The sequence below is a fragment of the Streptomyces sp. NPDC047028 genome (assembly GCF_040644095.1).
Classification (GTDB): domain Bacteria; phylum Actinomycetota; class Actinomycetes; order Streptomycetales; family Streptomycetaceae; genus Streptomyces.
In genome coordinates, this window is record NZ_JBEYVS010000047.1 from 1 (window position 1) to 51,482 (window position 51,482).

General features: G+C 70.6%; 41 protein-coding genes. 15 read left to right on the forward strand and 26 right to left on the reverse strand.

What is annotated here, in order from left to right; all coding sequences use genetic code 11:
• Window positions 1-317 precede the first annotated feature (317 nt).
• The 3 genes from ABZ854_RS31015 to thyX form a co-directional block, all read right to left on the reverse strand.
• Window positions 318-2,003 (reverse strand): ribonuclease J, encoded by a 1,686-nt coding sequence (locus tag ABZ854_RS31015; protein ID WP_361217445.1) that lies wholly within the window; start codon window positions 2,001-2,003, stop codon window positions 318-320.
• 168 nt (window positions 2,004-2,171) lie between these two features.
• Window positions 2,172-3,071, reverse strand: coding sequence for a 4-hydroxy-tetrahydrodipicolinate synthase (dapA, locus tag ABZ854_RS31020; protein ID WP_361217447.1), 900 nt, complete (start codon window positions 3,069-3,071; stop codon window positions 2,172-2,174).
• A gap of 211 nt (window positions 3,072-3,282) precedes the next feature.
• Complete coding sequence (thyX, locus tag ABZ854_RS31025) at window positions 3,283-4,023, reverse strand: FAD-dependent thymidylate synthase (protein ID WP_361217450.1); 741 nt, start codon at window positions 4,021-4,023, stop codon at window positions 3,283-3,285.
• Window positions 4,024-4,202: 179 nt separating this feature from the next.
• On the opposite strand from thyX, the gene ABZ854_RS31030 reads away from it, so the two are divergent.
• On the forward strand, window positions 4,203-4,451 hold the full coding sequence (locus ABZ854_RS31030) for a hypothetical protein (protein ID WP_361217453.1): 249 nt from the start codon (window positions 4,203-4,205) through the stop codon (window positions 4,449-4,451).
• A 116-nt stretch (window positions 4,452-4,567) separates the two neighbouring features.
• On the forward strand, window positions 4,568-5,122 hold the full coding sequence (locus ABZ854_RS31035; protein ID WP_361217455.1) for a hypothetical protein: 555 nt from the start codon (window positions 4,568-4,570) through the stop codon (window positions 5,120-5,122).
• Between the two features lie 45 nt (window positions 5,123-5,167).
• On the opposite strand, the gene ABZ854_RS31040 is transcribed toward ABZ854_RS31035, so the two are convergent.
• From ABZ854_RS31040 to eccD, 6 genes are all read right to left on the reverse strand, one after another.
• Window positions 5,168-5,620: a hypothetical protein gene (locus ABZ854_RS31040; protein ID WP_361217458.1), complete on the reverse strand. Its 453-nt coding sequence runs from the start codon at window positions 5,618-5,620 to the stop codon at window positions 5,168-5,170.
• Between the two features lie 13 nt (window positions 5,621-5,633).
• Window positions 5,634-6,386, reverse strand: coding sequence for a 4-hydroxy-tetrahydrodipicolinate reductase (gene dapB / locus ABZ854_RS31045; protein WP_361217461.1), 753 nt, complete (start codon window positions 6,384-6,386; stop codon window positions 5,634-5,636).
• 26 nt (window positions 6,387-6,412) lie between these two features.
• A complete protein-coding gene (locus tag ABZ854_RS31050) occupies window positions 6,413-7,792 on the reverse strand; it encodes a pitrilysin family protein (RefSeq protein ID WP_361217464.1) in 1,380 nt (459 codons plus the stop codon).
• On the reverse strand, window positions 7,789-10,008 hold the full coding sequence (locus ABZ854_RS31055; protein WP_361217467.1) for a polyribonucleotide nucleotidyltransferase: 2,220 nt from the start codon (window positions 10,006-10,008) through the stop codon (window positions 7,789-7,791). Before ABZ854_RS31055 ends, ABZ854_RS31050 begins: the two co-directional genes overlap by 4 nt.
• Before the next feature lie 324 nt (window positions 10,009-10,332).
• Window positions 10,333-10,620: a 30S ribosomal protein S15 gene (rpsO, locus tag ABZ854_RS31060; RefSeq protein WP_003993372.1), complete on the reverse strand. Its 288-nt coding sequence runs from the start codon at window positions 10,618-10,620 to the stop codon at window positions 10,333-10,335.
• 212 nt (window positions 10,621-10,832) lie between these two features.
• Entirely contained in the window at window positions 10,833-12,302 is a 1,470-nt protein-coding gene (gene eccD, locus ABZ854_RS31065; protein WP_361217469.1) for a type VII secretion integral membrane protein EccD, read from the reverse strand.
• A 161-nt stretch (window positions 12,303-12,463) separates the two neighbouring features.
• Between eccD and eccCa the strand changes: the two genes are divergently transcribed.
• Window positions 12,464-16,426: a type VII secretion protein EccCa gene (gene eccCa / locus ABZ854_RS31070; protein ID WP_361217472.1), complete on the forward strand. Its 3,963-nt coding sequence runs from the start codon at window positions 12,464-12,466 to the stop codon at window positions 16,424-16,426.
• A 147-nt stretch (window positions 16,427-16,573) separates the two neighbouring features.
• A complete protein-coding gene (locus ABZ854_RS31075) occupies window positions 16,574-17,002 on the forward strand; it encodes a hypothetical protein (protein ID WP_361217475.1) in 429 nt (142 codons plus the stop codon).
• Between the two features lie 238 nt (window positions 17,003-17,240).
• Here ABZ854_RS31075 and ABZ854_RS31080 read toward each other — a convergent pair whose 3' ends face one another.
• Window positions 17,241-17,363, reverse strand: coding sequence for a hypothetical protein (locus ABZ854_RS31080; protein WP_361217477.1), 123 nt, complete (start codon window positions 17,361-17,363; stop codon window positions 17,241-17,243).
• 1,233 nt (window positions 17,364-18,596) lie between these two features.
• On the opposite strand from ABZ854_RS31080, the gene mycP (ABZ854_RS31085) reads away from it, so the two are divergent.
• From mycP (ABZ854_RS31085) to ABZ854_RS31100, 4 genes are read left to right on the forward strand one after another with little or no spacing between them, the layout of a single operon-like run.
• Window positions 18,597-19,994, forward strand: coding sequence for a type VII secretion-associated serine protease mycosin (mycP, locus tag ABZ854_RS31085; RefSeq protein ID WP_361217479.1), 1,398 nt, complete (start codon window positions 18,597-18,599; stop codon window positions 19,992-19,994).
• Window positions 19,995-20,043: 49 nt separating this feature from the next.
• On the forward strand, window positions 20,044-20,466 hold the full coding sequence (locus ABZ854_RS31090) for a hypothetical protein (protein WP_361217482.1): 423 nt from the start codon (window positions 20,044-20,046) through the stop codon (window positions 20,464-20,466).
• An 18-nt stretch (window positions 20,467-20,484) separates the two neighbouring features.
• Entirely contained in the window at window positions 20,485-22,776 is a 2,292-nt protein-coding gene (locus tag ABZ854_RS31095) for a hypothetical protein (RefSeq protein WP_361217485.1), read from the forward strand.
• A 4-nt stretch (window positions 22,777-22,780) separates the two neighbouring features.
• Window positions 22,781-23,431, forward strand: coding sequence for a hypothetical protein (locus ABZ854_RS31100; protein WP_361217487.1), 651 nt, complete (start codon window positions 22,781-22,783; stop codon window positions 23,429-23,431).
• A 58-nt stretch (window positions 23,432-23,489) separates the two neighbouring features.
• Here the strand turns inward: ABZ854_RS31100 and ABZ854_RS31105 are convergent, their stop codons facing one another.
• Entirely contained in the window at window positions 23,490-23,801 is a 312-nt protein-coding gene (locus tag ABZ854_RS31105) for a WXG100 family type VII secretion target (RefSeq protein ID WP_129306240.1), read from the reverse strand.
• 31 nt (window positions 23,802-23,832) lie between these two features.
• Window positions 23,833-24,240, reverse strand: a complete 408-nt coding sequence (locus tag ABZ854_RS31110; RefSeq protein ID WP_361217491.1) for a WXG100 family type VII secretion target — start codon at window positions 24,238-24,240, stop codon at window positions 23,833-23,835.
• A 228-nt stretch (window positions 24,241-24,468) separates the two neighbouring features.
• On the opposite strand from ABZ854_RS31110, the gene ABZ854_RS31115 reads away from it, so the two are divergent.
• On the forward strand, window positions 24,469-24,780 hold the full coding sequence (locus ABZ854_RS31115) for a DUF397 domain-containing protein (protein WP_361217493.1): 312 nt from the start codon (window positions 24,469-24,471) through the stop codon (window positions 24,778-24,780).
• Between the two features lie 54 nt (window positions 24,781-24,834).
• Here ABZ854_RS31115 and ABZ854_RS31120 read toward each other — a convergent pair whose 3' ends face one another.
• The 4 genes from ABZ854_RS31120 to eccB all read right to left on the reverse strand — a co-directional run bounded on the left by ABZ854_RS31120 (window position 24,835) and on the right by eccB (window position 29,115).
• Window positions 24,835-25,809, reverse strand: coding sequence for a PQQ-binding-like beta-propeller repeat protein (locus ABZ854_RS31120; RefSeq protein WP_361217496.1), 975 nt, complete (start codon window positions 25,807-25,809; stop codon window positions 24,835-24,837).
• A 7-nt stretch (window positions 25,810-25,816) separates the two neighbouring features.
• A complete protein-coding gene (locus ABZ854_RS31125) occupies window positions 25,817-26,086 on the reverse strand; it encodes a hypothetical protein (RefSeq protein WP_361217499.1) in 270 nt (89 codons plus the stop codon).
• Window positions 26,087-26,340: 254 nt separating this feature from the next.
• A complete protein-coding gene (gene mycP / locus ABZ854_RS31130; RefSeq protein ID WP_361217501.1) occupies window positions 26,341-27,576 on the reverse strand; it encodes a type VII secretion-associated serine protease mycosin in 1,236 nt (411 codons plus the stop codon).
• An 18-nt stretch (window positions 27,577-27,594) separates the two neighbouring features.
• Entirely contained in the window at window positions 27,595-29,115 is a 1,521-nt protein-coding gene (eccB, locus tag ABZ854_RS31135) for a type VII secretion protein EccB (protein WP_361217504.1), read from the reverse strand.
• Window positions 29,116-29,298: 183 nt separating this feature from the next.
• On the opposite strand from eccB, the gene eccE reads away from it, so the two are divergent.
• The 3 genes from eccE to ABZ854_RS31150 all read left to right on the forward strand — a co-directional run bounded on the left by eccE (window position 29,299) and on the right by ABZ854_RS31150 (window position 35,344).
• Window positions 29,299-30,636, forward strand: coding sequence for a type VII secretion protein EccE (eccE, locus tag ABZ854_RS31140; protein WP_361217507.1), 1,338 nt, complete (start codon window positions 29,299-29,301; stop codon window positions 30,634-30,636).
• Between the two features lie 125 nt (window positions 30,637-30,761).
• The gene (locus ABZ854_RS31145) at window positions 30,762-31,460 is read left to right on the forward strand and encodes a hypothetical protein (RefSeq protein WP_361217510.1); all 699 of its coding nucleotides are present in this window, start codon (window positions 30,762-30,764) and stop codon (window positions 31,458-31,460) included.
• Window positions 31,461-31,804: 344 nt separating this feature from the next.
• Window positions 31,805-35,344, forward strand: coding sequence for an SCO5717 family growth-regulating ATPase (locus ABZ854_RS31150; RefSeq protein ID WP_361217513.1), 3,540 nt, complete (start codon window positions 31,805-31,807; stop codon window positions 35,342-35,344).
• Window positions 35,345-35,422: 78 nt separating this feature from the next.
• Here the strand turns inward: ABZ854_RS31150 and ABZ854_RS31155 are convergent, their stop codons facing one another.
• The 10 genes from ABZ854_RS31155 to rimP form a co-directional block, all read right to left on the reverse strand.
• Complete coding sequence (locus tag ABZ854_RS31155) at window positions 35,423-36,367, reverse strand: bifunctional riboflavin kinase/FAD synthetase (protein WP_361217516.1); 945 nt, start codon at window positions 36,365-36,367, stop codon at window positions 35,423-35,425.
• 159 nt (window positions 36,368-36,526) lie between these two features.
• Complete coding sequence (locus ABZ854_RS31160; RefSeq protein WP_361217519.1) at window positions 36,527-38,533, reverse strand: hypothetical protein; 2,007 nt, start codon at window positions 38,531-38,533, stop codon at window positions 36,527-36,529.
• A complete protein-coding gene (locus tag ABZ854_RS31165) occupies window positions 38,436-40,964 on the reverse strand; it encodes a hypothetical protein (protein WP_361217521.1) in 2,529 nt (842 codons plus the stop codon). The genes ABZ854_RS31160 and ABZ854_RS31165 overlap by 98 nt, the downstream gene beginning before the upstream one ends.
• Window positions 40,965-42,018: 1,054 nt before the next feature.
• Window positions 42,019-42,924 (reverse strand): tRNA pseudouridine(55) synthase TruB, encoded by a 906-nt coding sequence (gene truB, locus ABZ854_RS31170; protein WP_361217524.1) that lies wholly within the window; start codon window positions 42,922-42,924, stop codon window positions 42,019-42,021.
• Complete coding sequence (gene rbfA / locus ABZ854_RS31175; RefSeq protein WP_361217527.1) at window positions 42,921-43,412, reverse strand: 30S ribosome-binding factor RbfA; 492 nt, start codon at window positions 43,410-43,412, stop codon at window positions 42,921-42,923. Before rbfA ends, truB begins: the two co-directional genes overlap by 4 nt.
• Before the next feature lie 77 nt (window positions 43,413-43,489).
• Window positions 43,490-43,783, reverse strand: a complete 294-nt coding sequence (locus tag ABZ854_RS31180; RefSeq protein ID WP_361217530.1) for a DUF503 domain-containing protein — start codon at window positions 43,781-43,783, stop codon at window positions 43,490-43,492.
• 194 nt (window positions 43,784-43,977) lie between these two features.
• A complete protein-coding gene (gene infB / locus ABZ854_RS31185) occupies window positions 43,978-47,028 on the reverse strand; it encodes a translation initiation factor IF-2 (protein ID WP_361217533.1) in 3,051 nt (1,016 codons plus the stop codon).
• 162 nt (window positions 47,029-47,190) lie between these two features.
• On the reverse strand, window positions 47,191-47,472 hold the full coding sequence (locus tag ABZ854_RS31190; protein WP_129306252.1) for a YlxR family protein: 282 nt from the start codon (window positions 47,470-47,472) through the stop codon (window positions 47,191-47,193).
• A 132-nt stretch (window positions 47,473-47,604) separates the two neighbouring features.
• Entirely contained in the window at window positions 47,605-48,621 is a 1,017-nt protein-coding gene (gene nusA / locus ABZ854_RS31195; protein ID WP_361217537.1) for a transcription termination factor NusA, read from the reverse strand.
• Between the two features lie 2 nt (window positions 48,622-48,623).
• Window positions 48,624-49,142 carry a ribosome maturation factor RimP gene (gene rimP / locus ABZ854_RS31200; RefSeq protein WP_361217540.1) on the reverse strand — a complete coding sequence of 173 codons (519 nt, stop codon included), beginning with the start codon at window positions 49,140-49,142 and terminating at the stop codon, window positions 48,624-48,626.
• A 308-nt stretch (window positions 49,143-49,450) separates the two neighbouring features.
• Between rimP and ABZ854_RS31205 the strand changes: the two genes are divergently transcribed.
• The 3 genes from ABZ854_RS31205 to ABZ854_RS31215 are packed head-to-tail and all read left to right on the forward strand — an operon-like array spanning window position 49,451 to window position 51,391.
• The gene (locus tag ABZ854_RS31205) at window positions 49,451-49,960 is read left to right on the forward strand and encodes a hypothetical protein (RefSeq protein ID WP_361217543.1); all 510 of its coding nucleotides are present in this window, start codon (window positions 49,451-49,453) and stop codon (window positions 49,958-49,960) included.
• A complete protein-coding gene (locus ABZ854_RS31210; protein WP_361217546.1) occupies window positions 49,957-50,448 on the forward strand; it encodes a ferritin-like domain-containing protein in 492 nt (163 codons plus the stop codon). The genes ABZ854_RS31205 and ABZ854_RS31210 overlap by 4 nt, the downstream gene beginning before the upstream one ends.
• A gap of 40 nt (window positions 50,449-50,488) precedes the next feature.
• Entirely contained in the window at window positions 50,489-51,391 is a 903-nt protein-coding gene (locus ABZ854_RS31215) for an aminoglycoside phosphotransferase family protein (protein ID WP_361217549.1), read from the forward strand.
• Window positions 51,392-51,482 lie beyond the last annotated feature (91 nt).

A 51,482-nucleotide genomic window follows, 5' to 3' on the forward strand; every position in this document is an offset into this window, starting at 1 on the left:
CTTTGTACTCACCCTCTCGGGCTTTCCTCCGGGCGCTTCCCTTCGGTCTTGCGTTTCCGACTCTATCAGATCTTTTTCCGATCCGATTTCCTCGGTGCTTTCCAGGTTTCCGCTCTCGCGGTTTCCTTTCCGGCGGTTCCGACTTTATCAGAAGTTCTGAGTCGGATTTTCCACCCGGTCCAGGGCACCGGCGTCCAGCGCATGAAGCTCTGGGGTTCCCGATCGGGCGGAGACGTAAACGTACTGGAGCGGGGCGCCCCGATGCAAATCGAGGCGCCCCGCTCCCAGTTCGCGCGGACGAGACGGCCGACGGAGTGTCAGACCTCCACCACGACCGGCAGGATCATCGGCCGGCGACGGTACGTGTCGGAGACCCACTTGCCCAGCGTGCGGCGGATGAGCTGCTGCAGCTGGTGGGGCTCGACGACGCCGTCCTGGGCCGAGCGTTCCAGTACCTGGGTGATCTTCGGAGTGACGTCCACGAAGGCGGAGTCGTCGATGCCGGAGCCGCGGGCCTGGACGTGCGGGCCACCCGTGATCTTGCCGGTGGAGGCGTCCATGACCACGAACACCGAGATGATGCCCTCGTCGCCGAGGATCTTGCGGTCCTTCAGCGCCGGCTCGCCCACATCGCCGACGGAGAGCCCGTCGACGTAGACGTAGCCCGCCTGGACCTTGCCGGAGATCTTGGCCTTGCCCTCGACCAGGTCGACGACGACCCCGTCCTCGGCGATGACGATCCGGTCGTGAGGGACCCCGGTCAGCGCGCCCAGCTCGGCGTTGGCGCGCAGGTGGCGCCATTCGCCGTGGACCGGCATCAGGTTGCGCGGGCGGCAGATGTTGTAGAAGTACAGCAGTTCGCCCGCGGACGCGTGGCCGGAGACGTGCACCTTGGCGTTGCCCTTGTGGACGACGTTGGCGCCCCAGCGGGTCAGGCCGTTGATCACGCGGTAGACCGCGTTCTCGTTCCCCGGGATGAGGGACGAGGCCAGGATGACCGTGTCGCCGTCGACGATCCGGATCTGGTGGTCACGATTGGCCATGCGGGACAGCGCGGCCATCGGCTCGCCCTGGGAGCCCGTGCAGACCAGGACCACTTCGTGGTCGGGCAGGTCGTCGAGCGTGCGGACGTCGACGACCAGGCCCGGCGGCACCTTCAGATAGCCGAGGTCCCGGGCGATGCCCATGTTCCGGACCATGGAGCGGCCGACGAAGGCGACCCGGCGGCCGTACTCGTGGGCCGCGTCCAGGATCTGCTGGATGCGGTGGACGTGGCTCGCGAAGCTCGCCACGATGATCCGCTTGCGGGCGCCGGCGAAGACCTGGCGCAGGACCCCGGAGATGTCCCGCTCGGGCGGGACGAAGCCCGGTACCTCCGCGTTGGTGGAGTCCGCGAGGAGCAGGTCGATGCCCTCTTCGCTCAGGCGTGCGAAGGCGTGGAGATCCGTCAGGCGGTTGTCCAGCGGGAGCTGGTCCATCTTGAAGTCGCCGGTGTGCACCGCCATGCCCGCGGGGGTGCGGATGGCGACGGCCAGGGCGTCCGGGATGGAGTGGTTGACGGCGACGAACTCGCAGTCGAAGGGGCCGATGCGCTCGCGTCTGCCCTCCGCCACCTCCAGGGTGTAGGGGCGGATGCGGTGCTCCTGGAGCTTGGCCTCGATGAGGGCCAGCGTCAGCTTGGAGCCGATCAGCGGGATGTCCGGCTTCTCGCGGAGCAGGAAGGGGACGCCGCCGATGTGGTCCTCGTGACCGTGCGTGAGGACGATGCCCTCGATGTCGTCGAGGCGGTCCCGGATGGACGTGAAGTCCGGCAGGATCAGGTCGATCCCGGGCTGCTCCTCCTCGGGGAAGAGCACCCCGCAGTCGACGATGAGCAGGCGGCCGCCGTACTCGAAGACCGTCATGTTGCGGCCGATCTCGCCGAGACCGCCGAGCGGGGTGACCCTCAGGCCGCCCTCGGGCAGCGGCGGGGGCGGACCGAGTTCAGGATGTGGATGACTCAAAAGACTCTCCTCACCACACGCGCCACGTACCGGTGGGGCACGTGGCGCGCGTGACGTTCGTGCAGAAGCAGTTGTCGTTGTGGGGGTGCGGGCACCGGTGGCCCGCCGATATGCGGTTGTTCTTCAGTTGTGAAGCGCTGTGAAGCTCGGGTGGTGCCAAGTCTGTTGTCAGAGCTGTACCCCGCCGGCGGCAAGATCGATCTTGAGTTGGGCGATCTCCTCGGGCGAGCACTCGACCATGGGTGCGCGCAGGGGTCCGGCGGGCATGCCCTGGAGGGCGAGCGCGGCCTTGGTGGTCATGACGCCCTGGGTGCGGAACATACCGGTGTAGACCGGGAGGAGCTTCTGGTGGATCTCCGTGGCCTTCTGGACGTCCCCGGAGGTGTACGCGTCGACGAGGGCGCGCAGGTCCGGGGTGACCAGGTGGCCGACGACGGAGACGAAGCCGACCGCTCCCACGGAGAGCAGGGGCAGGTTCAGCATGTCGTCGCCGGAGTACCAGGCGAGGCCGGACCGGGCGATGGCCCAGCTCGCCCGCCCGAGGTCGCCCTTGGCGTCCTTGTTGGCGACGATCCGGGGGTGCTCGGCCAGCCGGACCAGCGTCTCCGTGTTGATGGGGACGCCGCTGCGGCCCGGGATGTCGTAGAGCATGACCGGCAGCCCGGTGGCGTCGGCGACGGCCGTGAAGTGCCGGTACAGGCCCTCCTGCGGGGGCTTGTTGTAGTACGGCGTGACGACCAGGAGGCCGTGCGCGCCCACCTGCTCCGCCTGGCGGGCCAGCTCGATGCTGTGGTGGGTGTCGTTGGTGCCGACCCCGGCCACGACGTGGGCTCGGTCGCCGACCGCCTCCACCACGGCTCGTACCAGGTCCGTTTTCTCCGCGTCGCTGGTGGTGGGCGACTCACCGGTGGTGCCGTTGATGATCAGGCCGTCGTTGCCTGCGTCCACCAGGTGGGCGGCGAGCCGCTGCGCGCCGTCGAGGTCGAGTGCGCCGTCCGCCGTGAAGGGCGTGACCATGGCGGTGAGGACCCGCCCGAAGGGGGTCTGCGGAGTCGAGGTCGGAGCCATGGGTAACACGCTACTCGGTGCTCCCCGCGAGGTCTGCCCTCGGGGTATCGGGTAAGTCCTGACAAATGCGGAGCCCGGCACTGCCTGCTCGGGGGTTCAAGCAGTGCCGGGTCCGTTTGATCAGGCTAGATGAACTTCTCTAAATGCCGCAATACGGACACTTCGTGGGGCTGACCCGTACATGCGTTCCGCGTGGGGGAACGGGGCTTCGCTACGGCGCCACACGTCCGTTCGCGTTGAAGGCGGCGTAGGTGAGCGGCATGAGCTTCGCCCACTCCGCCTCCATCTTCTCGCCCACCATCTCGATCTCCCGCTGCGGGAAGGAGGGCACCTTGGCCAGCTCGTGCTGCGTACGCAGGCCGAGGAAGTGCATCAGGGAGCGGGCGTTGCACGTGGCGTACATCGACGAGTAGAGGCCGACCGGGAGGACCGAGCGGGCGACCTCGCGGGCCACGCCCTGCGCGAGCATCGCCTGGTACGTCCGGTACGCCTGGCGGTACGACTCCTCCATGGAGCGGTTCACCAGATCGTGCTGCTCCTCGGTGCCCTCGACGAAGACGTACTTGCCGGGGCGGCCCTGCTGGACGAGCTTGCGGGAGGTGTCGGGGACGTAGAAGACCGGCTGCAGCTCCCGGTAGCGGCCGGACTCCTCGTTGTACGACCAGCCGACGCGGTGCCGCATGAACTCGCGGAAGACGAAGATCGGGGCGCTGACGAAGAAGGTCATCGAGTTGTGCTCGAAGGGGCTGCCGTGCCGGTCCCGCATCAGGTAGTTGATCAGGCCCTTGGAGCGCTCGGGGTCCTTGCCCAGCTCGTCCAGGGACTGCTCCCCGACGGTCGACACACGGGCCGCGAAGAGCACGTCGGCGTCGGCCGCGCTGTGTTTGACCAGCTCAACGGTGACATCGCTGCGCAGGTCGATCTTGAACTCGTCGTCCGGGATGCCGGTCACGGTGGGGGGTCCTTCCCATCACTTCTCAAGGTTCGCGCCCACTGTACGGGGCACCCCTGACAACGCCCGAACCGTGTCCTTGCCGCGGATTTTTTCGGACATGGGCACCTTTTGTGTCACTCGATCGTCTGTACCGGTGAGGGTCGGTCGTTCGACCCCCGAGAGGAGACGCACCCGAGATGTTCACCCGGCGCGAGCCCGTACCCTTCGCCTTCGTCGCCGAGGCCGACAGGTTCAGCAGCAATGTCACTCCCCCGCCGCGCGCGCGGGCGTCCGCCGGGCAGATAGCCGGGCGCTGGCTGCTGGGTCTGACGATCGTCGCCGGGCTGGTGGGCTCCTTGGTCCTCGGCATGCCCGCGCTGTCGACGCCGTCCAGTACGCCGGCGCAGCAATCCCAGGCGTCCCAAGGGCATGCGCAGGGGCGCTGACCGGGGCGTCGGCACGGGGCGCTGACCCTTCCGGCCGTCCAAGGCTGGTGAGCGGGGAAGCGGACGGATAGCCTCACCGGGCACAGCCCAGAGCGTGGATCGAGTGAGGACCAGCCGTGCCCCTGCCCTTCCTGACGGCCGACCGCTCCTTCGAGACGGCGGCCGAGAGCGCGCTGCCGTACGCCGACCGTGACCGCTGGCGCCGTCCCTACCGGCCCGGCCCGTGGCGGGTGGCGGTCGCCGCGCTGGGTCTGCTGCTCGCCTCGTTCGTGCTGTTCGCGGCCGTCCTCATCGTCCTGACTGGTTCGATGACGTCCGCCGGCATCGTCCTGGCGGTGGCCCTGCTGGTCATCGCCGGCGCGCTGCGGCTGCTGCGCATGGGCGTGTGGGTGAGCGCGCGGGGCCTGCGTCGTGTCGGCCTGCTGGTGACGCGTACGGTCCCGTGGCCGCGGGTCGTCTCGGTGCGGACCGCTCAGCAGCCGGTGCGCTGGCTGGGGCTGCCGCGCACGGTGCAGGGTCAGGCGCTGACGCTCGTGCGCAAGGACCGGCCGGCCGAGGACACGCCGCCGCTGCTGACGACGCACGACCTCGACTTCCTGGGCCGGTTCACGGCGTTCGACCGGGCGGCGGACACGGTGGAGGCGTGGGCGGCGGAACACCGGCGCGGCTGACCCTCGTCACGCCGCCGCCGCGTTCCCGGCCGGGCGCGGCCGGGGTCAGGCCGGTACGGCCCTGCCGTCGTGCAGGGCGATGGCGCGCTGCATCGCCCTGCGGGCGCGAGGTGTGTCGCGGGCGTCGTGGTAGGCGACGGCGAGCCGGAACCAGCTGCGCCAGTCGTCGGGCGCGGCCTCCGTCTCGGCCTTGCGCCTGGCGAAGACCTCGTCGGCCGAATCGCGGTCGATACGGCCGCTGGGCAGCCGCTTGAGTTCATCGACCGGCAGTCCGCCCTCGGCGTCGAGTTCGGCGGCGAGCTGGTTGGCCCGGCGGACGAACTGGGTGTTCTTCCACAGGAACCACAGGCCGATGACCGGCAGGATCAGTACCGCGACCCCGAAGGTGACGGTGACCAGCGTGCCGGACTGGATGAGCATGACGCCGCGGCTGCCGACCAGGACGAAGTAGAAGACGAGGACGGCGGCCGTGACGAGGTAGGTGATCTTCGCGCGCATGTTCGGGTACCGGTCAGCCCAGGTCCAGGAAGTGTTCCAGGCCGAAGGTGAGGCCCGGGGTGGACACCACGCGGCGCGCGCCGAGCAGGATGCCCGGCATGAAGCTGCTGTGGTGCAGGGAGTCGTGCCGCACGGTGAGGGTCTCGCCCTCGGCGCCGAGCAGCACCTCCTGGTGGGCCAGCAGGCCGCGCAGCCGTACGGCGTGCACGGGGACGCCGTCGACGTCGGCGCCACGGGCGCCGTCCAGGGCCGTGACGGTGGCGTCCGGCGCCGGAGCCGTCCCCGCGGCGCGGCGGGCCTCGGCGATGAGCTGGGCGGTGCGCGTGGCGGTGCCGGAGGGGGCGTCGACCTTGTTGGGGTGGTGCAGTTCGACGACCTCGACGGACTCGAAGTACGGCGCGGCGATCTGGGCGAACTTCATGGTCAGGACGGCACCGATGGAGAAGTTCGGTGCGATGAGCACACCGGTCTCCGGGGACTGGGCGAGCCAGCCCCCGAGCTGCGCGAGGCGGTCATCGGTCCAGCCCGTCGTGCCGACGACCGCGTGGATGCCGTGGCGCACGCAGAAGTCGAGGTTGCCCATGACGGAGGCGGGGGTGGTCAGCTCGACGGCGACCTGGGCGCCGGTCTCCGCCAGGGTCTCCAGCTTGTCGCCCCGGCCGAGGGCGGCGACCAGCTCCATGTCCTCGGCGGCCTCGACGGCCTTGACGGCCTCGGATCCGATCCGGCCCCCGGCACCGAGGACCGCCACGCGCAGCTTGCTCATGTTCCTGCTTCCTTACCGGAGGGGGTTCAGGCGACGGCGTCGCCGAGCCGTGCGGCCTGCTTGTCCTTCAGCGGGCCGATGACCGACAGCGAGGGCCGCTGTCCCAGGATGTCGCGGGCGACCGAGCGGACCTCGTCCGGGGTGACCGCCGCGATCCGGGTCAGCATGTCGTCGACGGACATCTGCTCGCCCCAGCACAGCTCGCTCTTGCCGATGCGGTTCATCAGCGCGCCGGTGTCCTCCAGACCCAGGACGGTGGAGCCCCGGAGCTGGCCGACGGCGCGGCTCATCTCCTCATCGGTCAGACCGTTCTCCGCGACGTGCGCGAGTTCGTCCCGGCAGATCCGCAGCACGTCGTGCACCTGGCTGGGGCGGCAGCCGGCGTACACGCCGAACAGTCCGCAGTCGGCGAAGCCGGAGGTGTACGAGTACACGCTGTAGGCGAGACCGCGCTTCTCCCGGACCTCCTGGAAGAGGCGGGAGGACATGCCGCCGCCGAGGGCGGTGTTGAGGACGCCCATCGCCCAGCGGCGCTCGTCGGTGCGGGCGATGCCGGGCATCCCGAGGACGACGTGCGCCTGCTCGGTCTTGCGGCCGAGCAGCTCGACCTTGCCGGCCGTGCGGATCGTACGGCTGCCCTCGCGCGGGCCGAGGGGGCTCGCGTCGGCGCCGCGGAAGGCGTCCGCCTTCTCGAAGGCCGCGCGCACCTGTCGTACGACCTTGGCGTGGTCGATGTTGCCGGCGCAGGCGACCACGAGGTGGGTGGGGTCGTAGTGCTTCCTGTAGAAGCGGCGGATGCGGTCGGCGGTGAGGGCGTTGACGGTGTCGACCGTGCCGAGGACCGGGCGGCCGAGGGCGTTGTCACCGAACATGGTGTGCGCGAACAGGTCGTGCACGCAGTCGCCGGGGTCGTCCTCGGTCATCGCGATCTCTTCGAGGATCGCGCCGCGTTCGACGTCGACGTCCTCCTCCCGGATCAGCGAGCCGGTGAGCATGTCGCAGACGACGTCGATGGCGAGCGGCAGGTCGGTGTCGAGCACGCGCGCGTAGTAGCACGTGTACTCCTTCGCCGTGAACGCGTTCATCTCGCCGCCGACGGCGTCGAGGGCGGCGGAGATGTCCAGGGCGCTGCGCTTGGCGGTGCCCTTGAAGAGCAGGTGCTCCAGGTAGTGCGTGGCACCGTTCAGCGTCGCGGTCTCGTCGCGCGAGCCGACGTGGGCCCAGATGCCGAAGGTCGCCGAGCGCACGGAGGGCAGCGTCTCCGTGACGATGCGCAGGCCACCGGGGAGCGTCGTGCGGCGGACCGTGCCGATGCCGTTCTCGCCCTTGATCAGGGTTTGGGTACGGGCGACGGCCCGCGCCTCCGAAGAGGTGCGGGCCGTCGCCCTGAAGCCACGGGACGTCACTTGGCGGCTTCGTCCTTCTTCGTCTCGTCGCCCTCTTCGCCCTCGATCACGGGGATCAGGGAGAGCTTGCCGCGGGAGTCGATCTCGGCGATCTCGACCTGGACCTTCTGGCCCACGCCGAGCACGTCCTCGACGTTCTCCACGCGCTTGCCGCCGGCGAGCTTGCGGATCTGCGAGATGTGCAGCAGACCGTCCTTGCCGGGCAGCAGGGAGACGAACGCGCCGAAGGTGGTCGTCTTCACGACCGTACCCAGGTAGCGCTCGCCGACCTCGGGCATCGTCGGGTTGGCGATGCCGTTGATCGTGGTGCGGGCCGCCTCGGCGGAGGGACCGTCGACCGCGCCGATGTAGATGGTGCCGTCGTCCTCGATCGTGATGTCGGCGCCGGTGTCCTCCTGGATCTGGTTGATCATCTTGCCCTTGGGGCCGATGACCTCACCGATCTTGTCGACCGGGATCTTCACGGTGATGATCCGCGGAGCGTTCGGGGACATCTCGTCCGGCGTGTCGATCGCTTCCATCATCACGTCGAGGATGTGGAGGCGGGCGTCACGGGCCTGCTTGAGGGCGGCGGCCAGGACGGAGGCCGGGATGCCGTCCAGCTTGGTGTCGAGCTGGAGGGCGGTCACGAACTCCTTGGTGCCGGCGACCTTGAAGTCCATGTCGCCGAAGGCGTCCTCCGCACCGAGGATGTCGGTGAGGGTGACGTAGTGCGTCTCGCCCTCGATCTCCTGGGAGATCAGGCCCATGGCGATACCGGCGACGGGGGCCTTCAGCGGCACACCGGCGTTCAGCAGCGACATGGTGGAGGCGCAGACCGAGCCCATGGACGTCGAACCGTTGGAGCCGAGGGCCTCGGACACCTGGCGGATCGCGTAGGGGAACTCCTCACGCGTGGGCAGCACCGGCACCAGCGCGCGCTCTGCGAGGGCGCCGTGGCCGATCTCGCGGCGCTTGGGGGCGCCGACGCGGCCCGTCTCACCCACGGAGTACGGCGGGAAGTTGTAGTTGTGCATGTAGCGCTTGCGGGTCACCGGGGAAAGGGTGTCCAGCTGCTGCTCCATACGGAGCATGTTGAGGGTGGTGACGCCCAGGATCTGGGTCTCGCCACGCTCGAACAGCGCGGAACCGTGCACCCGCGGGATGGCCTCGACCTCGGCGGCCAGCGTGCGGATGTCGGTGACACCGCGGCCGTCGATGCGCTTCTTCTCCTTGATGACACGCTCACGGACCAGGGACTTGGTCAGCGAGCGGTACGCGGCGGAGATCTCCTTCTCGCGGCCCTCGAACTCCGGCAGGAGCTTCTCGGCGGCCAGTCCCTTGACGCGGTCCAGCTCGGCCTCGCGCTCCTGCTTGCCGGCGATGGTGAGCGCCTGGGCCAGCTCGGGGCGGACGGCGGCGGTGAGCGCCTCCAGGACGTCGTCCTGGTAGTCCAGGAAGATCGGGAACTCGCCGGTCGGCTTGGCGGCCTTGGCGGCGAGGTCGGCCTGGGCCTTGCACAGGACCTTGATGAAGGGCTTCGCGGCGTCCAGACCGGCGGCGACGACCTCCTCGGTCGGCGCGTCGGAGCCGCCCTCGACCAGCTTGATGGCCTTGTCGGTGGCCTCGGCCTCGACCATCATGATCGCGACGTCGCCGTCCTCCAGGACACGGCCGGCGACGACCATGTCGAAGACGGCGTCCTCGAGCTCGCTGTGGGTCGGGAACGCGACCCACTGGCCGCGGATCAGCGCGACGCGGACGCCGCCGATCGGGCCGGAGAAGGGCAGGCCGGCCAGCTGCGTGGACGCGGACGCGGCGTTGATCGCGACGACGTCGTACAGGTGGTCGGGGTTGAGCGCCATGACCGTGCAGACGACCTGGATCTCGTTGCGCAGGCCCTTCTTGAAGGACGGGCGCAGCGGGCGGTCGATGAGGCGGCAGGTGAGGATGGCGTCCTCGGAGGGCCGGCCCTCACGGCGGAAGAAGCTGCCGGGGATCTTGCCGGCGGCGTACATCCGCTCCTCGACGTCCACCGTCAGGGGGAAGAAGTCGAGCTGTTCCTTGGGGTGCTTGGCGGCGCTGGTGGCCGACAGCACCATGGTGTCGTCGTCCAGGTACGCCACGGCGGAGCCGGCGGCCTGCTTGGCCAGGCGGCCCGTCTCGAAGCGGATGGTGCGGGTGCCGAAGGCGCCGTTGTCGATGACGGCCTCGGCGTAGTGGGTCTCGTTCTCCACTAGCGTTTTCTCCGTTACTTAGTCGTCTTTCGTCCCTCGGCTGCCCGTGTGGCAGGGGGACGGTGGCGGAGAAGCGCGCCGTGCGGTGCGGGCCGGTCTTCGATCGAAGCACCCGGGGCTCGCTTCCCCCCGGGGGCCACTACCGAGGACCGGCGGCGGCGTGGTGCGCCTCTCCTCGTTCTCTTGCTGGTTCTACGTCATGCGTGTTTCGTTACCACACTACAAAGCGTGGGTGACACTCCGCACGTTTCGGCGTACGGCCCCGCCTACGGCAAAGGGAGCGGTCCCCGGATCTTCACCGGGAACCGCCCCCTTCACGGCGTCTTACTTGGCGCCCGCCGCACCGCGACGGATGCCGAGGCGGTCGACCAGCGCACGGAAGCGCTGGATGTCCTTCTTGGCCAGGTACTGCAGCAGCCGGCGGCGCTGACCGACCAGGATCAGCAGACCACGACGGGAGTGGTGGTCGTGCTTGTGGGTCTTGAGGTGCTCGGTCAGGTCGGAGATCCGACGGGACAGCATGGCGACCTGGACCTCGGGGGAGCCGGTGTCGCCTTCCTTCTGGCCGAACTCGGTGATGATCTGCTTCTTCGTAGCGGCGTCGAGCGGCACGCGTACTCCTCATAGTCTGTGAGTGCCCACCGAGCGCCCCCGGTCTGCGTCTCGGGAGCTTCCGTGACCCGGAAGGCGGGATCCGCGCTGGGCGCGGCCTCCAGAGGATTCCGGAGACGCGTACACATGCGGGCGTCACTCAGAGTACCAGGGACTAGCGGCGCGTCCGTCCGGCCCCCGGTACGCCCGGGGAACGACCGGCGACGCGGAGGTCAGCCGGTCAGGGAACGGACGGTGCTGAGAACGCCGAGGGTAGCGAGGCAGAGCGGCACCAGCGCGAGCAGTACCGTCCCCTCGGCCAGGTCCAGGAAGCGGCCCCAGAACGGGGACAGGCCCTTGCGCGGGACGGTCAGCCCGATCGCGGTGATCAACAGGGCGGCCGCGGCGATCGAGGCCGTGAGCCACGCTGTGCGCAGGTCCAGCGCACCCCGGTCGTGGTGCAGGACCATGTCCACGACGGCGTCCGCGGGCGGGTTCAGAGCGAGACCGAGCAGCAGCAGCGCGACGGCCGCCAGGCCGGCGACCAGGACGCAGGCCACCTGGGTCGTGTAGCGGAACAGGCGTGCGCGGATCAGCATGGCCAGACCGGTGGCGAGTGCCAGCAGCTGACCCCAGAGGGTGTCCGAGAAGCCGAGGACCGCGGCGGAGGCGACCACCAGGGCCGCCGTGCCGGCCACCAGGCCCAGCAGCATCTCGTGCCCACGCCGGGCTTGCGCCGCGACACGCTCCGCGTCGAGCGGATCGGTGTCCGCGCCTTGCGTGGGGTCGGGATCGAAGTCCCCCTGGCTCGCCGAATGCGGTGAGGCGTAGCCGATGGGCAGCCGTGCGAAGCGCGCCGAGAGGCTGGGCAGGAAGGCGGTCAGACCGATGGCGGCCGGGGAGCACACCGCCGCGGCGGCGGTCGCCGAGGCCTCGGAGAGAATGGCCACGAAAGTGGTCACGGTGCCGGCCGTCGCGAGGAAGCAGGCGGCCACGAAGGGGGCATCGCCCCCGGGCGTGAGCACGACGAGCACTACCGAGGCGACGAGTACGGCAACGCACCCCAGCATGAACTGCAGTTTCCCGGGTCCCTGTCCGTCCTGGGGCGCGACCAGCCCGGAACCCGCGATCATCAGGAGGGGCAGCGCCCCGAGTCCCACGGCGACGGCTGCAACCCGGTCGGCGTACACCCGCACGCGTACGCCGGCGAACGCGGTCAGCAGCACACCGAGACCCCCGGCGATGATGCCCGGCAGACCGTGCATGTCGTGGCGGAGGGGATCGGCGTACCAAAGGACGAAGCCGCACATCAGCAACATCAGCGCGCCACCCGCCAGTCCGCCGATGCGCAGCAGATCGTCGCTCCAGAGGTGCCGGTCCCGTACGACCGCGGAGGCGACGGCGTCCGACACGTCGTCGTAGACGGCGGGCGGGAGGGACTCGGCGAAGGGCCGCAGGCCGAGCACCTCGCCGTCGAGGACGCGTTCGTCGGCGAGGGTCCGCGCTCCGTCGAGGACCCGGCCGTCGCGGCGCACCAGGTGATACCCGGTGGGGGTGCCGACCGGCTGCGTCTGACCGGTCAGCCGGAGGATCTCCGGATAGATGTCGGCGACGCCCATGTCCATCGGGAGCGCCACGTCGATCCTGCTGTCGGGTGCCACGACGGTGACTCTGCAGAACCCCGTCGCCGCGGTCGTACTCACCTTCACTGACCCCCTGTTCGCGGATGCGCACGCTGCGCGCGTCACCCTACCGGCAGGTGGTGTCAGCGGTGACAAGTAGGATCGCGACCAGCGGAGGACGACCGTCGCCACGGGGGTGCCGGTGCTCAACCGATCGTCCGCCCAAGGGGATTGGTGCTCCGGTGAGCCATATCGTCATCAAGCGCCCGCCTCGCGCGCTGCCGCCCGAAGTGCCCTCGGACGAACTGCAATTGGAGGCTCCTCCGGAGCTGCCGCGCGGGCAGCAGGAGGGCATGCTGATGCAGGTCCTGCCCACCCTCGGCATGGGCTCGTCCGTGGTGTTCTACTTCGCGTCGCCGAACGCCCATCCGGTCATGCGGATCATGGGCGTCGTGATGCTCATGTCGACAGCCGCGATGGTGGTCTCGCAGATCGTCCGCTACCGACGGGGTACACAGGGGCAAATGGCCGATGTGCGCCGTGACTATCTCCGCTATCTCGCACAGACGAGGCGCACGGTTCGCAGGACCGCACTGAGCCAGCGAGACGCGCAGTTGTATCTGCACCCCGCCCCGGAGCAGCTGTGGTCGGTGGTCGCCGAGGGCAGCCGGGCATGGGAGCGGCGTATCGGGGACGAGGACTTCGGGCAGGTACGGATCGGCCTGGGGCCACAGCAGCTGGCCACTCCCCTGGTGGCGCCGCAGACGGCGCCCGTGGACGAGCTGGAGCCCCTGTGCGCCGGCGCGATGCAGCGATTCCTCGCGGTGCACGGCCAGTTGGACGCGCTGCCGGTGGCCCTGTCGTTGCGGGCCTTCTACCACGTGACGGTCTCCGGCGACCCGGAGTGCGCCCGGTCCGCGGCACGCGCGCTGGTCGCCCAGGCAGCGACTCTGCACTCCCCCGACGACCTGGTCGTCGCCGTGGTCGCCGCACCGAGGGCCGTGGCCCGCTGGGACTGGACCAAGTGGCTGCCGCACTGTCAGCTGACCGGGCAGTTCGACGGAGCGGGTACGCGTCGCCTGTTCGGGGACGATCTGGGCGAGCTGGAGCAGTTGCTCGCCGGGCGCCTCGACGGCCGGCCCCGGTTCAGCCGGAACGGCCAGCCTCTGCTGGACCAGCCGCACGTCCTGGTGGTCCTTGACGGCGGCATCGTTCCGCCCACCTCGGCGTTCGCCGCCGCGGAGGGCCTCCAGGGAGTGACGATCGTCGAGGTGGTCTCCGGGGATCTCGACCAGCCGCGGGGCGACCTGTCGGTCGTGGTACGGCCGGAGCGGCTGTGGCTGGACTCCGGAGGCGGTGTCGCCTACGAGGGCGTGCCCGACGGGCTGACGGTGCCGGCCGCGGAGGCCCTGGCCCGCCAACTCGCTCCGCTGCGTACAGGGGGTGGCGACGACGACGAGCCGCTGCTCGCGAACCTGGACTTCACCGAACTGCTAGGGCTCGGAGACGCCGGCTCGGTGGATGTCACGCGCACGTGGCGGCCGCGTTCCACACCGGAGCGCCTCCGCGTGCCGATCGGCGTGGGCGAGGGCGGCCAGCCCGTGATGCTCGACCTCAAGGAGGCCGCGCAGGACGGTATGGGACCGCACGGGCTGTGCGTGGGCGCGACCGGTTCCGGCAAATCAGAGTTGCTGCGCACCCTGGTGCTGGGGCTCGCGGTCACCCACTCCTCCGAGACGCTGAACTTCGTCCTCGCCGACTTCAAGGGCGGCGCGACCTTCGCCGGTATGTCGCACATGCCGCACGTGGCCGCGGTGATCACGAACCTGGCCGACGATCTGACCCTCGTCGACCGGATGGGTGATGCGATCCGTGGCGAGCTGCAGCGCCGTCAGGAGCTGCTTCGCGCCGCCGGCAACTACGCGAACGTGCACGACTACGAGAAGGCGCGCGCCGCGGGCGCGCCCCTGGAACCGCTCGCCTCCCTCGTTCTGGTGATCGACGAGTTCAGCGAACTCCTCACGGCGAAACCCGATTTCATCGACATGTTCATCCAGATCGGCCGCATCGGCCGCTCCCTGGGTGTGCATCTGCTGCTGGCGTCCCAGCGGTTGGAAGAGGGCCGTCTGCGGGGTCTGGACACCTATCTGTCGTACCGGATCGGTTTGCGGACCTTCTCGGCGGCCGAGTCCCGGGCGGCTCTCGGCGTGCCGGACGCCTACCACCTTCCGTCCGTTCCCGGTTCCGGGTATCTGAAGTTCGGTACGGACGAGATGGTGCGTTTCAAGGCCGCGTACGTGTCGGGGGCGTACCGCCCGGACGGCCCGGAGTCCCCGGAGAGCAGCCTGCCGGTGGAGCGCCGGCCCGCGCTCTTCACGGCGCCCCCCGTGCCGGTGGCCTACCTGGCGCCCGACCCGGCCCGGACTCAGACGCCGGCCGGTCGCCCGGAGGACGACGCCCTGGCCGACACGGTGCTGGATGTCGTCGTACAGCGTCTGGAGGGCCAGGGCGTACCCGCGCACCAGGTCTGGCTGCCGCCGCTGGACCGGGCTCCCACACTCGACCAACTGCTGCCACCGCTGTCCGTGTCCACCGAGCGTGGCCTGCAGTCGGCCGAGTACACGCGCCCGGGTGGCCTGACCGTGCCCCTGGGGCTCATCGACAAGCCGTTCGAGCAGAAGCGCGAGGTGTTGTACCGGGACTTCTCCGGTGCGGCCGGCCACATGATGGTCGTGGGTGGCCCGCAGTCCGGTAAATCGACGATTCTGCGCACGCTGGTCGCATCGTTCGCGCTCACGCACACTCCGCACGAGACGCAGTTCTACTGCTTGGACTTCGGCGGAGGCGGCCTGAGTTCGCTGACCGACCTGCCCCATGTGGGCGGCGTGGCATCCCGCCTCGATCCCGAGCGTGTCCGCCGGACGGTGGCGGAGGTCGCGGGCATCCTCAGCCGCCGCGAGCAGTTCTTCCGCGCCAACGGAATCGACTCCGTCTCCACGTATCGCAGGCGCCGCGCGACCGGCGAGTTGCCGGGCGAGGCCTGGGGCGACGTGTTCCTGGTCATCGACGGCTGGGGCAACTTCAAAGCCGACTACGAGGGCCTTGAGGGCATCGTCAATGACATCGCGGGCCGCGGTCTCGGTTACGGCGTTCACGTCGTGATCTCGGCTTCGCGCTACATGGAGGTCCGGGCAGCCCTGAAGGACCAGGTTCTGGGCCGCCTGGAGCTTCGCCTGGGTGACGTCATGGACTCGGAGTTCGACCGCAAGGTGGCCATGAACGTGCCGGCCGGCGTGCCAGGCCGCGGCCAGGTCCCGGAGAAGCTTCACTTCATGGCGGCCCTGCCACGCATCGACTCGTCGTTCTCGGGGGACGACCTGTCCGATGCGACGGCACAGCTCGTCCAAGCGGTGAAGGCCAACTGGCAGGGGCCCGCGGCCCCTGGGGTCCGCCTCCTCCCCCGCAAGATGCCCGCGGACCAGTTGCCCAAGGGCTTCGAGTTCCCGCAGCACGGCATCGCGATCGGCATCGACGAGGCCAACCTGGAACCGGTCTTCGTCGACCTCGACAGCGATCCGTTCTTCCTGGTCTTCGGCGAGAGCGAGTCGGGCAAGACGAACCTGCTGCGGCTCATCGCGAAGCAGATCACGGAGCGGTACACGCCGGCCGAGGCCCGCATCGTCGTCGGCGACTACCGGCGCAGCATGCTGGAGACGGTGTCGGAGGAGCACCTCCTCGAGTACGCGCCGATGGCGTCGGCGATGCAGGTCCACATGGACGCGATACGACAGTTCATGGAGATGCGGACGCCGAAGCCGGACATCACCCCGCAGGAGCTGCGTGACCGCAGCTGGTGGAGCGGCCCGCAGTTGTTCGTCATCGTCGACGATTACGAGCTGGTGGCCGCCGGATCCGGCAACCCGCTCGGGCAGCTCGTCGATCACCTGCCGTTCGCTCGCGACGTGGGCGTCAAGTTCATCATCGCCCGCAGCGCCGCCGGGGCCTCCCGGGCCATGTACGAGTCGTTCATGCAGCGTGTGAAGGAGCTGGGGGCCCAAGGTGTGGTCCTGTCCGGTGATCCGAGCGAAGGCGACATCCTGGGCAACGTCCGGGGCCGCCCGATGCCACCGGGACGTGGCGTGTTCGTGTCCCGCAAGCGCGGATCGTCGCTGATTCAGGTGGGGTTGCTGCCGCAACGGCACTAAAGTGATCGATCGAATCATTCCTCCGTTCGATGAACGGAGCCAGCGGGGAAAACGGGGAACGGGGAGGCGTCCGAGGTGAGTTCCAGCGGGGGCGGCGGCGGGAGAGGCGCGCCGGACACGGGCAAGTCCTTCGACACTCTGTCCGATGTGAACCCTCAGAAGGCGCTGGACATCCAGCACAGCGCCATGAAGAGCTTCAAGAAGCGCGTCGACGAACTGCTCCTCGAGCTGGACAAGTCGGAGGCGGCTCCCGGCAAGGTGGGCCAGGACCGGCTGACCCGCGCCCAACTGGGCTCCTCCGATTTCAAGGAGGCACAGTTCCTCTACGACTCGTACACCCTCGTCCACGACGAGTTGGAGAACCTGTCCAAGGCGCTCGGTGCACAGATCGAAGGCATGGGGCTGGCGGTGCACGCATCGCGGGTGGGCTACCAGAACCTCGACGACGGCATCAAGGCACGGATGAAGGAGATCAACGCGGAGGCGGAGAGGTACTACGACGCTGACCGGGACCCGTACGCCCAGCAGCCGACCGCGCCGACCACGTCCGGCTCGGAAGGAACGAGGGACTGGTGATGGGCGGACATCCGAAGAGGCCCGAGCCGCATCTCGCCCGCACCGATTTCGAGTCGATGACGCATGAGCAGCTCGCGGCCATGCTCGAATCCGCGAGTACGTCCGGTGCGTCGCACCTCTCCACCAAGCTGTCCAAGGCCGCGTCCACGATCTCCAAGATCGGCGACGACCTCATGAAACACGTCAAGGGCCTCGAGTGGCAGGGCGAGGGGGGCGACGCGTTCCGGGACTGGGGCGGTCAGACGGCCGGCGCCACCCTGCGCCTCGGCCAGTACGCCGAAGTCGCGTCCCACTGGATGGGGACGGTGTCGCAGGCCATCTCCGAGGCGAAGGCGGCCATGCCGGACACGTCGGAGACCACTCAGGCCAAGAAGGACCTGTCCAACGCCCACGCCACCATCGCGGCGGCCAAGGAATCGGGCGCCCACAATGACCCCGAGGCCCAGAAACTGGCCCAGACGGCCAGAACCGACGCCTCGACGGCCCAGCAGCGCATCGACGCGGCTCGGGGCGAGGCCATCCAGCAGATGCGGAAGCTGGCGCAGACGTACGAATTCTCGGCCCAGGAAGTGAACAGTGTGCCGCCGCCCACGTTTTCTCCTCCGGCTGACCATTTGGACTCCAAGGAGTGGTTCGGGGACCTGGATCACATCTCTGCGGGTTCGAGCGGGTCCGCGACACCGTCAAGGACTGCCACAGGCGCCCACGCAGACACGAGCGTGTCCGGTCATCACGGAACCGCCCTGCCAGGCGCTGCCCATGCCACATCTCGTCCCGTCCCCGCACCGGACGTCACGAGCGGGGACGTCCTCCCGTCTCGTCCAGTCGACATGGAGATAGACGGGGCCGGTACGCTGCCCCATCCAGCCTCACCGAGCCCCGCGGGACCCAACGCGCCGGAACCCGGACTGCCGCACCGAGGGCTTCCTCCGTCCGGCCAGACCGACCTGCCCCCTGTAGTCAGCAGCGGCCAACGTGTACCAACTCCGTCCCCGCTGCGCCCCCTTCCCTTGCCCTCCCAGCTCCCTCAGGCGGGGTCACCCAAGGGCACTGCGATGGGCCGAGTTCCAGGCATGCCGCGAGAGACCGGGATCATGGGAGGCCGTCCGGTAGCGGCCGGCCCCGGTCGGCCGCAGAACAGCCTTCCGCGCGGAACGGTCATTGGCAACGAGAACGTTCAGGGCCGAACGGGGACAACCGGAATGCCACGTGGCGGCGCGACGGGTGCCCCCGCAGGAGGCACACCGGGTTCGGCCAGGGGGTCGTCCGGCGGCCGGCGTCTGGCCTCGGAGACGGGTGGAGTCATCGGAAGCCGTCAGAATCAACCGAGCCGTGCAAGTGGGCGCCCGTTCACGCCGGGCGGCTCGGGTCTCGTCCGGAGCTCTTCCGAGAGCACCAGCCCGACGCGTCGCTCGTCGACCGGGCGGACCGGAGCCGTCGGGCCGTCCTCTCAGTCCAGTGAGTCCCGCGAAGAGGGTCAGGGGCTGCGACCCGACTACCTGGTCGAGGACGAAGAGACCTGGGCGTCCCTCACCCCCCGGGCGGTTCCACCTGTCGTCGAATGATTTCCGCGACTCCACACCCAGGAAGGCACATGCGTAACAACAACTTGGCGCTACGGCTCCTGCCTGCAGCGGCAGGTGTTCTCGGCCTGCTGCTCGTGGGTGTGGGCGCGACACCCGCGTACGCGGATTCCGTGCAGTCGCGCCAGTGGCACCTCGACGCCATGCATGCGGCGGAAATGTGGAAGACCAGCACGGGCCGCGGCATTACGGTGGCGGTCATCGACTCAGGAGTGGATGACCACCTAGCGGACCTCAAAGGCCAGGTACTGAAGGGCAGGGACTACTCCGGACTGTCCGGCGACGAGCACACGGACCATGCCAATCACGGCACCGGCATCGCGGCACTCATCGCGGCCACAGGCGCGCGGGGGGCTGTGAACGGCTCCTACGGCCTCGCCCCGGGAGCGCAGATCCTTCCCATCCGCATGCGCTACGCCACCGAGGGCTACGGCCAGGTCGACAACAAGGCAGAGTTTTCCCGTGTTTTGAGCCAAGCTATTCGGTACGCGGCAGACAGTCACGCTCAGATCATCAACATGTCCCTGGGTAGTTCCGACGCACCTGGCAGACACAATGTGGAGACTCCTGAGTTGGAGTCAGCCGTGAAGTACGCACTCTCCAAGGGAAAACTGCTGTTCGCCGGGGTCGGCAACAACGGCGACACATCGAACTTGCGCGAATACCCGGCAGCCACTCCCGGAGTCGTGGGTGTCGGAGCCGCTGACGAGAACGCCAAGGTGGCCTCCTTCTCGCAAAGAGGGCCTCAGGTCGACCTGGTGGCACCGGGTGTGGACATGATTCACGCCTGCCTGGGTGGTAGTGAGATCTGCAAGTCGAAGGGCACGAGTGACGCGACCGCCATCGCCTCAGCGTCGGCGGCTCTCATCTGGTCCAATCACCCCGGCTGGACCAACAACCAGGTCCTCCGAGTCATGCTGAACACGGCCAGCAAACCGACCGGGGGCGAGAAGAGGAGTGACTACGTCGGCTACGGCGGCGTCAGGCCCCGAGTCGCGCTCAAGTCTCCGGGCGACCCCGGTCCCGCAGACGAATATCCGCTGCCTGATCTGGCAGCCTCGGCAACCTCGGCCCCCACGCCCAAGGCATCCACACCGCCCCAGGGAACCGGGGCTGACAAGACGAACGAGGAACCACGCGCCGCGGCCACCGAGACGAGTGGCAGTGGGAGTGGAATCCTCTGGACCTGTCTGGGTGTCGCTGCCGCGGCACTTCTCGGTACCGCCGTCACCGTCTTGACCGTCCGCAAACGCCATCGCCGGGCCGCTTTCGATCCGGTCGCACCGCCGGCATACCGCCCGCACCCTCAACCGCTCCTGCAGGCCCCGGTTCCCGGTGCAGCTCAGGGCGGCGCAGCCGGCTCACCGTCGCAGGACGACGCACCGCACGCCCCGGAGCCGCGGTCATGAGACTGCACCAGGTACTCGACCAGCGTAGGTGTCAGCCGAGAGGACAGTCATGTCATCGTTCGATGAGTTGTGGGGGCAGGCCCGAACCAATGCCGCGGCTCGCCAGCACAGCAGTATGCAGCTGAATCATCTGCCCGCCGACTTCGGAAGCGGGGGCGGCAAGAAACTCGTCGTCACCTCCAGCGTTCTGAGCGGGCGGGCACAGAAGGCGGACCACGTGCGGCACGACTTCGCCGCTGCGGACAACTCCGCCATGAAGGACACCGATCAAGTGGGCGGCAGCCTTAAGGGCTTCAAGTCGGCATCGGCATTCTCCACATTCACCGCTCGATGGCGCGGGCAGATGGCGTACGTGCAGGGGCTGCTGGAGAAGGACGTCGCCGGCGCCCTCCGTTTGAGCGCACAGGACTACGCGGCGCGGGAGCAAAAAGAGAAGGCCCGACACCACCGCGAACAACCGACACTTCACTAGAAGGCCCGAGACCGCGCCATGCTGGATTTCAAGACGCTGATCGAAGCAGACTTCTCTGAACTGTCAGGAGCCGTCGACAGCTGGAAGAAGACTCCCAAGCATTTCAGAGATGCCGCCACAAAATATCGGAACACCGTCGAGAAGGACCTGCAGGGGGCAGACTGGGACGGGGAAGCAGCAACCGCCGCCACCGAAAAACTCAAGGTGGTCGAGAAGCAGTTGGACGCCGCAGGTGACGAAGCCGACGACGTGTACAAGCTGCTCAGCGACGCCCACGAGATCTTCACCGGCGCACAGTCGAAGCTGCGCCAACTGAAGCACGATGTCGAATCGGACAAGTACCTCTCGATCAATTCGAACGGGGACGTGTATTTTGACCCCCCTGAGGGTACCGAAAACGTCGGCTTCATGAACAAGGGCTATCAGGACACGATCCAGGCCTATCGGGCGAGTATCCAGAGCCATCTTTCAGCAGCGCAGGATGCCGACGACACGCTCTCATGGGCGTTGAGTCAGGATCACAACGGACGGAAGAAGGGATTTGACTCTTCCGCGTACAAGAGCATCGCTTCCGCCAAGAAGGGTCATGAGCAGGCGGAGAAGGACCTCAAGGAACTCGAGAAGTTGACGGGCAAGCGCAGCAAGCTGTTTCTCGCCGGTTCCGGAGACCAGCTCGACCCTGAGATGCTCAAACGGATCAACACCCTCATGTCACGGCACGAAGGTGATCCGGAATTCGCTGAGAAATTCGCCACCCACCTTGGCGGAAAGGGCACACTCGAGCTGTGGACGAGGATTGCCGACCGCAGGCAGAACGGGGACGCCCAAACCAAGGAATCGGCCAATATTCAGAAGTCGCTGAGCTTTACTCTCGCGACCGCCTCGCACTCGCACAGTCAGGCGATGAATGACTGGAAGAAAAATATAATCTCGCTCGGCGGTAAGCAGGTCGAGTACATGGACATGGGCAGACCCGGCCGATATGAAGGGCCGTACGGGTTCCAGGTCATGAGCAGCCTGATGCGCTACGGATCCTACGATGACAAGTTCCTCAACGACTACGGTCATGGGCTCATCGGGTTTGAAAAGGAACACAAGGGCGAGAAGCCAGCCGATCTCTGGCGGGCGCCAGGTGACGAATTTCCCTGCCTCAATTTCGATTCCGGAAACGACTACGGCCAGGATCCCATGGCCGGCTACATGGAATCCCTCGGTCACAACCCGGAGGCGGCGAAGGAACTCTTCTACTCGGAGGACTGGGCGAAGGGGTCAGACAAGATCGATCCCGATCTGAAGTACCTCATGGTGGACCGGGACTGGTTCAACGCCAACACAACGGCCGGCGATCAGCGCGGCTTCGGATACGACGAACTGGGCCACGCGCTCCAGGCTGCGACGCTGGGCGTGCCGTACGACCAGATGGCGGACGGCGTCCACCGGGACGACACCACCGCAAACATCATGGGGCAGGTGGTCAAACAGGTCGGAGAGGATCCGCACTACATCAAGGATCGACCAGGTGTCGGGAACAGCCTGGGGGTCATGGGAGCCGCCTACATCGACGACCTCAACTGGTCCCTCTCCAATTTCGGTGACGACCCGGGGTTCCGCTCCCTCAGCGACCAGGCGTTCGAGCACCACGGACCGGGACATATGAACCTCGGTCATCAGACGTCCCTGAGCTTCCTCAACACGCTGGGGCAGCACAAGGTCTCGTACGACATCATGTCTTCGGCTCAACAGGAGTTCACCGTCGGCGCCCTCAAGGCCCACGGTCACCCGGACGACTCGCTGTCGACCATCCTGGGCACCGGCACGAAGGTCAGCGGCGCACTCGACCAGGCACGCATGACCGGGATCAATGACAACTACCAGGACAAGAGTGACGACTACAGCGACGCCCTGAGTGACGCTGCCGAGTGGAAGAAGTACGGGGTGAGCACGTCCGTCAGTTCCGGAGTTTCTCTTGCCACTCTCCCTCTCGAAGGTGCCGGAAAGGCAGTTTCCTTCGTGGTTCCCGGACTGGTCGAGGGAATTGGCGGTGCTATTGAGACGCACGAGAGCGTCGCCATCGACCAGGAAGTCAGACGGCAAGAAGACGCCTATAACGACAAGCTGGACAGGCAAGAGATAAAGAGTCGCACAGATTTCATCGGGAACGCTCAGACGAGGGCGATGAGTCCGTTGTCTGCATATCTGGCGGCTCATCCGGAGCTCAAAGACACGTCTTGGTATCACCACACCAAAACGGCCATGGAGCAAGGATATAACTCTGGCGTCAGCGAGAGCGACTTGACAGATACGGACTGATTCGATGCCTCAGGATCGTAGCGCACATCCAATGAAATCTGCATGGTGCACGGTCGTAGTCGGGATTGCCCTCACCACCGGATGCTCCGGTGGAACGGACCATCAAGGCAACGATTTCCAGTCTGCTCGAGAAGTGTGCGGTGGCCTGTCGGAAACGGGGGCCCACGCTTTGGAGGCGATCGCAGCGACAAAAGAGTTCTCGAGCAGCCCCTCGACGGGGAAATTCGACATGCCGGAGAACGTTTCGAAGGAATTTACAGGGCCGCCTGCCGAAAGTCGCCACGACCTCTGCACCATCGAGCCCGAGAACGTGCGTAACGATCAGCGGATCGGGTTCTCATTCAAGGTGCTGTCCACGCTCCCACCGGCACCGAACAAGCTCCTCCATGGCAACGTCTACTTCAAGGTGGGCTTGCGCGCCTGGGCTACTACTCTGGGCGCGCGACTGTACTTCACGTGCCAGCCTTCGAAGGCTCCTGCTGACAAGCGGCGGGCCCGAGTGGTCCAGACAGACTTCTGGTACGCACCGGCGAGCCGGGGGAAAGTGTCGTACAAGGGCAACATGGAATTGCTGAACGAAGCGTCATACAAGCTTGCCAAGCAGTTGTCATGCTCTGAGAGTGCGGGTCTGAGTCAGGAACTGGACGGCAGCTGAGACAAGAAGAGAGAGACGGCGTCCGGCGTCGTCTCCCTCTCTCAGTCCCTGCAGAGGCTCAGCCCATGAGCATCCTGAACCGCGCCGCGTTGCCCTTGTCGGTGTCCTGGTAGCCGATGACCGACTCGTCGAGGAGCTGGGCGATGCGGGCGAGCTTGTGGCTCATCTGGTCCATCTGATCGCTGCTGTCCCGCTGAATCTCGCCGTACGCCGTCTTCGCCTCGCCCTCCCACGTCTCGGCAACCGCCTTTACTCGGCGCATGAGGATCTCAAGCTGTTCTGCCAGGCTCTTGGCTGTGCTGCGGACATCGCTCGCGGCCTGGGTGACGGTGTCGTAGTTGACTGCTGTGCGGTCGGCATCGAAGCTCATGGTGCGAATCTCCCTCGTGGATGGGTCGGGCTCAGGCAAGGTCAGTGATGCGGCTCTTGACCTCGTAGGAGTTGTCCACCTTCCGGATGTGAGCGATGCGCTCCTGCTCCTGGTCGGTGAAACCGCCGATGCTCGCCCTCATTGCTTCTTCGAGATCGACAAGGTCGTCCTGCAGTTTCTTGAGGTTCTTGTTCACGCCCTGCTGGACCGTGTCGAACTCCTTGCCCGCGGCGCCTTTCCAGCCGGCCTGGACCATGTCCACGACTCGATTCAGCGACGTCACGCGCTCGCTCACCTGAGTGTGGAAGTCGCGGATGTCGTTCGCAAGCTTCGTCAGCTCATGCTTGCTGTGCGCCTGCCCCTGCGCCATGCGTTGTCTCGCCCTCTTCTTGGAAGCGGCGGTGACTTTCACCACCGCGACGGGTCCACCCGGGCTCATGTCCCGGCTCTCCTGGCGGGCAAGACCTGCTGCGCTTGCGCGCTACGCATAGCCGCAGCGTCGCACCGCCCCCGTGCGGTACCACGAACGTGGTACACGCAGCCACTCTAGTCACTCGACATGGCCCTTCCAACTGCAAAGGCCCGCCAGGGGAGTTCGGCGTGCCATTACCGTGACACGTACTGTGAGCGGCACAGCGTTCGCACACCAGGAAGGGGTCGCTGCGGCATGGCCGAGACGGCTGAGGAAATCAAGGCGCGTAAAGAGCGCGAGCGGGACGAGCTGTACGCCCTCGACATCTCTGACGTCGAGTGGCACTGCGCCCCTGGTACCGAGGAGCATGAGGAGCGGGTCGAGATCGCATACCTGCCGGAGGGTGCCGTAGCCATGCGGTCGTCGCTCGACCACGACACCGTGCTGCGCTATACGGAGGCGGAGTGGCGGGCCTTTGTGCTCGGTGCTCGGGATGGCGAGTTCGACCTCGAGCCGGTGCAGCACAACGGCGGGCCCTCGCCGGCAGGGGAAGAGGGAACCGCGTAGGGGCGGATCTGCGGCGAGGGGCGGTATGCATGCGTACCGCCCCTCGCCGCTGCCTCAGTGCTTCAACCCGGCGCTACCGATGCCGAACAGGGACGGCACAGGGTCCTTGGGAGAGTCATCGTCGGCCCTGAGCGTGCGCCGGGAGAAGAAGACGTGACCCTGTTCGCAGACGATACGCGTTTCGCCCGGGTTGCTCGGTTGCCAGTCCCCGGTGCCCGGGACCTCGAAGAGGAGGTACGGCGTCTCCTTGTCCGTACGAGGGTTCCAGCTCACCACGGCGGCGGGGTTGGCGAAGCCTTCGGCACGGTAGAGGATCAGGTTCTCACCGCTGGCGCGAACGGGGACGACCTTCTGCAGTTCCCGGCCTTCGAACTTGGCGACGGAGTGGCCGGTGCGGGGGGCGAAGGCGACGATCCAGTCGACGGGCTGGCCGTTCGCGATGTTCTCCTGACTCGTCAGGAAGATGAGATATGGCCCTACGACCAGCAGGTCGCACTCGGCCAGCACGCCGAAGTACGGAGGGCCCAGGCCGATCCGGCCGCACTGCGCGTCGTAGCCGCTCATCGAGATGGTGGCCATGCGTCTGCCGTTCTCGCCGTCGAGGGTGATCAGGTCGGTCACCGTGGAATCGCCGGCCGCGACGGCGAGGACGGGCGGGTCGGAGGAGGGCAGGTACACGGCCTGGACACCGCTTGCGAGCCTGTAGGTCCACCGGTCCTTGCCGGTCCGTGAGTCCAGTTTCTCCACCCGGTAGCTGGGTTGTCTGGGGTCGCCGCAGTTGACGAGGGCGAGCAGGGCCCGGCCACCCGCGTAGCCCATGTCGTGGCACTGCGACGTGGTGGTCGTGTTCCACAAGCGTCGGCCGCTGCCCATGTCGTATGCCGCCGAACCCTGCCCCCAGGCGACAGCCACGACGCCCTCGGTGAGAGCGAGGTTGGTGTTCGTCCTCGCGGCGAAGTCCGCTGCGGGCAGCTTGTTCTGCCAGAGCCGCTTGCCGGTGTCGATGTCGATGTCGATGTCGAAGAACACCAGTTCGTCACAGGCTCCGCCACCCCCGGCAGGTGAGCCTTTGGCGGGCGCGGACTCGGCCATCACCGCCGGCGCGGCCGTCGGCGGTGACCTCGCCGGTGGTGGCGCAGATGTTCCCCGGCAGCTGGAGCGTCCAGGCCGTCCTCTTGTTGTCGGGTTTGATCTCGTAGCCGTCGACCTGGTCTCCTACCCCCTGCGCAACGGTCTTGCGCGTGGCCCAGAGTCCGGGCGCGTAGCGCGGCCATTTGGAAAGCTTTCCCTCCTGGTGCTCGGCCACCAGCTGGGCCCTCGGGCGAGACGGGTGGCCGCTCCAGCGTGTCCCGTACGGCGTCCGGGAGTTGTTGGTCGGCCCTCGCGGCCGGCCTGTGCGCTCTGTCGCCGTGGTCGGCGAACCACAGCGTGGTTCCGCCCAGACAGAGGGCCAGCACAGCTGCCGTGACGGTGCCCCCAGGGCGAGCCGACGGCGCCTCGTGCGTGTCTGCTCCGCGGTCCGGGCGGATTCGGTGTAGATCGACGGAGGCCGGCCGAAGCTCACGCTGAGAGGTCCTTTCGGTGGCGACGGCGCAGGTCCCGCAGAACGACGGCGGTGCCCGTGATGACGGCGACCAGGACGATGGTGATGCCGAGCGCGTAGGCGGCGCACCGCTCATTGCGCTCGTGCGGTGTCTCCGCGAGCGAGAACGGGGCCACGTCCGGTGCGGGCGCCTTGGAGAGCCCGGGGTCGGGTGTCGGCGAGGACGGCGGGTCGGCGAGGTCCGACTCCTGTACGGCGCGGACGGGGTCGACGACGCCCCAGCCGACGTAGTCGTCGTGGCCGTTGACGGGCCGCTCGGCGGTCTGCTCGATCTGGGTGACGATCTGCGCTGCGGTCCAGTGGGGGTGCTTCTCCTTGAGCAGGGCGGCGACACCCGCGACGAACGGGGCGGAGAAGCTCGTGCCGTTGTCCGTGCACTGGCCGCCGCCGGGGACGGTGGAGACGATGTCCACGCCGGGCGCCGCCACGTCGACGAAGGTTCCTGCCTGGGAGAAGGCGGCTCGTTCGTTGTTGCGGTCGGAGGAGGCCACCGCGAGGACGCCCTTGAAGGCGGCCGGGTAGGTGTTCTTGATCTTGCCGTCCAGGCCGTCGTTGCCGGCGGAGGCGACCACGACGACGTTCCGGCTGATCGCCTTCCTTACGGCCTCGGCCAGCGCGGAGGTCCTGGACAGCGGCTTGGTGGTGTCCTGGGAGATGTTGATGACGTCGGCGCCCCGCGAGACCGCGTAGGTGATTGCCTGAGCCATGGTGTCCGAGTCGCCGCTGTTGTCGGCGTCGTTCTGCCGGATGGGAATGATGGTGGCGTCGGGGGCGAGGCCGACGAAACCCGTGCCCTTCCGGGGGCGGGCCGCGATGATTCCCGCGACCTTGGTGCCGTGGCCCACCCGGTCGTTCGTGGGATCGCCGCCTTTGCCCTTGGTGAGGTAGTCACGACCGGCCGATTTGTCGACGACGGGCTTGAGCTGTGGGTTCGTGTCGTCGACACCCGTGTCGATGACCGCCACACGGACGCCCTTGCCCTTGTTCGTGCTCTGCCACAGCTCGTCGAGCAGAACCCGCTGCAGCGACCAGGGGGTCCCTTTGATTTGCTTGGCGGGAAAGGTGCATTCGCCGCTTCCGTCCAGCCGTAGGCAAGCGGTGGGCGGGGCGGTGCCGAGGCTGGTGAGCAGTACGGCGGCGGTCAGCAGGGTTGCCTTCGTCGGCAGCACGCGCGCGGCGCTCCTGTTCGTCATGTCCGAGGTGAGGACAGATCACGAGCCCTGCGGCTGCCGGGCACTGTTGGTGTCGAGCCGCGGGCCCTTGGCGAGGAACTCCGACCAGACGACGGGCACCCTGGCGGTTCGGACGTTCTGGTAGCCGAGCTTGACCTGAGCCTCGCCGGGCTCGGGTGTTCCGTCCGCCAGCTTCTTGCCGTGGGCTCCGATGTCCGACTTGCGGCTGTCGCTGTCACCGTTGGCCTGGACGGCGTACCGCAGACCGGTGTCGGTGACCAGGAACAGCCCTCCTGCGCCGGTCTCCGTGCCCTGGATCTGGGTGTAGAGCAGGCCGGTGCCGGGGGTCACGTACGTGCTGGTGCCGTCCGCGGTGATCTCGGCGGGGTAGTCGGTGCCGGCCCAGGTGCTGATCGTCGTGCTGTTGTCCGCGTCGACGTGGCGCAGCACGCTGCACACCGTGTCCCGGCCTGAGGCGGCAACCGAGTTCACCTGCCGGGTCTGCTGGAGCGGCCAGTTGGCGGCCTGACCGCCGAAGGGCTGGGGGTCGGCGGTGAAGTCCTGCAGCCCGACCGTGCGTGCCTGGCCGTTCATGTTCAGGCGGGCGGTCTGGGGCGAGGCGATGAGAAGCCAGGCGGTGAACTCGCTGACCGGCTGTACCTTGCCGGGCAGGACGACGTAGTACTTGGTGCCTTCACCGGTCTTTGTCTTCAGGACCGTGCCGACCTTGTTCTCGTCCGGCGACAACTGGCCCGGCACGTCTGCGGGCTCGCCGACGCCGGCGGGGAGCCGGGGGAAGCTGATCGGGTCGCCCTTGTGGAGCGTGGCGAGCCATTCCTTCGTGACGAGCTGCGGCTTGCGGCTGCCCACGAGGGCGTTCGTGAGCGTGCCGGACTCCGACCCCGTGACGGCGTACGACGTTCCGTCCGCGTCGACGAGGTAGCGGTCGCCGGTGCGGGTCTTGACGTAGAGGACGTCGCCGGCGCCGAGGCGATGGGCGTCGTCCGTCTTGCCCAGGTCCCGCCGGGCCAGGACGAAGGTGGCCTGCTGGACGGTTTCGCCCTTGCCGCCGGGCTGTTCGCACACGGCCCACCGCTTGGCCGTTCCCGCCTCGTCGGCCGACGGTAGCCGGTCGGGGGCGTAGGGGATGCCGAGGATGGGTCCGCGCGGCAGCTTGCCGGAGTCCAGGATCTTGTCGCTGACCTGAATCACCTGGTAGTCGGCGTCGTTCATGAGCAGGCGCGCGGAGGCCAGGTTGAGCACGGGGTGGAGTCGAGTGGTCCGGCCCGTCTTGAGGACGACGTAGCGCGTGGTCGACTGCTTGCCGACGATCACGTGCGTACCGGGCTGGTCCCAGCCGGCGGGCGCGGTGGGCTGGAACATGCCCCAGGCGCCGAACGCGGCCAGTGTGAGCGCTCCGGCGACCAGACTCGGCACGATCGCGCGCAGCGGTTTGGGAGCTCCCTCTTCAGAACCTGACGGTGACGGCTGCAGGAAGGCCGCGAGGGTACGCCTCTTCGCGAACGTGTAAGCGTTGAGTTCGTCCCGCCGTGATGCCATAACTGCCTGCTTCTCCCCGTTGTCGCACCGACGGGGACCCGTCCCGCGCTGCGATGTCAGACCGGCCCCCTACTATGCATGGTGCCGGGGAAACCTGCTGGAGCGGGTAGGGTACCGGGGCCTTCCGGAGGCCCAAGTGCGGTGCCCGGAGCAGTGAGTTATGAGCGAACGGGGGATGCGGTGATGGCTGCCGGTACGCGGTCGCGCTCGCGTGGTCGAGCGAGGGCCGACGGCGCCCCTGGGCCTGCGCAGGGCTCCGATGGCCGGTCGGCCGGAGGTCGGGCACCGGACGGCGACGTGAACGTCCCTCGATTCAGGACACGTGCGGGGCAAGGCGGCTCGTTCCGGCTGCAACGGCTGGTGCTCGTGGAGCTGGCTGCTGCGTTGCTGGTAGTGGGCTGGGCCGCCGGCCCCGTGGCCGTACCGCCGACGGCTCTGGTTTCGGCGGGCCTGTTGTCGCTGGCCTTCGTCCGGCGGCGTGGTCGTTCCCTGCCCGAGTGGCTGGCTACCGCCCGCGAGTTGAAGGCACGTCAGCGGCGTGCGGAGGGGCTGGTGATACCGGCCGGGACCGAGCCGGCGCTGGTGCCCGCGCTGGAGTGTGAGCCGGCGTTGCGGACGTATGCGTACGGGGGGCGGGACCGGCGGCCCGTGGGGGTGGTCGGGGACGGGACGTTCGTGACCGCCGTGCTGCAGGTGGAGGCCGATGCGACCGCGCTCCGGGCCGAGCGGAGCCGGCAGCCGCTGCCGCTCGCGGTGGTGCGTGACGCGCTGGACGTGGACGGGATACGGCTGGAGTCGGCGCAGGTCGTGTTGCACACGCAGCCGGCGCCCGCGTTGCATCTGCCGCAGCAGTCCGTGGCCGTCGCCAACTACCAGCCGTTGCAGGAGCAGACCGGGGCACCGGCCGTGCGGATCACGTGGATCGCGCTCAAGCTCGACCCCGAGGTGAGTGCCGAGGCGGTGGCCGCGCGCGGGGGCGGGCTGCTGGGGGCCCAGAAGTGTGTCGTACGGGTCGCCGATCACCTCGCGAGCCGGCTGACCGGTGCCGGGTTCCGGGCCAGGGTGCTGGACGAGGAGGAGCTGATCTCCGCGCTGGCGACCTCGGCCTGCGCCAACCCGCTGGTGACGGCGGAGGCGGGGCGGAGTGAGGCGCGGGAGCGCAGGACGGCCGAGTCCGGGCGCAGTTGGCGGTGTGACAACCGGCGGCATACGACGTACTGGGTGCGCCGTTGGCCTCAACTGGACGGCGCGGGCGGGCGGTCGCTGCCCTCCTTCGTCGCCCGGGTCACGGCGATACCTGCGCTCGCCACCACGTTCAGTTTCACTCTCGCGCGCGGTGAGCGGCAGGAGGTGTCGCTGTGCGGGCATCTCCGGGTGACCGGGCGCAGTGACGATGAACTCGTCGCCGCGCGCGAGGCGTTGGAGGCGGCGGCGCGAGAGGGCGGGGCCGGGCTCGCCCGCCTCGACCGTGAGCAGTTGCCCGGCATGCTGGCCACGCTGCCGCTGGGAGGTGCACGGTGACGGCGGTTCAGGCGGGTCCGACTGGGGTTCCGGCCGGTCCGACAGGGGCTCCGGCCGGTCCGACAGGGGCTCCGGCCGGTCCTCAGACGGGCGGCGGCGTCGGCGGTAGGGGCCTCGGGGAACGGTTGCGGCACGGGCTCGGGCTGATCGGGCCGCGCCATGGCAGGCATGCGCTGGCCGCGGCCCAGCTAGACGCCCTCGCCCTGCCCATCGGGGACGACGGGGTCGTGGCCGGGGTGGACACCGAGGGGCAGCCGGCCGTGCTCGGCATCAACCGGCCCACGCCGTACGACGTCGTCCTCATCGGCGGGTTGTGGACGGCACAGGTGCTGGCGCTGCGTACGGCGGCCACGGGCGCCCGGGTCGCCGTGGAGACGGGCCGGCCTCAGGCCTGGATGCAGATGGTGCACGCGATGGGCGGCGGGCAGAACGGGCTCTCCGTGTACGAGGTCGGTCGCGTGCCGCCGCAGGGCGCCTCGGCCGGGACTCCGGTGCTGGTCGTGCGGGACTGCGGTATGCGCCCGCCGCGCGGGCGGGTTGTGGCCGGGCCGTGGCAGTCGGTGCTGACGCTGCTGCCGTACCTCAGTCCGGTGGCGCCCCGGCTGCTGCGGCAGGCGCGACTCGCCGGCATCCAGCGGGTCTCGCCCGACGAGGCCACGGAGCTGGGGCGTGTCATGGGATTCTCCCGCACCGAGGTGGAGTCGCTGCCCGCCCTGTCCGACGGCGTCACCCTGTGGTGCACGGACCGTGACCGGCACTACGTGATGACCCAACCGACGGACGCGGAGACCGGGTTGCTGGGGACCCCTCGGCGGATGGACTGAAAAGAGCGGATTCACCGCTTTGTTCGGTCGATGCGTTGGGCTGTGGTGCCGGTTATGTGGTGACTTGTGTGGTGGTGGGGCTCGCCATGGGCGTGCCTCCGGAGCGTTTTCGTTCCTGTGCGCACCGGTGAGGGCGCATTGGGGGACGGGCGGGCCTGCCGGGGTGTGGCTCCTGGTGATTAGGCTGGGAGTGGGCGCGGTGCCAGAACCCGTGGACCAGGTGTCCGCGTCCGAGGGGGAGAGCCGATGGTTCGGACTGCCTCGAACGACTTCGGACGGCTTGAACGACACGACAGGGTCGCCCCGGCACGGCATGCGGGTGCTCGACCACACCAGGAGGAACTGTGAGCAGCGATCGGGACGGGATCCGCGGGGGCTGGGCCACACCCGGCGATGACCAGCCCGACGCGGAGTCGGCCATCGAGACCACCGGTGAGTTCACCATCGACTACGCACCGCCCGCCTGGTACACGCAGAACGCCGATTCGGGTGGCTCCGGAGGCGCGGGTTCGGGTGCGGGTGCGTCCGGGGATTCCGGTTCTGCGGGCCGTCCGGGTGCCGCCGGTCCCGCCGGCGGGCCGGGCGAGGTGGGTGGTGCCGGGTCCGGTGCCTCGCCGTTTCCCGCGGGTGCGGCCCTGCCGGGGCTGACTCCGCCGCCGCACGCTGCCCAGTCCGGCGGTACGGCGGCGGGTCCGGGTGCTCCCTTCGGGCCGCCGGCGCCGCCCGCGCCGGGTCCGGGAGCGGCGCCTTTCGCGCCCCCGCCCCCGGCGCCCGGAGCTCCGTTCACGCCGCCTGCCGCCGGTCCAGGGGCACCGTTCACGCCGCCCCCCGCCGGCCCGGGCGCTCCGTTCACGCCCCCTGCTCCCCCCGCCGGTCCCGGTGCGCCGTTCGCGCCGCCTGCGCCGTCGGCCGGGGACGCCACTGCCGTGCCCCGGCTGCCGGTGGGCTTCGAGCCGCAGGCGGCCCCGCCGCAGGCTGCCGCTGCCCCCGCGCCTCACGAGCCCGAACCCGAGCCTGCCAACGGGGACCTGGAGAGCGGCGCGACCATGCGGTTCTCCGCCGTCGCCCTGAAGCGTGAGATCGCCGAGATCGCGGAACGCGCGGCTGCCGGACAGGAGGGGACGGAGGAGAAGGCCGCTCCCGAGGTGGCCGACGAAGCCGAAGACAGCCGTTCCGCCCTGGGCACGGATGCCGGTGCGGGTGCCGGTGCGGGTGCGGAAGGTGGTGCCGGCGGGGAATCGTCGGTGGCCGGTCCGGCCGCCGACGCCGGTGCCGGTGCCGGTGCCGGTGCCGCCGAGGAGAGTGCCGAGACGGACGGTACCGAGGACGCCGACGCGGAGGCTGACGGATACGGCGTCAGCGGAGAGGCGGCGGAGGCTGCCGCGCCGGAAGCGGACGGTGTTGACGAGACGGAGGCAGTTGCGGCAGTTGAGGCATCTGACGCGGGTGAGGCTGGGAGCGCCGAGGCTCCTGCTGGGGCGGATGGCGAGGTCAGCGGGGAGAGCGCGTCCGATGACGCGGACGTCCCTGGCAACTCCCTTGCCGACGTGCACGGCGATGCCGGTGAGGCCCGCGACCATGACGATGCTGTCGCGCCGGCGGTCGTAGCCGACGGGGCCCCGGAGCACCCGGCTGTGCCGCAGGACGCCGGGCCGCAGAGCGGCGCCCCTCAGGACGCCGTACCGAACGGTCCTGCCGGGCCGCAGGACGCCGTGCCAGTACCGCCGCAGCCGCAGGATGCCGTGCCCGCCGCTCACCCGGCCCCCCAGGATGCCGCGCCGCACGCCTGGGCTCCGCCGCCGGCGCCGCAGGGCGGGCTGCCTCCGCTGCCGCCGTCGTACCAGCCCGCCGCGCCTTCCCCGGCGGCCCAGTGGCCCGGCCAGGAGACGTCCCAACCGGCCGCGCAGGCGCAGCAGGCCGGGCCGGTGCCCGGTCAGCAGCCGCCGTTCCAGCCGCAGGCGCCGCAGCCCGCACCCGCCGCTTGGAACCAGCCCGGCGCGACCACTCCGCCGCCGCCCGCACAGCCCGGCCAGCCGTTCGCGCCGGTGCCCCCCGCGCCCGCGCCCGCCGCGTCTCCGGAGCAGGGGGCGGCTCCCGCGCCCGCTCCCACTCCGGCTCCTCCCGGTCCCGGGCCGCAGGGCGGCTACGCGTTTCCGCCGCCCGTCGGCCCGACTCCCCCGGCGCAGCCCGGCGGTTACGGATTCCCGCCGGGACCGGCGCAGCCCGTCGCTCCGCAGCAGCACCAGCCGTCGCCGCCTCAGCCGGCCCCTGCCCCTGCCCCTGCCCCTGCCCCTGCCCCTGCCCCGCCCAACCCGCAGAGCGGCTACGGGTTCCCCCCGGCCGGCGGCCCGACTCCCCCGGCGCAGCCCGGCGGTTACGGATTCCCGCCCGCGCAGCAGCTCGCGGACTCCGCTCCGGCGGGACCGGAGCCGCACGCTCCGCAGGTCCCGCAGGCGCCGGTCGATCCCCGGGCCGGGGCCGCCTGGCCCCAGCCGATGCAGCACGACCAGCGGCAGCCGACCAACCCCGGTGCCGCGCCGCTCGGTTACACCGCCGCCGTGGAGCTGTCGTCGGACCGACTGCTCAACACCAAGCGGCAGAAGGCGAAGAGCGGTCGTCCCACCGCGGCCGGCTCGCGCTTCAAGCTGGGTGGGAAGAAGGAAGAGGCCGAGCGGCAGCGGAAGCTGGAGCTGATCCGCACGCCCGTGCTGTCCTGCTACCGGATCGCCGTCATCAGCCTCAAGGGCGGCGTCGGCAAGACGACCACGACGACCGCGCTCGGCTCGACCCTCGCCATCGAGCGGCAGGACAAGATCCTCGCCATCGACGCCAACCCGGACGCCGGCACGCTCGGTCGCCGGGTCCGCCGGGAGACCGGGGCCACCATCCGCGACCTGGTCCAGGCGATCCCGTACCTCAACTCCTACATGGACATCCGGCGGTTCACGTCCCAGGCGCCGTCCGGGCTGGAGATCATCGCCAACGACGTCGACCCGGCCGTGTCCACGACGTTCAACGACGAGGACTACCGGCGCGCCATCGACGTGCTCGGCCGGCAGTACCCGGTCATCCTCACCGACTCGGGTACGGGTCTGCTGTACAGCGCCATGCGCGGGGTGCTCGACCTCGCCGACCAGCTCATCATCATCTCCACGCCGTCCGTGGACGGCGCGAGCAGCGCCAGTACGACGCTGGACTGGCTGTCGGCGCACGGGTACGCCGACCTGGTCTCGCGGTCGATCACCGTGATCTCCGGGGTCCGCGAGACCGGAAAGATGATCAAGGTCGAGGACATCGTGTCGCACTTCGAGACGCGCTGCCGGGGCGTGGTGGTCGTACCGTTCGACGAGCATCTGGCCGCCGGTGCCGAGGTCGACCTGGACATGATGCGGCCGAAGGTGCGGGAGGCGTACTTCAACCTCGCGGCCATGGTGGCCGAGGACTTCGTACGGCATCAGCAGTCGCACGGGTTGTGGACGAGCGACGGCAACCCGCCGCCGGTCGCCGCCCCGCCGATGCCCGGCCAGGCCATGCCGGGGCAGCCCATGCCCGGCCAGCCCATGCCCGGTCAGCCGATGCCGGGACAGCCGGGCCAGCCTCAGCTGTACGCGCAGCAGCCCGGGCAGCCCCCGCAGCCGGGCTATCCGCAGCCCGGGCAGCAGCATCCTTACCCGCCGCAGCAGGCTCAGCCCGGGCCGCAGGGGCAGCCGTATCCGCCGGCTCCGGGCCAGGCCTACCCGGCCCAGCCGCAGCCGCAGCCGCAGCAGGCGCAGCCTCAGGCCGGACAGCCGGGGCAGCCGGGGCAGCCGCCGTATCCGCAGTACCCCGGGCATCCCCATCCGCAGGGTCAGCCGCAGCCCCCGCAGGCTCCGCCGCAGCAGTAGCACGGCATGAAGAAGGGCGGCCGGTGCCCGCTGGCACCGGCCGCCCTTCGGCGTCGTAAGGGACTGGTCGGCAAGGGACTAGTCGGCCGCGACGATCTCCCTGCACCGCTTCACGTCGTCGGCCATCTGCTCCAGCAGGGCCTCCAGCGTGTCGAACTTCGCCTGGCCACGGACGTACGCCAGGAAGTCGACGGCGACGTGCAGGCCGTACAGGTCGAGGCCCACGCGGTCGATGGCGTACGCCTCCACCGTGCGCTCGGTGCCGTCGAACTGCGGGTTCGTGCCGACGGAGATCGCGGCCGGCATGGCCTCGCCCTGGACGTGGAGGTAGCCGGCGTAGACGCCGTCGGAGGGGATGGCGGTGTGCGGGAGCGTCTCCACGTTGGCCGTGGGGAAGCCGAGTTCGCGGCCGCGCTGGGCGCCTCGTACGACGACGCCCTCCACGCGGTGCGGGCGGCCCAGGATCTCGCGGGCGCCTTCGACGTCGCCCTCGGTGACCAGGCGCCGGGTCAGGGTCGAGGAGAACGGCTCGCCGCCGCCCGCGGAGCCAGTGACGTACAGGTCGACGACCTCGACCTCGAAGTCGTACACCTTGCCCTGTTCGACGAGGAAGTCCACGTTGCCCGCGGCCTTGTGGCCGAAGCGGAAGTTCGGGCCCTCCACGACGGCCTTGGCATGCAGCTTGTCGACCAGGACCTTGACCACGAAGTCGGCGGGCGACAGCTTCGAGAACTCGGTGGTGAAGGGGAGCACCAGGACCGCGTCCACGCCCAGGTCGGCCATCAGTTCGGCGCGGCGGTGGTGCGGGGCGAGCAGGGGCGGGTGGCTGCCGGGGCGGACGACCTCGCTGGGGTGCGGGTCGAACGTGACGACGACGGCCGGGACGCCCAGCTCGCGGGCGCGGTCGACGGCGTGCTTGATGATCAGCTGGTGGCCGCGGTGGACGCCGTCGTAGGACCCGATGGTGACGACGCTGCGCCCCCAGTCCTGGGGGATGTCCTCCAAGCCACGCCAGCGCTGCACTGTGACCGCTCCTCGAACCCGTGTCCGTGTCTACCGTTGACCTCGTGTGCAGGTCTAAGGGTGCCATGCCGGGTGCCCCGGACCCGCATCGGCATGGGGGCTGTGACCGGGCGCACGTCGGCGAACGGCCCTGCGGCGACGTGCGCCCCGGCACCCGGTTCAGGCCGGCACCCGTGTCCCCGCCAGGTGCTCGATCGTGCGGCGGGCGCTCGGGCCGACCACCGCGGCCCAGTCGTCGGGGGTGTCGGCCAGCCAGCGGAGCAGGGTCGCGGCGAAACCGGGCACGTGGCGGCTGAGGTCGACCAGGCCGCGGTCGAAGCGGGCGGCGCCCTCGGGGGTGCGGACGAGGAGCAGGCCGGTGCGGTGGACCAGCTCCCGGATCTCCTCGTCCCGGCGGCCGTCACGGCGGGGGTCGTCGCTGCCGTCGCGGCGGGGATCGTCTCTGGGGTCGTGGCGGGGGGCGTTGCGGTGGCCGGCCGCCGCGTGCAGCACGGCGTCCAGGACCGCCGGGTCGTCCTCGCGTCCGAGCAGGACGTCCAGGAGTTCGCGGCGCAGCGGGCGGGAGGCGGTGGTGCCGGCGGCGCCGAGCACGGTGGCGAGGGCCGCGCGGAGCGGCTCGGTGCCGCCGTCGAGGAGGCCGGTGACCAGGGGCAGCAGGGCGGCGCGGGCGGCCGGGCCGTCGTCCAGGCGGCGGTCGGTGCACGCGGCGACGTGGCCGGCCGTCTCCGGGCGCAGCGCCACCGCGTCCCGGACGACGGCGGCGACGTCGCGGGCGAGGCCGGGTGTGGTGGTGTCGGTGAGCGTGCGCAGCGCCTCGCCCGCGTCCGGGCCGCGCAGCCGGGCGCGGAAGGCGTCGAGGACCGGACCGGGGTGGGTGGTCAGGGCCGGGCCGAGGGCGCTGGGCGGGAACCGCGGGTCGCAGGCGGCGAAGTGGCGCAGGCCCTGGTCGAGGTGCTCGTCGCGAGTGCGCGGGTCGCGGACCAGGAGGGCGAGGGCGCCGCCGTGCAGGGTCCGGTCGGCCGGGCGGGCGAGGAGGGTGAGGGCGGCGTAGCGGAGCAGGTCGCGATCGGCGTCGGTGAGGACGTGCGGGGCGGCGCGCAGCCCGTACGTCACGGCTGTGGAGCGGCGGGCGGGGTGTTCGTCGTGCGCCCAGCGGTCGACGGCCCGGCAGACGGCCGAGGGTTCCTCCTCGGCGAGTACGGCGAGGAGTTCGTCGGCGCGGCGGTGGGCGCTGTCCGCCAGCACCTCGGTGAGGTCGTCCAGGGCAGCGTGCCGGTGCGTGTGCAGCAGGGCCTGTGCCGCGGTGGCCACGGTGGCGTGCGGGGTCGCGGGCAGCGGCCGCTCGTCGTCGAACCAGCGGGTCAGGTGCGGTTGTACGGCGGTGGGGGCGGCGGCCAGCAGCCGGGCCACGGCGTCGAGGTGGCGGCCGCCCGCGCCGCGGTCACCGGCGTCCGCGAAGAGGAGCCGGCGCAGGAGGTCCAGGCGCCCGGCGTCGGGGAGGGGGAGGGCGCTCCAGAAGTCCGGGCGGAACTCGGCCGGCACGGGGCGCTCCGCGCGCCGCCAGCCGACGACGCGGTCGGCGAGGAGGCGTAGCACCTCGGTGTACGGCGACGCGTCGGGGACCTGGAGCAGGGTGCGGCCGAGCAGGCGGGCGGCCCACCAGGAGGTCGGGTCGAGGTCGAGAGCGTCGGTCAACTCGCGCAGACGGAAGGAGAGTTGGCGGGGCCCTTCTTGCCTGCCGAGGAGCAGGAGAGCCTCGACCACGGGGCCGACGCGGTGATGCGGGACGGGGAGCGGGTGGGCGGCCCCAGCGGTGCGGGGGCGGTGGACCAGGGCGTGCAGTGCCTCGTCCAGGTCGAGGTGGATGCCCTGGATCCAGTCGGCCAGTTCCTCGTGGGCGAAGCGGTAGCCGTCGCCGGCCGGGACGAGGAGGCCCTCGGTGAGGACGGCGGACGCCCAGCCGGATCCGCCGCCGAGCCGGGCGGGCGCGGGGCCCCAGGGGAACACCGCCTCGAACGACTCCCGGTCCAGCTCACCCTGCCCAGGACCGAGGCTGCGCCGGGCGGCCTCATGCACCTGCCCGGCGACCCGCGCCGCGAGCCGTCGTACGGCCGTCCCGCGCACCCCGTTCTCGGCGGCGAGCCGGACCGCGATCCGCAGACACATCAGGTCGAGGTGAGCGGCGAAGACCTCGTGCCGGTCCAGCGTTTCGGGGGCGGGGGTGCCGGGCGTCCCCGGGACGGCGGCTGCGGCGGGCGTTCCGGCGGCGAGCATGCCGGGGCCTGCCGCCGGGCCGGGGGGGAGGGAGGGGGTCGGCGAGGGGGCCGACTGAGTCGGGTGTGTCGGGGGTGCCGGGCAGGGCCGCGCAGAGGTCGGCGAGGAGGCGGAGGGTGAGGGGGTGTCGGGCGTCGGGCTCGACGAGGGCGCCTTCGGGGATGCCGTAGTGGCGCCGGGCGTGCTCGGCCTCCTCGGCCGTGAGGTCGCCGAGCCGCACGCACGCCGGGAGGCCGCGGGCGGCGTCGGCGGAGCCGTGCAGCAGTTCGGCCGGGAACTCCCGTCCGGCCCGCTCCCAGTACTCCTCCCGGCACGCCACCACCAGCCGGACCCCGTTCTGCCGCAGCCACTCCACGGTGCCCCGGGTCCATTCGGCGAGCCGGTGCGCGAGGACGGGCGGCATCTCCTCGGGACCGTCCAGCACCAGGAGCAGCGGTCGCCCGGCCGCGCCGGCCAGCAGCGCCAGCCGTTCCGCCCCGACATCCCCGAGATCGTCGACGCGGACGCCCCGGGCAGCGGCCACGATCCGTGCGGCCCGTCCGACGCTCCGCCGCACCGCGTCGGCGAGTGAGGCATCGGCACGGTGCAGGTCCGCGCCGCGCAGCCAGAGGGTGGGGGCGGGAAGGGCATCGCTCCGGCCGACCGTGTGGGCGGCACCGGTACAGCGGAGCCCGCCCGACGGCTCGGTGGTCCGGCGCGAGACCCCGGCCGAGTCGGACGCCTGGGCAGCGCAGCCCGCGCTACTGGGATCAGCGCCGGCATGCGCGACGGCGCCGCCCGCGCTGCTCGGGTCGGCGCCAGCAAGCCCGGCGGCGCAGGCATCGGCCACGAGTGGAGTTGTGGCGTCCGGCCACGGCCCGAGGACCGGGTCAGGCGCGGCGCCCGGCGCACCGGCCACCTGCCACGACGCCGCCCCGGACCATGGTGCGGCCCCGGCGTCACTCCGCACCTCGCGGCCATGAGCGGCTGCGGGCACACCGGCCACCGGTGGACCCGCGATGCCCGGACACAACGTGGGGACAAGAGCGAAGGCGGTGGGTTCCGCGCCGCGTGGCTCCGAGGGGCGCACTGTGGCATCCGTCGGCATCCCGGTGCTCTGCGGCGGGGGCTCCGTGGTCGAGTGGTTAGCGGCGTTGGGCCGGGTCTGGGAACAGGCAGCGGAGGCCGCGGGGTCCGTGCCGCGTGGCTCCGAGGGGCGTGCCACGGCATCCGTCGGGGTCGCCGTGGTCTGCGGCGGGGGCTCCGTGGCCGGGCTGTTCCCGGCGGTCGGCCGAACCTGGGGAGAGGGAGCGGAGGCCGCCGGGTCCGTGCCGCGTGGTCCCGGTGGGCGCGCCGCGGCATCCGTCGGGGTCGCCGTGGTCCGGGGCGGGGGCTCCGTGGCCGGGCCGTTCCCGGCGATCGGCCAGGGCCGGGGAGAGGGAGCGGAGGCCGTGGGGTCCGTGCCGCGCGAGTCCGAGGGGTGTGCCGCGGCATCCGTCGGGGTCGCCGTGCTCTGCGGCGGGGGCTCCGTGGTCGGGTCGTTAGCGGCGGTGGGCCGGGGCTGCGGAGAAACGGTGGGGTTCGGGGTGTGCGGGTGCAGTGGGGAGGGGGTGGTGCGGCGGGCAACCAGGGTGGCCAGCTCTGTCGTGCGTCCGGTGCCGGGGGCGCCCACCAGCGCCAGTACCGGGGTGCCGGCGGCGGCGAACGCCGACAGGTCCCGGGTCAGCGCGAGGCGCTCGACGAGGGGTGTGGCACCGGCGCCGTGAGTGGCGGTCGGGGGGCCGTCCTGGGCGACCGAGGTGGCGGCCAGTTCCAGGACTCCGGCCAGGTTGAGGTCCGCGCCGTAGGCCGGAACGGTCGCCTCGTTGCGGGCGAGCAGCTCGGCGAGGGCGTGGGGGCCGTCGGCGAACCGCAGCGGCACCGCGAAGCCCGTATCGCGCTGGGCGGAGTGCAGTGCCGTGCCGAGGACGCCCAGCACCGCGCCCGTCAGCGCGTCGAGAACCGGTCCCCCGGCCGCTCCGCCACCGAGGCGCAGCGCGTCCCGTCCCGCTGTGCCGATCGCCAGTTCCAGGGCGTCGTCGACGAGGTGGAAGCGGTCTGTGGCGGTGTATGTCACCTGCGTCGCTGCCAGTACGCGCGCCTCGCGCCAGCAGCCGGCGGCGATCCTTACGTAGGTCCCGGCGTCGAACCGCTCCCGCGTGGTCAGCGGCAGCGGATCCACGCCCAGGCCCTCGGTGCGGACGAGGGCGAGGTCCCGCGCGGGCAGCGGGGTGACGGCGTGGGCGTCGACGACGCAGGTCTGGCCCCCGGCCGCGTGCAGTACCAGCCGGGGCAGTCCGTCCACGGCCTCGTGGCTGGTGAGGAGGGTGCCGTGGTGGTCGGCGAGGAATCCGACGCCACGCGGGCGGCCGGCCAGGTCATGGATCCGGACGAGGGCGTCGGTAGGGCTCCGGTCGGGTGTGTGGGCGTCGCCGTCCTCCTTGCGGTCTGCGCCGGGCGGGCGTGCAGCGGGTGCCCCACGTCCCCCGTCACGACGGAGGCCGCCGGCATCCCTGCGCAGTCCTCGCCGGTCACCACGGTGTCGGGCGCCGTCCCCCGGCCGGCCGTCGGCATCGACATCGGCTGTGCGCGTCGCGGCGTCGTCACGACGGGGGCCGCCGGCGTCTCCGCGCGCGTTGCCGTTGCCGTCGTCGCTACGGCGGCTGTCACCACCGCCCCGTCGGCGGCCGCTGTCGTCTCCCCGACCACCGTCACCGCCACGCCGGCCATCGCCGGCCACGCGTCCCCCGGTGTCCGGCCGGTCCCCGTTTTCCACGGCCCGCGCGGCCGCCCCGCCGCCCGTACCGTCCCTGTCCGGCAGGGCACCGCCCCGTTCCGCCATGGCCGTACCTCCCCGCCCGGTCCCGCCCTGTCCGCACACACGTGCCTGATTTTCGACGGTAGGCGGGCGGTGATCAGCGGGAAAGATCGCGCGGTGAAAGCGCCCCCTTCCGCTCCCCCGGTTCACTCCGAGCGCCTGCCCGGTCGGGTGAATAGGCGGGGACCGGTGGATGCACCCTAGGGGTGGGGGAACCGAGGGGGGACCGTGGAGCGGCGGCGAGTGGCAGTACCCCGTGGCCGCCGCTCCACGGGCCGGCACGCGCGGGCCGACGGACCCTGCCGGCCGGCGCGCGCAGGTCCGAAACCGCCGACGGACCGCCGCGTACCTGACGCCGGATCCCTCTCAGCGGCGCAGGCTCCGTCGCGTCACGCGCAGGGAACTCGGCCGCTGAGGAGCGGCCGGCCGGCCCGGAGGCCCCTGCCACGGCCCGGCACGCGCTCCTGAGCCGTTCAGGACGGTGCGCCCCCGGGCGCCCCGGCCGGCCGGCGAGCGCAGGCCGGAAACCGGCCCACGCCGGTCAGCCGAAGATCGCCAGGCTCTTGGCCTTCCCCTTGTGCTGTTCGACGAGTGCGAGGAAGCGGCCCTCGGGGTCGAAGACGGCCACGGGGCCGGTGCCGGCGTACTCGTCGGGCATGTCCAGCCGGACGCCGTTGAGGAGCAGACGGGCGCGCCTGGTGTCGACGTCCCAGCGGGCGAACGCGGCCGCTGCGGCCTCGGCGACCGGCATCACGGTCAGCTCCTCCTGGAGCTGGTCGAGGGTCCGCGCCGCGTCGATCTTGTACGGTCCGACGCGTGTCCGGCGCAGCGCCGTGAGGTGGCCGCCGACGCCCAGGCCGGCGCCCAGGTCGCGGGCGAGGGCGCGGATGTAGGTGCCGGAGGAGCAGACCACGGAGACGACCAGGTCGAGCACCGGGGTGCCGTCCTCGGCGACGGCGTCACGGGCGTCGTACACGGTGAAGGAGGAGATGGTCACCGGCCGGGCGGGGATCTCGAACTCCTCGCCCTCGCGGGCCCGCTTGTACGACCGTACGCCGTCGATCTTGATGGCGCTGACCTTGGACGGCACCTGCATGATGTCGCCGGTCAGCTTGGCGATGCCGGCGTCGATGGCGTCCCGGGCGACCTTGGAGGCGTCGGTGGCGGAGGTGATCTCGCCCTCGGCGTCGTCCGTGAGGGTGCTCTGGCCGAGCCGGATGGTGCCCAGGTACTCCTTCTCGGTCAGCGCGAGGTGGCCGAGGAGCTTGGTGGCGCGCTCGATGCCGAGCACGAGGACGCCGGTCGCCATCGGGTCGAGCGTGCCGGCGTGGCCGACGCGCCGGGTGCGGGCGATGCCGCGCATCTTGGCGACCACGTCGTGCGAAGTGAAGCCCGACGGCTTGTCGACGATGACGAGGCCGTCGGGCGTGGGGTGTTTCTGGGTCATTCCGCGGCGTCGCCGTCCGTCTCGCCGGTCCCGGCGTCCCCGGGGGTGCCGGTGGCGGCCTCGTCCTCGGCCGGCTTGCGGTAGGGGTCCGCGCCGCCGGCGTACGTGGCGCCCGTGGCCGCCTCGCGCACCTTCTGGTCGGACTGCCGCGCCTTGTCGAGGAGGTCCTCGATGGTCCGGGCGGTGTCGGGCAGGGCGTCGGCGACGAAGGTGAGGGTCGGCGTGAACTTCACGCCGGCCGCGCGGCCGACCTCGGAGCGCAGGATGCCCTTGGCGCTCTCCAGGCCGGCGGCGGCGGCCTGCCGCTCCTCGTCGTCGCCGTAGACCGTGTAGAAGACGGTCGCCTCCCGCAGGTCACCCGTGACCCGGGTGTCCGTGATGGTGACGTGCGAGCCGAGCCGCGGGTCCTTGATCCCGCGCTGCAGCTTCTGGGCCACCACCTCCCGGATGAGGTCCGCCAGCCTTTTCGCCCGCGCGTTGTCGGCCACTGGTCCGTCTCCCGTTCTTTCTTCTTCTTGCGTTCTGCGTTTTGCGTTCTGAAGTCTTTGTGATGTGCGCTGTGCGGTCAGTCGTCCTCGCCGTGGAAGCGGCGTCGTACGGACAGCAGCTCCACCTCGGGGCGGCCGGCGACCAGCCGCTCGCAGCGGTCCAGTACGTCGGTGAGGTGCCCCGCGTCGCCGGAGACCATGGCCAGGCCGATGCCCGCTCGCCGGTGGAGGTCCATGTGGTCCACCTCGGCCGCGCTCACGGAGTACTTCCGCTGGAGCTCGGCGACGATCGGGCGGACGACGGAGCGCTTCTCCTTCAGCGAGTGGACGTCGCCGAGGAGGAGGTCGAAGGACAGAGTCCCCACGTACATGTGTGTAGCCGGTTCACCCGCCGGTACGGGATCGATGGCCCCGTGGCCGTGTGGCCGGGGTCATCAAGAACGGTACCGCGTACCCGCCGGAGGCTCGACAGGGTTTACCCGCGTCCCCCTTTACCCGCGAGCCCGGCAACGGCGCGCCGGCCGGCAGGAGCGAACTCCCGCCGGCCGGCACGAACCGTGGTCGGTTACGACCGCGGCTTCTCCCGCATCTCGTACGTCGCGATGACGTCGTCGACCTTGATGTCGTTGAAGTTGCCGAGGTTGATACCGCCCTCGAACCCTTCGCGGATCTCGGTGACGTCGTCCTTGAAGCGGCGCAGACCGGAGATGGTGAGGTTCTCCGCGATGACCTTGCCGTCGCGGACGAGGCGCGCCTTGGTGTTGCGCTTGACCTCTCCGGAGCGGACCAGGACACCGGCGATGTTGCCCAGCTTGGACGACTTGAAGACCTCGCGGATCTCCGCCGTACCGAGCTCGATCTCCTCGTACTCCGGCTTCAGCATGCCCTTCAGGGCCGCCTCGACCTCTTCGATCGCCTGGTAGATGACCGAGTAGTAGCGGACGTCGACGCCCTCGCGCTCCGCCATCTGCGCGGCACGGCCGGCCGCACGGACGTTGAAGCCGATGACGATGGCGTCGGAGCCGGTCGCCAGGTTGATGTCCGACTCGGTGACCGCACCCACACCGCGGTGCAGGATGCGGATGTCGACCTCTTCGCCGACGTCGAGCTGGAGCAGCGAGGACTCGAGGGCCTCCACCGAACCGGACGCGTCGCCCTTGATGATGAGGTTGAGTTCCTGCACCAGGCCGGCCTTGAGGGCCTCGTCCAGGTTCTCCAGGGAGAACCGGACGCCACGGCGGGCGAAGTTGGCGTTGCGCTCGCGCGCCGCCCGCTTCTCGGCGATCTGCCGGGCCGTGCGGTCCTCGTCGACGACGAGGAAGTTGTCGCCGGCGCCCGGGACGTTGGTGAGACCGAGGACGAGGACCGGGGTCGAGGGACCCGCCTCCTCCACGTTCTCGCCCTTGTCGTCGAGCATCGCGCGGACACGGCCGTACGCGTCGCCGACCACCATGGTGTCGCCGACCCGCAGGGTGCCTCGCTGGACCAGGACGGTCGCGACGGCGCCGCGGCCACGGTCGAGGTGGGACTCGATCGCGATGCCCTGCGCGTCCTGCTCCGGGTTGGCCCGCAGGTCGAGCGAGGCGTCCGCGGTGAGGACCACGGCCTCCAGCAGCTGCTCGATGTTCAGACCCTGCTTGGCGGAGATGTCGACGAACATCGTGTCGCCGCCGTACTCCTCGGCCACCAGACCGAACTCGGTGAGCTGGCCGCGCACCTTGGTCGGGTCCGCGCCCTCGACGTCGATCTTGTTGACCGCGACCACGATCGGCACGTCGGCCGCCTTGGCGTGGTTCAGCGCCTCGATCGTCTGGGGCATCACACCGTCGTTGGCCGCCACCACGAGGATCGCGATGTCGGTCGACTTCGCACCGCGGGCACGCATGGCGGTGAACGCCTCGTGACCCGGGGTGTCGATGAAGGTGATCCTGCGCTCTTCGTCGTTGACCTGGGTGGCGACCTGGTACGCACCGATGTGCTGCGTGATGCCGCCGGCCTCGCCCGCGATGACGTTCGTCTTGCGGATGGTGTCCAGCAGGCGGGTCTTACCGTGGTCGACGTGACCCATGACGGTCACGACCGGCGGACGCGCGACGAGCGCTTCCTCGCCGCCCTCGTCCTCGCCGAACTCGATGTCGAAGGACTCGAGCAGCTCGCGGTCCTCCTCCTCCGGGCTGACGATCTCGACGACGTAGTTCATCTCGCCGGCGAGCAGCTGGAGGGTCTCGTCGGAGACGGACTGCGTGGCAGTGACCATCTCGCCGAGGTTCATCATCACGGCGACGAGCGACGCCGGGTTGGCGTTGATCTTCTCCGCGAAGTCGGTGAGGGACGCACCGCGCGACAGGCGGACGGTCTGTCCGTTGCCGCGAGGCAGCATCACGCCGCCGACCGACGGGGCCTGCATGGCCTCGTACTCCTGGCGCCTCTGCCGCTTCGACTTGCGGCCACGACGGGCCGGACCGCCGGGACGGCCGAACGCGCCCTGCGTGCCACCACGGCCGCCGGGACCACCCGGACGCCCACCGAAACCGGGACGGCCACCGCCGCCACCCGGACCACCGGGACGGCCGGCGAAGCCACCGCCGCCGCCACCGCCGCCGGGACGACCGGCGAAGCCGCCGCCGCCACCACCGGGACGACCGGCGAAGCCGCCGCCACCCGGGCGACCGCCGCCGCCACCGGGACGACCGCCGCCACCGGGACCGCGGCCACCGGGGCCGCCGCCGGGACGCGGGCCGGCCGCGGGACGCTGCGGCATCATGCCGGGGTTCGGACGCGGACCGGACGGGCCGGGACGCGGGCCGCCCTGCGGGCGGGGCATGCCGGACGGGGACGGCCGCTGGCCGGGAGCACCGCCCGGACGCGGGGCGCCGCCCGGGCCACCGGGGGCCTGCGGACGGGGACCGGCGCCGGGAGCGCCGCCGTGGCCGCCGGCCGGTCGCTGCCCGCCCTGCGGGCGAGGCGCCTGCGGACGGGCCATGCCGGTGGAGCCACCGGAGGTGAAGGGGTTGTTACCCGGACGCGGACCGGCCGGACGGCCGCCCGGACGGGCACCCTGACCGCCGGGACGCGGAGCGCCCTGGCCGGGACGGCCCGCCTGGCCCTGACCGGGGGCCGGACGGCCACCGGGCTTGGGCGCGCCGGGACGGGCACCCGGGCGCGGACCCTGCGCGGCCGGGGCCTGCGGGGTCTGTGCGGCCGGAGCGGCCGGCGGAGCGGTGAACTCCGGGGCGGCCGGAGCCGGACGCGGAGCGGGCTTGGGGCCCGGAACCGGACGCGGGCCGGGGGTCGCAGCCGGCGCCGACGGGGCAGCGGACTGCTGCGCGGCGGCGGGCTTGGGGGCCGTCGGCGGCTTCGGGGCAGCCGGACGGGCCGCCTGCGCCGGCGAAGGCGCGGGGGCGGGCTTGGGGGAAGCCTTGCGGGGGGCGGGCTTGCCGGCGGACCTGCCGTTGCCACCGCCCTGGAAGGCGTCGGTCAGCTTGCGTACTACGGGCGCTTCGATGGTCGAAGACGCCGAACGGACGAATTCACCGAGTTCCTGGAGCTTGGCCATGACGACCTTGCTCTCGACACCGAACTCCTTGGCGAGTTCGTAGACCCGGACCTTAGCCACTTCGCTCCTTTGAGGTCCGGGTGAAGCCGGACCGCCGCTAGTTCATGGGCGTACTCATCGCGTACTCATCGAGTGCTCATCGCAATCTCGACCTGCTTTCGACTCGCGAGGTACCGAGCCGTACGGGGGGTTCCGTACGGCACTTCGTGCTGTGTTGCCTGCTCAGCAACTGTCCGTCTGCTCGACGTACCGGCGCAACGCCTTTATGTCGAGCGGCCCCGGGACGCGCAGCGCCCGTGGGAACGCCCGGCGGCGTACCGCCTGGTCGAGACAGACCGGGTCGGGGTGTACGTAGGCACCCCGGCCGGGCAGCGTACCGCGAGGATCGGGAACGCACTGTTCCTGATCCGCCACGGCGCGCAACAGATCGTCCTTGGCCGCTCGCTGCCTGCACCCCACACAGGTGCGTTCAGGGCATGCGCGGGCTCGCGTCCGGCCAGACACCTCTAAGTCTACCTCCCCGTACCGACCTCACCCCTTCAGGGGAAAAGTCGAACAGTTGCTGCATGCAGGCTGACGTGATCTCAGCGACGGACGGCCGAGATCTATTCCCCGGCCGTCGCCCCGCCCGGGACGTCACTCCCCGGCTTCTCCGGCTTCCCCGGCCCCTCCGGCCGTCTGCTCGGTGTCCGGCCGGATGTCGATCCGCCAGCCGGTCAGCCGGGCGGCGAGGCGGGCGTTCTGCCCCTCCTTGCCGATCGCCAGCGACAGCTGGTAGTCCGGCACGGTCACCCGGGCGGACCGGGCGGCCATGTCCACGACCTCGACCTTGGACACCCGCGCGGGCGACAGGGCGTTCGCGACCATCTCCGCCGGGTCGTCCGACCAGTCGACGATGTCGATCTTCTCGCCGTTCAGCTCGCCCATCACGTTGCGCACCCGGCCGCCCATGGGGCCGATGCAGGCGCCCTTGGCGTTCAGGCCGGACCGCATGGACCGGACGGCGATCTTGGTGCGGTGACCCGCCTCGCGGGCGATGGCGGCGATCTCGACGGACCCGTCGGCGATCTCCGGCACCTCCAGCGCGAAGAGCTTCTTCACCAGGTTGGGGTGCGTGCGCGAGAGGGTGACGGACGGGCCGCGGACACCCTTCGCCACCCGGACGACGTACGACCGCAGGCGCATGCCGTGCGGGTACGTCTCGCCCGGGACCTGCTCCTGCACCGGCAGGATGGCCTCCAGCCGGCCGATGTCGACCAGCACGTTCTTCGGGTCGCGGCCCTGTTGGACCACGCCGGTCACGATGTCGCCCTCGCGGCCCGCGTACTCGCCGAGCGTCGCGTCGTCCTCGGCGTCGCGCAGCCGCTGCAGGATCACCTGTTTGGCGGTGGTGGCGGCGATGCGGCCGAAGCCGGAGGGGGTGTCGTCGAACTCGCGGACCTCCTGCCCCTCCTCCAGGTCCTCGGGGTCCTCCTTCGCCCACACGGTCACGTGGCCGGTCTCCCGGTTCAGCTCCACGCGCGCGTGGCGGCGGCTTCCCTCGGTGCGGTGGTACGCGATGAGGAGGGCCGACTCGATCGCCTCGACCAGCAGGTCGAAGGAGATCTCCTTCTCCCGGACCAAGCCCCGCAGGGCGCTCATGTCGATGTCCACGGCTACGCCTCCTCCTCTTCCTTCATGTCCTTCTCGGCTGCCTTGTCCTTGCGGTTGAACTCGACCTGCACCCGCGCCTTGTCGATCTCGGCGAAGCCGAGCCTGCGGGCCGTGGGCTTGCGGCCCTTGACGCCGGGCACCTCGACGTCGAGTCCCTCGTCGTCGGCCTTCAGGATCCGGGCGATCAGTTCGCCGCCCTCGGCCAGCTGGAACTTCACGAGCCGGTCCGTGGCGCGCACGTAGTGCCGGTGCTCGGTGAGGGCGCGCTCCGCGCCGGGGGTGCCGACCTCCAGGTCGTACGCCGCGTCGCCCATCGCGTTGGTCTCGTCGAGCTTCGCCGAGAGCGCGCGGCTCACATCGGCGACGGCGTCCAGATCGGCTCCGGAGTCGGAGTCGACGACCACGCGCAGCACTCTCTTGCGTCCGACGGAGTCCACCGCGATCTCTTCGAGATCCAGGCCCTGGGAGGTGACGAGCGGTTCGAGCAGCTCTCGCAGCCTCTCGCTCTGGGTGGTGCTCATCCGGGTGACTCCTCGGCCGCGTGTGCTGTTGTGGGATGGGTCGCGTGTCTGGTCAAAGGGTATCGGGTCACCGGGGGTGTTGCCGTCCATGCGGGTGCCTCCGGCGGTCGGGCGGATCGCACGAGAGCTCGGGGGCGGTGGTGGTTCGGCGGGTGCGGGTCGTGACCGGTTGCTCGCGCAGTTCCCCGCGCCCCTTAGGGGGGTCCACGAGCCGGTGACGAGAGATGAGGCACGTCACAGGTACGGTGATCAGCGGCGGGGTGCTTTTCCCGCCCGTGTGTTCGTACGAGCCTCTGAGGACGTCATCCGTGCCGTACCCCCCGCCGCCGCGCGAGCCCTCGGGGCCGCGCAGACGAACCCTGCTTGTTTCCGCTGCCGGTGCCGCCCTGCTGGTGGGCTGCTCGGCGGAGTCCGGTACCGGTTCCGGGGGCGGTGACACGCCCTCGGTGACCGCGGCGGCACGCGCGCGTGCGGGCCGGGACAGCGCGGGCCTGCTCGCGCGGTACGACGCCGTGCTCGCCGTCCATCCGGGGCTGGCGGAGCGGCTGCGGCCGTTGCGGGCGCAGGTCGCGGCCCACGTGAAGGCGTTCGGGCACGCCACGCCCACGAAGACGCCCACGAAGTCGCCCTCCCCCGCGGCCACCGTGCCGCCCGCCGAGAAGGACGCCGTCGCCGAACTGGCCGCCGCGGAACGGTCCCTCGCGGACCAGCGCGCGAAGGACCTGCTGGAGGTGCCGGGCGAAGTGGCCCGGCTGCTCGCCTCGGTGGCGGCGTCCGGTGCGGCCCACGCGTATCTGCTGACGAAGGGGGAGGCATGAGCGGGAAGGCCGGTGAGGGGGCGCTGACGGCCCTGCAGGCGGCGCTGGCCGCCGAGCACGCGGCGGTGTACGGGTACGGCGTCGTCGGCGGGCAGATCGCCGACGGGCGGCGCGCGGAGGCACGGTCGGCGTACGACGCGCACCGGGCCCGGCGGGACGCGCTGATCCGCGAGGTGCGCGATCTGGGCGGCCGGCCGGTCGCCGCGAGCGCCGCGTACGCCCTGCCGTTCCCGGTCCGGGACCCGTCCGCCGCCGTACGGCTCGCCGCTGGGCTGGAGGAGCGGGTCGCCGACGTCTACTCGGACCTGGTGCGGGCGACGACGGGCGCCCGGCGCGGGACGGCCGCGGCGGCGCTGCGTGAGGCCGCGGTCCGGGCGGTGCGCTGGAGCGGGGAGAGCGTAGCCTTCCCTGGGCTCGCCGAACACGGCGATGAGACGGCGGCACCCGCAGGGCCGCCGGTGTCCACGTCGGCGTCCCCGTCGCGGTGATCCCGTAGCCGCCGGCACGGCAGGAAGGAACGACTCGCGCATGGCTTTCGAACCGCCGAAGCGTCTGGTCCGGGCGCTCGGGGAGACGGCGCCGGCCGGTGACGACTGGCTGGCGCGGCTGCCCCAGGTGGCCGAACAAGCCGTCGAGGAGCGCGAGTTGGTGGTCGAGCGGGTCCAGGTGCCGGGCGGCCGCAGCAGTCTGGTGGTGCTGGTCCGGCGCGCGGACGGCACGCCCGCCGTGCTGAAGCTGGCTCCGCCCCGGGCCCGCCCGGACAGTGAGCGGGCGGCGCTGGCGCACTGGTCCGGACGGGGTGCCGTGGGGCTGCTGGAGGCCGACGCGGGTGCGGGGGTGCTGCTGTTGGAGCGGTTGCACCCGGATGTGTCCCTGCGGTCCCTGCCGGAGGCGAAGGCGCTGCTGGAGGCGGCGGGGACGCTGCGCCGACTGTGGGTGGAACCGCCCGCCGGGCACGCGTTCGAGACGGTCGAGGACCGCACGGGGCGGCAGGCGGCGGCGATGCGGGCCGGCGCCGGCGCGCATCGGGAGGTCGCTCCGCTGGTCGACGCGGCGCTCGCGGCCCGCGAGGAGCTGCTGTCGGCGGCGCCGCCGAGCCGGCGGTTGCTGCACGGCACGTTCCGGCAGAGCAAGGTGCTGGCCGGGGAGCGGATGCACTGGCTGGCGGTGGGTCCGGACCCGGTGGTCGGCGAGTGCGCGTTCGATCTGGCCCGGCTGGTCCGGGACCGGGTGGAGGACCTGATCGCGGCGCCGTCGGGGCCGTCGACGACCCGGCGGCGGATCAAACGGCTCGCGGAGTCCCTGGAGGTGGACCAGGACCGGCTGCGCGGCTGGACGCTGTTCCGCGCGGTGGAGTCCGGCGTCCGCGCCCGCAGGATCGGCCGCGAACGCGACGCGGAACTCCTCCTGGAATTCGCGACCTGGCTCTAGTGTTCTGAGTCGGGAATTCTGTTCAGATATGAGGCGAGGCGTTCAAGGATTTCGTCCGCGGTCTTTGTCCAGACGTAGGGCTTGGGGTCGG

Excerpts from the sequence above, each read along its gene's own strand:
- ABZ854_RS31115 (WP_361217493.1), top strand. The coding sequence starts at position 24,469 with ATGGCCGAGACGGCTGAGGAAATCAAGGCGCGTAAAGAGCGCGAGCGG.
- ABZ854_RS31105 (WP_129306240.1), bottom strand. The coding sequence starts at position 23,801 with ATGAGCTTCGATGCCGACCGCACAGCAGTCAACTACGACACCGTCACC.
- ABZ854_RS31100 (WP_361217487.1), top strand. The coding sequence starts at position 22,781 with ATGCCTCAGGATCGTAGCGCACATCCAATGAAATCTGCATGGTGCACG.
- ABZ854_RS31180 (WP_361217530.1), bottom strand. The coding sequence starts at position 43,783 with ATGTACGTGGGGACTCTGTCCTTCGACCTCCTCCTCGGCGACGTCCAC.
- ABZ854_RS31110 (WP_361217491.1), bottom strand. The coding sequence starts at position 24,240 with ATGAGCCCGGGTGGACCCGTCGCGGTGGTGAAAGTCACCGCCGCTTCC.
- dapA (WP_361217447.1), bottom strand. The coding sequence starts at position 3,071 with ATGGCTCCGACCTCGACTCCGCAGACCCCCTTCGGGCGGGTCCTCACC.
- ABZ854_RS31210 (WP_361217546.1), top strand. The coding sequence starts at position 49,957 with ATGAGCGGGAAGGCCGGTGAGGGGGCGCTGACGGCCCTGCAGGCGGCG.
- eccE (WP_361217507.1), top strand. The coding sequence starts at position 29,299 with ATGGCTGCCGGTACGCGGTCGCGCTCGCGTGGTCGAGCGAGGGCCGAC.
- rimP (WP_361217540.1), bottom strand. The coding sequence starts at position 49,142 with ATGAGCACCACCCAGAGCGAGAGGCTGCGAGAGCTGCTCGAACCGCTC.
- ABZ854_RS31090 (WP_361217482.1), top strand. The coding sequence starts at position 20,044 with ATGTCATCGTTCGATGAGTTGTGGGGGCAGGCCCGAACCAATGCCGCG.
- ABZ854_RS31030 (WP_361217453.1), top strand. The coding sequence starts at position 4,203 with ATGTTCACCCGGCGCGAGCCCGTACCCTTCGCCTTCGTCGCCGAGGCC.
- ABZ854_RS31215 (WP_361217549.1), top strand. The coding sequence starts at position 50,489 with ATGGCTTTCGAACCGCCGAAGCGTCTGGTCCGGGCGCTCGGGGAGACG.
- mycP (WP_361217501.1), bottom strand. The coding sequence starts at position 27,576 with ATGACGAACAGGAGCGCCGCGCGCGTGCTGCCGACGAAGGCAACCCTG.
- ABZ854_RS31040 (WP_361217458.1), bottom strand. The coding sequence starts at position 5,620 with ATGCGCGCGAAGATCACCTACCTCGTCACGGCCGCCGTCCTCGTCTTC.
- ABZ854_RS31160 (WP_361217519.1), bottom strand. The coding sequence starts at position 38,533 with ATGTGTCTGCGGATCGCGGTCCGGCTCGCCGCCGAGAACGGGGTGCGC.
- dapB (WP_361217461.1), bottom strand. The coding sequence starts at position 6,386 with ATGAGCAAGCTGCGCGTGGCGGTCCTCGGTGCCGGGGGCCGGATCGGA.
- mycP (WP_361217479.1), top strand. The coding sequence starts at position 18,597 with ATGCGTAACAACAACTTGGCGCTACGGCTCCTGCCTGCAGCGGCAGGT.
- eccB (WP_361217504.1), bottom strand. The coding sequence starts at position 29,115 with ATGGCATCACGGCGGGACGAACTCAACGCTTACACGTTCGCGAAGAGG.
- ABZ854_RS31095 (WP_361217485.1), top strand. The coding sequence starts at position 20,485 with ATGCTGGATTTCAAGACGCTGATCGAAGCAGACTTCTCTGAACTGTCA.
- truB (WP_361217524.1), bottom strand. The coding sequence starts at position 42,924 with ATGACCCAGAAACACCCCACGCCCGACGGCCTCGTCATCGTCGACAAG.